General features: G+C 65.1%; 53 protein-coding genes (1 of these 53 cut by a window edge). 20 read left to right on the top strand and 33 right to left on the bottom strand.

Features of this window, described 5'->3' with window-relative positions; all coding sequences use genetic code 11:
- From phnE (V5F66_RS13205) to V5F66_RS13180, 6 genes are all read left to right on the top strand, one after another.
- Positions 1-502 carry the 3' portion of a phosphonate ABC transporter, permease protein PhnE gene (phnE, locus tag V5F66_RS13205; protein ID WP_149577652.1) on the top strand. Its footprint begins 305 nt before the window's first position, so the window shows 502 of its 807 coding nt (coding positions 306-807); the start codon falls outside the window, past its left edge; its stop codon occupies positions 500-502.
- The gene (gene phnE, locus V5F66_RS13200; RefSeq protein WP_012115937.1) at positions 502-1320 is read left to right on the top strand and encodes a phosphonate ABC transporter, permease protein PhnE; all 819 of its coding nucleotides are present in this window, start codon (positions 502-504) and stop codon (positions 1318-1320) included. Before phnE (V5F66_RS13205) ends, phnE (V5F66_RS13200) begins: the two co-directional genes overlap by 1 nt.
- 17 nt (positions 1321-1337) lie before the next feature.
- The gene (arsC, locus tag V5F66_RS13195) at positions 1338-1772 is read left to right on the top strand and encodes an arsenate reductase (glutaredoxin) (RefSeq protein ID WP_394094013.1); all 435 of its coding nucleotides are present in this window, start codon (positions 1338-1340) and stop codon (positions 1770-1772) included.
- A gap of 178 nt (positions 1773-1950) precedes the next feature.
- A complete protein-coding gene (locus tag V5F66_RS13190) occupies positions 1951-2298 on the top strand; it encodes a PadR family transcriptional regulator (RefSeq protein WP_049776178.1) in 348 nt (115 codons plus the stop codon).
- A gap of 61 nt (positions 2299-2359) precedes the next feature.
- The gene (locus tag V5F66_RS13185; protein WP_149577653.1) at positions 2360-3775 is read left to right on the top strand and encodes an FAD-dependent oxidoreductase; all 1416 of its coding nucleotides are present in this window, start codon (positions 2360-2362) and stop codon (positions 3773-3775) included.
- Positions 3772-5070, top strand: a complete 1299-nt coding sequence (locus V5F66_RS13180) for an MFS transporter (protein WP_149577654.1) — start codon at positions 3772-3774, stop codon at positions 5068-5070. The genes V5F66_RS13185 and V5F66_RS13180 overlap by 4 nt, the downstream gene beginning before the upstream one ends.
- 306 nt (positions 5071-5376) lie before the next feature.
- Here V5F66_RS13180 and V5F66_RS13175 read toward each other — a convergent pair whose 3' ends face one another.
- A complete protein-coding gene (locus V5F66_RS13175) occupies positions 5377-6588 on the bottom strand; it encodes a ZIP family metal transporter (RefSeq protein ID WP_149577655.1) in 1212 nt (403 codons plus the stop codon).
- A complete protein-coding gene (locus V5F66_RS13170; protein ID WP_041577508.1) occupies positions 6585-7715 on the bottom strand; it encodes a multicopper oxidase domain-containing protein in 1131 nt (376 codons plus the stop codon). The genes V5F66_RS13175 and V5F66_RS13170 overlap by 4 nt, the downstream gene beginning before the upstream one ends.
- 142 nt (positions 7716-7857) lie before the next feature.
- On the opposite strand from V5F66_RS13170, the gene tnpA reads away from it, so the two are divergent.
- From tnpA to V5F66_RS13155, 3 genes are read left to right on the top strand one after another with little or no spacing between them, the layout of a single operon-like run.
- Positions 7858-8298 (top strand): IS66-like element accessory protein TnpA, encoded by a 441-nt coding sequence (gene tnpA / locus V5F66_RS13165; RefSeq protein WP_394025900.1) that lies wholly within the window; start codon positions 7858-7860, stop codon positions 8296-8298.
- A complete protein-coding gene (tnpB, locus tag V5F66_RS13160) occupies positions 8295-8651 on the top strand; it encodes an IS66 family insertion sequence element accessory protein TnpB (protein ID WP_281810211.1) in 357 nt (118 codons plus the stop codon). Before tnpA ends, tnpB begins: the two co-directional genes overlap by 4 nt.
- Positions 8652-8693: 42 nt before the next feature.
- On the top strand, positions 8694-10226 hold the full coding sequence (locus V5F66_RS13155) for an IS66-like element ISXau4 family transposase (protein WP_394025899.1): 1533 nt from the start codon (positions 8694-8696) through the stop codon (positions 10224-10226).
- A gap of 537 nt (positions 10227-10763) precedes the next feature.
- Here the strand turns inward: V5F66_RS13155 and V5F66_RS13150 are convergent.
- From V5F66_RS13150 to V5F66_RS13120, 7 genes are all read right to left on the bottom strand, one after another.
- Positions 10764-13937, bottom strand: a complete 3174-nt coding sequence (locus V5F66_RS13150) for an efflux RND transporter permease subunit (protein WP_348841910.1) — start codon at positions 13935-13937, stop codon at positions 10764-10766.
- Positions 13934-15355 (bottom strand): efflux RND transporter periplasmic adaptor subunit, encoded by a 1422-nt coding sequence (locus V5F66_RS13145; protein WP_012115945.1) that lies wholly within the window; start codon positions 15353-15355, stop codon positions 13934-13936. Before V5F66_RS13145 ends, V5F66_RS13150 begins: the two co-directional genes overlap by 4 nt.
- Positions 15352-15759, bottom strand: coding sequence for a FixH family protein (locus V5F66_RS13140; protein ID WP_012115946.1), 408 nt, complete (start codon positions 15757-15759; stop codon positions 15352-15354). The genes V5F66_RS13145 and V5F66_RS13140 overlap by 4 nt, the downstream gene beginning before the upstream one ends.
- Before the next feature lie 131 nt (positions 15760-15890).
- Positions 15891-16247, bottom strand: a complete 357-nt coding sequence (locus tag V5F66_RS13135) for a hypothetical protein (RefSeq protein ID WP_041577510.1) — start codon at positions 16245-16247, stop codon at positions 15891-15893.
- Positions 16248-16345: 98 nt separating this feature from the next.
- Positions 16346-17395, bottom strand: coding sequence for a helix-turn-helix domain-containing protein (locus V5F66_RS13130; RefSeq protein WP_394000376.1), 1050 nt, complete (start codon positions 17393-17395; stop codon positions 16346-16348).
- A gap of 21 nt (positions 17396-17416) precedes the next feature.
- On the bottom strand, positions 17417-18058 hold the full coding sequence (locus V5F66_RS13125; RefSeq protein WP_209483271.1) for a hypothetical protein: 642 nt from the start codon (positions 18056-18058) through the stop codon (positions 17417-17419).
- 291 nt (positions 18059-18349) lie between these two features.
- Positions 18350-20599 carry a heavy metal translocating P-type ATPase gene (locus V5F66_RS13120; RefSeq protein WP_348841909.1) on the bottom strand — a complete coding sequence of 750 codons (2250 nt, stop codon included), beginning with the start codon at positions 20597-20599 and terminating at the stop codon, positions 18350-18352.
- A 67-nt stretch (positions 20600-20666) separates the two neighbouring features.
- Here V5F66_RS13120 and V5F66_RS13115 point away from each other — a divergent pair, with 67 nt between their 5' ends.
- The 11 genes from V5F66_RS13115 (at position 20667) to V5F66_RS13065 (ending at position 34211) form a co-directional block, all read left to right on the top strand.
- Complete coding sequence (locus V5F66_RS13115; RefSeq protein WP_394094012.1) at positions 20667-21191, top strand: MerR family transcriptional regulator; 525 nt, start codon at positions 20667-20669, stop codon at positions 21189-21191.
- A gap of 68 nt (positions 21192-21259) precedes the next feature.
- Positions 21260-21691 (top strand): hypothetical protein, encoded by a 432-nt coding sequence (locus tag V5F66_RS13110; RefSeq protein ID WP_149577664.1) that lies wholly within the window; start codon positions 21260-21262, stop codon positions 21689-21691.
- Between the two features lie 65 nt (positions 21692-21756).
- Positions 21757-23028: a TolC family protein gene (locus V5F66_RS13105; protein WP_149577665.1), complete on the top strand. Its 1272-nt coding sequence runs from the start codon at positions 21757-21759 to the stop codon at positions 23026-23028.
- Positions 23025-24014: a divalent metal ion exporter adaptor subunit IhpB gene (ihpB, locus tag V5F66_RS13100; protein ID WP_348841907.1), complete on the top strand. Its 990-nt coding sequence runs from the start codon at positions 23025-23027 to the stop codon at positions 24012-24014. Before V5F66_RS13105 ends, ihpB begins: the two co-directional genes overlap by 4 nt.
- Positions 24004-24393 carry a P-II family nitrogen regulator gene (locus V5F66_RS13095; protein WP_149577667.1) on the top strand — a complete coding sequence of 130 codons (390 nt, stop codon included), beginning with the start codon at positions 24004-24006 and terminating at the stop codon, positions 24391-24393. Before ihpB ends, V5F66_RS13095 begins: the two co-directional genes overlap by 11 nt.
- A complete protein-coding gene (locus V5F66_RS13090; RefSeq protein ID WP_149577668.1) occupies positions 24390-27599 on the top strand; it encodes an efflux RND transporter permease subunit in 3210 nt (1069 codons plus the stop codon). Before V5F66_RS13095 ends, V5F66_RS13090 begins: the two co-directional genes overlap by 4 nt.
- Positions 27600-27621: 22 nt before the next feature.
- Entirely contained in the window at positions 27622-27999 is a 378-nt protein-coding gene (locus V5F66_RS13085) for a hypothetical protein (protein WP_149577669.1), read from the top strand.
- A 1161-nt stretch (positions 28000-29160) separates the two neighbouring features.
- Entirely contained in the window at positions 29161-29805 is a 645-nt protein-coding gene (locus V5F66_RS13080; RefSeq protein WP_348841906.1) for a hypothetical protein, read from the top strand.
- A 61-nt stretch (positions 29806-29866) separates the two neighbouring features.
- Positions 29867-32371 carry a heavy metal translocating P-type ATPase gene (locus tag V5F66_RS13075; RefSeq protein ID WP_348841905.1) on the top strand — a complete coding sequence of 835 codons (2505 nt, stop codon included), beginning with the start codon at positions 29867-29869 and terminating at the stop codon, positions 32369-32371.
- A 58-nt stretch (positions 32372-32429) separates the two neighbouring features.
- The gene (locus V5F66_RS13070; RefSeq protein WP_394070233.1) at positions 32430-32906 is read left to right on the top strand and encodes a hypothetical protein; all 477 of its coding nucleotides are present in this window, start codon (positions 32430-32432) and stop codon (positions 32904-32906) included.
- 369 nt (positions 32907-33275) lie between these two features.
- Positions 33276-34211: a LysR family transcriptional regulator gene (locus tag V5F66_RS13065; protein WP_348841903.1), complete on the top strand. Its 936-nt coding sequence runs from the start codon at positions 33276-33278 to the stop codon at positions 34209-34211.
- Here V5F66_RS13065 and V5F66_RS13060 read toward each other — a convergent pair.
- The 24 genes from V5F66_RS13060 to V5F66_RS12945 form a co-directional block, all read right to left on the bottom strand.
- A complete protein-coding gene (locus tag V5F66_RS13060) occupies positions 34186-34431 on the bottom strand; it encodes a DUF2274 domain-containing protein (protein WP_348841902.1) in 246 nt (81 codons plus the stop codon). The two genes, V5F66_RS13065 and V5F66_RS13060, sit on opposite strands and share 26 nt — an antisense overlap.
- 1 nt (position 34432) lies before the next feature.
- Positions 34433-35677 (bottom strand): TraB/TrbI/VirB10 family type IV secretion system protein, encoded by a 1245-nt coding sequence (locus V5F66_RS13055; protein WP_348841901.1) that lies wholly within the window; start codon positions 35675-35677, stop codon positions 34433-34435.
- Positions 35674-36726 carry a P-type conjugative transfer protein TrbG gene (gene trbG, locus V5F66_RS13050; RefSeq protein WP_394094011.1) on the bottom strand — a complete coding sequence of 351 codons (1053 nt, stop codon included), beginning with the start codon at positions 36724-36726 and terminating at the stop codon, positions 35674-35676. Before trbG ends, V5F66_RS13055 begins: the two co-directional genes overlap by 4 nt.
- Positions 36723-37412, bottom strand: coding sequence for a conjugal transfer protein TrbF (gene trbF / locus V5F66_RS13045; RefSeq protein ID WP_394094010.1), 690 nt, complete (start codon positions 37410-37412; stop codon positions 36723-36725). Before trbF ends, trbG begins: the two co-directional genes overlap by 4 nt.
- On the bottom strand, positions 37412-38689 hold the full coding sequence (gene trbL / locus V5F66_RS13040; protein ID WP_394094009.1) for a P-type conjugative transfer protein TrbL: 1278 nt from the start codon (positions 38687-38689) through the stop codon (positions 37412-37414). The genes trbF and trbL overlap by 1 nt, the downstream gene beginning before the upstream one ends.
- On the bottom strand, positions 38686-38949 hold the full coding sequence (trbK-alt, locus tag V5F66_RS13035) for a putative entry exclusion protein TrbK-alt (protein ID WP_394094008.1): 264 nt from the start codon (positions 38947-38949) through the stop codon (positions 38686-38688). The genes trbL and trbK-alt overlap by 4 nt, the downstream gene beginning before the upstream one ends.
- Positions 38950-38958: 9 nt before the next feature.
- Positions 38959-39693 carry a P-type conjugative transfer protein TrbJ gene (gene trbJ / locus V5F66_RS13030; protein WP_348841896.1) on the bottom strand — a complete coding sequence of 245 codons (735 nt, stop codon included), beginning with the start codon at positions 39691-39693 and terminating at the stop codon, positions 38959-38961.
- Positions 39690-42128 carry a conjugal transfer protein TrbE gene (gene trbE / locus V5F66_RS13025; protein WP_394070238.1) on the bottom strand — a complete coding sequence of 813 codons (2439 nt, stop codon included), beginning with the start codon at positions 42126-42128 and terminating at the stop codon, positions 39690-39692. The genes trbJ and trbE overlap by 4 nt, the downstream gene beginning before the upstream one ends.
- A 10-nt stretch (positions 42129-42138) precedes the next feature.
- Positions 42139-42411, bottom strand: a complete 273-nt coding sequence (locus V5F66_RS13020; RefSeq protein ID WP_348841894.1) for a VirB3 family type IV secretion system protein — start codon at positions 42409-42411, stop codon at positions 42139-42141.
- Positions 42411-42710 (bottom strand): TrbC/VirB2 family type IV secretion system protein, encoded by a 300-nt coding sequence (locus V5F66_RS13015; RefSeq protein WP_229646956.1) that lies wholly within the window; start codon positions 42708-42710, stop codon positions 42411-42413. The genes V5F66_RS13020 and V5F66_RS13015 overlap by 1 nt, the downstream gene beginning before the upstream one ends.
- A 29-nt stretch (positions 42711-42739) precedes the next feature.
- Positions 42740-43726, bottom strand: coding sequence for a P-type conjugative transfer ATPase TrbB (gene trbB / locus V5F66_RS13010; protein ID WP_394094007.1), 987 nt, complete (start codon positions 43724-43726; stop codon positions 42740-42742).
- A 292-nt stretch (positions 43727-44018) separates the two neighbouring features.
- Positions 44019-45995, bottom strand: coding sequence for an ATP-binding protein (locus tag V5F66_RS13005; protein ID WP_394070241.1), 1977 nt, complete (start codon positions 45993-45995; stop codon positions 44019-44021).
- 114 nt (positions 45996-46109) lie between these two features.
- Complete coding sequence (locus V5F66_RS13000; RefSeq protein ID WP_348841891.1) at positions 46110-46538, bottom strand: CopG family transcriptional regulator; 429 nt, start codon at positions 46536-46538, stop codon at positions 46110-46112.
- Positions 46539-46543: 5 nt separating this feature from the next.
- Positions 46544-48523 carry a conjugal transfer protein TraG gene (locus V5F66_RS12995; protein WP_348841890.1) on the bottom strand — a complete coding sequence of 660 codons (1980 nt, stop codon included), beginning with the start codon at positions 48521-48523 and terminating at the stop codon, positions 46544-46546.
- A 24-nt stretch (positions 48524-48547) separates the two neighbouring features.
- Positions 48548-50287 carry a relaxase/mobilization nuclease domain-containing protein gene (locus tag V5F66_RS12990; protein ID WP_149578522.1) on the bottom strand — a complete coding sequence of 580 codons (1740 nt, stop codon included), beginning with the start codon at positions 50285-50287 and terminating at the stop codon, positions 48548-48550.
- Positions 50288-50842: 555 nt separating this feature from the next.
- Positions 50843-51931, bottom strand: a complete 1089-nt coding sequence (locus V5F66_RS12985; protein WP_012112611.1) for an IS110 family RNA-guided transposase — start codon at positions 51929-51931, stop codon at positions 50843-50845.
- Positions 51932-52121: 190 nt separating this feature from the next.
- Positions 52122-52907, bottom strand: a complete 786-nt coding sequence (locus V5F66_RS12980; RefSeq protein WP_394026630.1) for a lytic transglycosylase domain-containing protein — start codon at positions 52905-52907, stop codon at positions 52122-52124.
- A 45-nt stretch (positions 52908-52952) separates the two neighbouring features.
- On the bottom strand, positions 52953-53498 hold the full coding sequence (locus V5F66_RS12975) for a S26 family signal peptidase (RefSeq protein ID WP_149578523.1): 546 nt from the start codon (positions 53496-53498) through the stop codon (positions 52953-52955).
- The gene (locus V5F66_RS12970; protein WP_373878253.1) at positions 53495-54025 is read right to left on the bottom strand and encodes a DUF2840 domain-containing protein; all 531 of its coding nucleotides are present in this window, start codon (positions 54023-54025) and stop codon (positions 53495-53497) included. Before V5F66_RS12970 ends, V5F66_RS12975 begins: the two co-directional genes overlap by 4 nt.
- Complete coding sequence (locus V5F66_RS12965) at positions 54022-54273, bottom strand: hypothetical protein (protein ID WP_149578524.1); 252 nt, start codon at positions 54271-54273, stop codon at positions 54022-54024. Before V5F66_RS12965 ends, V5F66_RS12970 begins: the two co-directional genes overlap by 4 nt.
- Entirely contained in the window at positions 54270-54923 is a 654-nt protein-coding gene (gene parA, locus V5F66_RS12960; protein WP_149578525.1) for a ParA family partition ATPase, read from the bottom strand. The genes V5F66_RS12965 and parA overlap by 4 nt, the downstream gene beginning before the upstream one ends.
- Entirely contained in the window at positions 54920-56074 is a 1155-nt protein-coding gene (locus V5F66_RS12955) for a replication initiator protein A (protein WP_149578526.1), read from the bottom strand. The genes parA and V5F66_RS12955 overlap by 4 nt, the downstream gene beginning before the upstream one ends.
- Before the next feature lie 15 nt (positions 56075-56089).
- Positions 56090-56371: a helix-turn-helix transcriptional regulator gene (locus V5F66_RS12950; protein WP_149578527.1), complete on the bottom strand. Its 282-nt coding sequence runs from the start codon at positions 56369-56371 to the stop codon at positions 56090-56092.
- A 140-nt stretch (positions 56372-56511) separates the two neighbouring features.
- On the bottom strand, positions 56512-56656 hold a 145-nt coding region (locus V5F66_RS12945), incomplete at its 5' end, for a DUF2285 domain-containing protein (protein ID WP_394094100.1).

The raw sequence follows: 56656 nt of genomic DNA, 5'->3' as shown, positions 1-56656 counted from the left end.
CGCCGCCCGCAACGTGGTGCCGCGCGGGGTCTATTTCGCTTGCCGGGCCATCATCGCCGTGTCGCGGTCCCTGCAGGAGATCATCGTCGCCATATTGCTGGTGGCCATGGTGGGCTTCGGGCCGTTCGCGGGCTTCCTCACCCTGTCGTTCGCCACCATCGGCTTCCTCTCCAAGCTGCTGGCCGAGGACATCGAGGACATCGACCCCGCCCCTGTGGAGGCGATCCGCGCCACCGGGGCGCCCTGGCCATCGCTGATCGCCTTTGGGGTGCTGCCGCAGGTGGCGCCGCGCCTCCTCGGGCTTTCGCTCTACCGGCTCGACATCAATTTCCGCGAATCCGCGGTGGTGGGCATCGTCGGCGCGGGCGGCATCGGTGCCACGCTCAACACCGCTATCGATCGTTACGAGTTCGACAGCGCCGCCGCCATCCTCATCCTCATCATCGCCATCGTGATGGCGAGCGAATATGTCTCCGGCCTCGTGCGCGGGCCGGTGAAATAATGCCGGTCATAGCCCTCCCCGAAGGCCGCCGGTCCTGGCAACGGCGCACTTCGCGCGGCCAGATCGCCGTGTGGTTCGGCTGGCTTCTCGCCGTGGCCTTCACCGTGTTCTGCTGGCGGGTGATGACGGAAGGCACCATCTGGGCCTTCGTCTGGGATGCCCCCACCCAGGCCGCCGACATCGGCGCGCGCATGGTCCCGCCGCGCTGGTCCTATTTCCCGGCACTGCTCAAGCCGCTTTGGGACACGCTCAACATTGCCACCCTCGGCACGCTCATCGCCATCGTGCTGTCGGTGCCGGTGGCCTTCCTCGCGGCACGCAACACCACGCCTAGCGCCGCCTTCGTGCGGCCGCTGGCGCTGTTCGTCATCGTCGCCTCGCGCTCCATTAATTCCATCATCTGGGCGCTGCTGCTGGTGGCGATCCTGGGTCCGGGCGTGCTGGCCGGCATCATCGCCATCGCGCTCAGGTCCATCGGCTTCATCGGCAAGCTGCTCTACGAGGCCATCGAGGAAATCGACGAGAGCCAGGTGGAGGCGATCCGCGCTACCGGCGCCTCGGGCGCCCAGACCCTCGCCTACGGGATCGTGCCGCAGATCATGCCCGCCTTCGCCGGCATCAGCGTGTTTCGCTGGGACATCAACATCCGCGAATCCACGGTGCTCGGCCTGGTTGGCGCGGGCGGGATAGGACTCAACCTGGAAAGCTCGCTCAATACGCTGGCGTGGCCGCAGGTGACGCTGATCCTCATGGTGATCCTCGCCACCGTGGTGGTGAGCGAATGGGTGTCCGCCAAGGTCCGCCACGCCATCATCTGATCTTCGGAGCCTGAACGATGACTGAGCATTCCCTTGTCACCATCTGGCACAATCCGGCCTGCGGCACATCGCGCAACACGCTCGCCCTGATCCGCAACGCCGGTATCGAGCCGACGATCGTCGAATATCTCAAGACCCCGCCCGCGCGGGAACAGGTCGCCGCCGCCATCGCCGCGGCGGGCCTCACGGTGCGCGCCGCGACCCGCCAGAAGGGCACACCCTATGCCGAACTCGGCCTCGACGATCCCGCCCTCACCGACGACACTCTGCTCGATGCCATGATGGCCCACCCCATCCTCATTAACCGGCCGTTCGTCTTCACCCCGCTCGGGGCGCGGCTGTGCCGGCCGTCGGAAAGGGTCCTGGACATCCTGCCCGCGCCGCAGAAAGGGCCGTTTACGAAGGAGGATGGAGAGGTGGTGATCGATGCCGAGGGACGGCGCGTTTGCTGACGCGGGGAGCGCTTTCAAGTATGCCTTGATGATTGACACATTGATGATCGATGTATAGCCTTCCTGCATGTCTCGAACCTCTCCATCGGCCACCCCATCCGTTCCGCCGTCGCCCGCCCCGGTGCCGAAGCCCGGGCCCGATTTCCTGAGCCGTGCCTACTGGAACGGCACCATCAAGATGAGCCTGTCCAAATTCTTCATTCTGTGCGTGCTGCATCAGCGGCCCATGCACGGATACGACGTGGCAAGGGCAGTCGAGGCAACGACGAACGGCTGCTGTTCCCCTGCAGAGGGCACCATCTATCCGGTGCTGCGGGAGTTCGAGGAGGGCGGATACGTCACCGCTGCAAGCGAGGTGGTCTCGGGCCGCGAGCGCAAGGTCTACACCCTCACGGACAAGGGCCGCGCCGCCTTCAAGGTGGCGGTGGAGGCCTGGATGGACGTAACGCGCTGTCTGGTCGACGCGGAGAAGATGATCGCCGGCGCGCCGGACAAAGTCGGGAGCACTCCGGGATGCTGCCCCTGACCCGCATTCATTTGCCCTTAAGCATCGCTCGTCAATGGATCGACCATCGGAGTCTCCCGTCATGACCGGATCGCTACCCGTCGCTATCATCGGAGCCGGCCCCGTGGGGCTTGCCGCCGCGGCGCATCTGCTGGCCCGCGGCCTCGCGCCTCTCGTCTTCGAGCGCGGCGCCGGCGTCGGCACCTCGCTCAAGGCCTGGGGCCACGTGCGGGTGTTCTCGCCCTGGGGCTACAACATCGACGCGGCCGCCCGCACGCTGCTGGAGGAAACCGGCTGGAGCGCGCCGAACCCCAAGGCCCTGCCGCTCGGCGGGGAGATCGTGCGGCACTATCTCGAGCCGCTGGCGGCTCATCCCGCCCTTGCGCCCCACCTGCGGTTCGGGGCACAGGTGAGCGCCATCGCCCGCCACGGCCTCGACAAGATGTCATCCGAGGGGCGCGCGGACACGCCGTTCGCGATCTGCTGGCGCGACGCGAACGGCGCTGAGCACCGTTCGCTCGCCCGTGCCGTCATCGACGCCTCCGGCACCTGGAGCCAGCCCAACCCCATGGGCGCGGACGGCCTGCCGGTGCCCGGCGAGGAAGAGGCAGCCGCGCATGTCGCCTATGGCATTCCCGACGTGTCCGGCGCTGAGCGCGAGACCTATTCCGGCCGGCGCGTGCTGGTGGTGGGCTCCGGCCATTCGGCCATCAATGTGGTGCTCGATCTTCTCCGCCTGCAGGAGGCGGCGCCAACGACCCGCGTCACCTGGGCGCTTCGGCGCAACCGCATGGAGAAGCTGCTGGGCGGCGGCCTCAACGACGCGCTGCCCGCCCGCGGTGCCCTCGGCCTTGCGGCGACGCAGGCCATCGCCGCCGGCCGGCTCGATGTCCTCGCGCCGTTCGCGGCGGAGCGGATTGTCGGCGGCGCGGCGGGGCTGGACGTGTCCGGCCGTCTCGGCACGGAGCCCTGGACCAGGACCGTGGACCGGATCGTGGTGGCCACCGGCTTTCGCCCCGACCTTGCCGTGCTGCGCGAGGTGCGCGTCGCCCTCGATCCCGCCGTCGAGGCACCGCCGGCCCTCGCGCCGCTGATCGACCCGAACCTGCATTCGTGCGGCACCGTCCCGCCCCATGGCGCGGCGGAGCTGGCCCACCCCGAGCCGGGCTTCTACATCGTCGGCTCCAAGTCCTACGGCCGCGCCCCCACCTTCCTGATGGCCACGGGCTATGAGCAGGTCCGCTCCATCGCGGCGGAGATCGCCGGCGATCACGACGCGGCGCGCAGTGTCCATCTGGTGCTGCCGGAGACCGGCGTCTGCAGCGCCGCACCGGTGACGGCAGGGGCATCCGGCTGTTGTGGTGGGCCTGCGCCTCGGGACGCCGATGCCTGCTGCGCGGACGATGCCCAGGCCAAGGCGGAAGGCAAGGACGGCTGCGGCTGCGATACCGCCGCGCCGCAGGCCGAGGCGCCACCCCGCCGCGGGACGGCCGCGTGACCAGCGGCCTGAGCGGCGAACTCGCGCAACCGGCGCCAGCGCGCCCGCTTTCCGGCCGCAGCCTGTTCATCACCGGCCTCGGCATTGGCCAGATCTGCTCCTGGGGATCGCTCTACTACAGCTTTCCCCTGATAGCGGAGGCCATGGAGCGCGACCTCGGCTGGTCGAAGCCGGATCTGTTCGGCGCCGCGACGCTCGGCCTCGCCCTCGGGGGCATGGCCGCCTTCCCCGTGGGCGCCGCCGTCGACAAAGGCCACGGCAGGTGGGTGATGGCGGCGGGAGCCGGCCTCGCCGGCCTCTGCCTCCTTGCCTGGTCGCAGGTGCAGCAGCTCTGGCTGTTCTATAGCCTGATGGCCGCCATCGGCGTCCTCCAGGCGGCAACCCTTTATGAGCCGGCGTTCGCGGTGGTGGCGCGCAGGACCGGAGCGGCCGGCGCCCGGGCCGGCATTACCGCGCTCACCCTATGGGGCGGATTTGCCTCCACGGTCTTCATTCCGCTGATCCAGATCCTGCTGGATCTGGCGGGCTGGCGTGGCGCACTGGTGGCGCTCGGCGCCGTGAACCTCGTGGTGTGCGCGCCGCTCTATGCCGCGGTGATCCGGCCCGCGGCCGACCACGCGGCATCGCCGGTCCACGCTCTTGCACTGTCGGGAGCGGGCACCCTGCGGCAGGTCATGGGGCGCGTTGCCCGCCGGCCCACCTTCTGGGCCCTGGCGGTGGCGTTCACCGCCTATGCCGCCACCTTCTCCGCCTTCACCTTCCACCTCTATCCCCTGCTGCTGGAGCGCGGCTTCACGGCGGGCAGCGTGGTGCTGGCCATGGCCATCATCGGCCCAACCCAGGTGGCGGGTCGGATCGCCGTCTCGGTGTTCGCGCCGCGCGCTCCGGTGCGACTCATCGGCAGCTGTGCCGTGCTAGCCTTTCCGGTCGCCATACTCGCCTTGGCGTGGCTGCCACCCAGCTTTGCCCTGGTGGCGGCCATCGTGGCGCTCTACGGCAGCGCCAACGGCATCATGACCATCGTGCGTGGGCTCGCCGTGCCGGAGATGCTGACCCGGCAGGCCTATGGCGCCGTGAACGGCGCGCTGGCGGCGCCCTCGATGCTCGCCCGCGCTTTGGCACCCGCCGGTGCCGCGCTCCTCTGGGCGCAATCCCAGTCTTACGGCGCGGTCCTCTCTGCCATGGCTGCGGGAGGCGTCCTGCTGGCGGGCGCCTTCTGGGCCGCAGCAGCCTTTTCGCGGAACGAGGACATGGAGCGCCACGAGAGGGCTCCTTCTATGCCGGACCGCCGCTAAGCCCCCGCCGCAACACACCCTTCCTGAAAAGAATTAAAGCGGAACAACGCATCCAACACCATCCGGCTTATCAGCGCTCGGCGGCTCACTGCATACGCGCTAAAGCTGCAGGAAACTGATGTGCTCCTCATTTCCCCTGCCAGTTACAAGTTTAGGTCTGGCGGGGTTTGGGTCCTCGTGGGACTGGTTGGCGAACGTCGACGATGGGAGGCCACCGAGGCTCATGTGAAGTCTGACGATATTGTAGTCGATTGCCCGAGCCTCGATGATCCGCCTCACCTCTACAAGTGAGGATGTTTGAAGCGTTCAGATCTTTACGAGCATCGCGGTCACGTACATCAGGCCCGCGCCGGTGGCGAGCCCCGTCATTGCGGCTGGCGTGAAGAACGAAACATGAGTCTCGCCGCTTCTGCGCACTAGTAGCGATCCGACTTCCGCAATCACCTGAAGGATAGCCCCGGCACCGACCGCCAGCGCTAGCGCCGACCACTGCGGCGCGTAGGCAAGGCTGCCGATCCACAGACCTGCGACGGCTGGTCCGCCCGCAAGCAGCGTCAACCCGGCGAAGGTCCAAAGTGGTGGGCGTACTTTCAGTATCGGCGCGGCAATGCCGATGCCTTCCGTGATGTTGTGCAACGTAAAGCCGAGCACCAGAAAAATACCGAGATCCGCCGCTCCGGAGGCGAAAGAAGCGCCGATGGCAAGGCCTTCGCCGAGATTGTGCAATCCTATCCCCAGCGCAATGAAGGTCGATAGGGCCAGCCCGGTCGGTGTGCCACGGCTGCGGCCGACAGCCATCAGCAAGAGGAAACTCCCCATAGTGGTGAGGATGACCATCACCGGTCCCTGGAACAAGGCGGCGGCCTCGCCGGCAAGTTCGAGCGCTTCAGCAACTGCATCAATCACGAGGAAAGCGAGAAGCCCCACCGTCAATGCGAGTAGGAAGTCCATGCCGTTGCGGCCAACGCCACGGAGAACTGGGTAGAACATGAGGCCGATAGCGACGGGAAGGATGCCGACAAAGACGCCAAGGGCAGCCTGGGATACGAAGCTCATCGAATCCACGGTCGGTGTCGCAACCGCGACGGGGATCTCACGCTTGAACGTGGCGCCGGTGTTGGTGAGGATTTTCACGCCGTGCGCCTCGCCGACCACCCAAGGGAACGGCAACTGAACCCAGGCGGTCGCGCCGCGGGCGATCGGACCCGGCGGTGTCTGCGTAAACTGCCAATAGGCGTCATCGACCTGGACCTGGGCGATCGTCATGGGTTGCGAGCCGCCGGCACGGACCAGTAGGCGAACTCCATCGGAACCTAGGATCGTCCGCTCGAAGGTCAGCTTCTCGACCGGCGGTGCGCCGTTGCGAAAGCTCGATAACGGATCGGTCCCAATCAACCACGCCATCGCGAGACCAAGCACGGTAAACGGGATAGCGATCCAGAACAACGAGGCTCGACCCGGACGCCCGACTGGAAGTGTTGTCGCAGCATTGGAAGGGGGCCGCCCAGCTTGGTTCATGATACGGTCTCCACGACATCGAACATGCCCACCCAACCGAGTTCGGTGAACTCCGACTGATGCGGGTGGAACATGTAGAGACCGGGCTCGTGCTCCGTGAAATGGAACTCAAGGATGCCGCGCTCGGCTTGGCATTGGGTGATGAGGTCGACGGTCTTCAGGGTCGGGGTCAAGGTCGTGCCTTGATTGAAGTATTCAAAGAAATTAGCATGCAAATGAAAAGAATTTATCGGATCGAACTCGATCACATTGATAAGGTAGACGCGAACCGGTTTGTCTCTAAGGATCTTGATGGGTTTTTTTGCATAGGCATGGGCTACCGTATTGACAGCATAGACCTCGTTCTTGCCGTCGAAATTGGTATCGAATGCATTCATAACCATTACGAGCTCTTGCCACTCGGCATTCTCCGCCGTGCCGAGCAGGCGTGAGCGGGCAACTGCCTCATATTCGGGATGGCGAGTGGGATCCGGGTCGATGACGAAGGCTCCGTACATGCCCTTGTGAATATGCCGCTTCAGCGGCAGAGCGTGACAGTGATAGAGGTGACATCCGAAAGGCCGTGCATCAAACTCGTAGACAAACTCCTCGCCCGGAGCGACTAGCCCTGCGCCTGGAACGCCATCCATCCGCGCCGCATGGATGCCATGAAAATGCATCGAATGAGGATGCGAGCCGTAGTTTTTGAAGACGATCCTCAGCCGCTCACCTTCGGTCGCGCGCAGTGACGGGCCGGGCACCCGGCCATTATAGGTCCAGGCCAGAAACATGATACCGGGGGCGATCTCGATCTCCTTGTCCTCGGCGGTGATCTCGAAGGTTCTTAGCGTCCGCCCATCCGGAAGCTGGGACACAGTGCCTCTATCCCAGTCGGTCAGAAGCTTGGTCGGATCGAAGCCATTACGAGCTTCGTCGACCCCGCCCACCGTGATCATCGCACCATGGGCTCCGCGGTGGGCTGAGGCCAGCTTTGCTTCAGCGCCGACAGTTCCTGCATGCGAAGCGTGTCCTGACTGCGCTAGAGCACCAGTCATACCTATCGCTGCGCCGCTGGCAGCCGCTAGCCCGCCTCCCAGCACCACGCGCCGGCTCAGCCGTTTACGTAACCAAGCTGGCACTTTGATCATATGCATCTCTTTCTGCAAATGCGAATTAGTCGCATATAAATAGCATAAGCTACAATTGGTGGCCATGTAAGCGTCCTCCTGCCCCCACCTTTCGCCGGCGAGGCTGAGGGGATGATGTTCCGAGCCTGGAGGGCTTGGACATATGACGATTTCAGAGCTTACGCTTAAATCGAGGGCCGAGGAGCCGGTGCGGCGGTTCGAGGTTTTCACCGGTGCGGGGCGCCGCCGGGAGTGGGCTGCCGAGGATAAGGCACGGATTGTCGCCGAGAGCTTCGAGGCTGGAGCGACGGTGAGTGAGGTTGCTCGCCGCCATGCCTTGTCACCGCAGCAGCTGTTCACCTGGCGCCGGGAGGCGCGCAAGGCGAGCGAGATGATCCCGGCGTTCGTGCCGGCGGTGGTCACGCCGGAACCGGCTCCCGCATCTGAGCCGTCCGCCCCACCGTCACGGCCGAAGCGGCGAGGCCGGCAACGTCGCGCGGCGGCGATCGAGGTCGACGTCGCCGGGGTCCGGGTGATGATCGAGAACGGGGCTTCGCCGGCCACCATCGCGGCCGTGATCGGCGCGCTGAAGGCCGGGTTGTGATCGGTCCGAGCGGCGCGGTCCGGGTCATGGTGGCGACACGGCCTGTGGACTTCCGCAAGGGGGCAGAGGGCCTTGCCGCTTTGGTGCGCGAGACCATGGGCGCCGATCCGTTCTCCGGCACGGTGTACGTGTTCCGGGCCAAGCGAGCGGACCGGGTGAAGCTGGTGTTCTGGGACGGCACCGGCGTCGTGCTGGTGGCGAAGCGGCTTGAGGACGGGGAGTTCCGCTGGCCGAAGATCGAGGACGGCACCCTGCATCTGACGTCGGCCCAGCTCCAGGCCTTGCTCGAGGGGCTCGACTGGCGGCGGGTCCATGAGGTGCAGCGCAGGGCGACACCCGTCGCCGCCAGCTGAAGAGGCTCGCAGGGCCCCGGCGAATATGATTCTATCTTTGCCATGGCTTCGCTCTCCACCGAGCTCCCCCGCGATCCCGAGACGCTCCAGGCGATGCTGATCGCGCGGGACGCGGAGATCGAGCGCCTGCGCCAGATCATCAAGGAGCTGCAGAGGCATCGCTTCGGCCGGCGGGCAGAGACGCTGCCCGAGGACCAGTTGCTGCTCGCCCTGGAAGAGGCCGAACAGATCGAGGCCGCCGGCTTCGCTGCGTCCGAGGAGCAGGTGCCGGCCGAGAAGGCCGAGCGGGTCGCGAAGCGCCGTGCGAACCGCGGAGCGCTGCCTGCCCATCTGCCGCGGATCGAGACCGTGGTCGATATCGAGAGCGACATCTGCCCGTGCTGTTCCGGCAAGCTGCATCGCATCGGCGAGGATGTGGCCGAACGGCTCGACATGGTGCCGGCCCAGTTCCGCGTCCTGGTGGTGCGTCGGCCGAAATATGCCTGCCGCTCCTGCGCGGACGTGGTGGTGCAGGCCCCCGCTCCGGCTCGGTTGATCGAAGGTGGCATCCCGACCGAGGCAACCGTCGCCCATGTGCTCGTCTCGAAATACGCCGACCATCTGCCCCTCTATCGGCAGTCCCAGATCTATGCGCGGCAGGCCATCGCGCTCGACCGCTCGACGCTGGCGGACTGGGTGGGGCGGGCGGCCTTCCTGCTGCGGCCTGTCCATGAGCGGCTGCTGGCGGTGCTGAAGACCTCGTCCAAGCTGTTCGCTGACGAGACCACCGCCCCGGTGCTCGATCCCGGCCGTGGCCGCACCAAGACCGGGCAGCTCTTCGCCTATGCCCGTGATGACCGTCCGTGGGGCGGAGCCGATCCGCCTGCCGTCGCTTATGTCTATGCCCCGGATCGCAAGGGCGAGCGGCCCATCGCCCATCTTGACGGCTTCACCGGCATCCTGCAGGTCGACGGCTATGGCGGCTACAAAGCGCTGGCCGGCCGCAACACGGTGAAGCTGGCGTTCTGCTGGGCGCATGTGCGCCGCCGCTTCTACGAGCTCGCCCAGGCAGGCCCGGCGCCCATCGCCAGCCAGGCCCTGCAGCGCATCGCCGAGCTCTATCACGTCGAGGCTACGATCCGGTGCCGGCCCCCGGATGAGCGCCATGCCACGCGCCAGGAGAAGAGCAGGCCGATCATCGAAGCCCTTGAGCCGTGGCTGCGGGCGAAGCTGGCGTTGATCAGCCAGAAGACCAAGCTCGCGGAGGCGATCCGTTACGCGCTCTCGCGCTGGGAGGGCCTCACCCTGTTCCTCGACGACGGCCGCGTCGAGCTGGACAACAACATCGTGGAGCGCTCCATCCGACCCCTGGCCCTCACCCGGAAGAATGCGCTCTTCGCCGGTTCCGACGGCGGCGCCGAACACTGGGCCGTCATCGCCTCGCTGGTCGAGACCTGCAAGCTCAACGACATCGACCCCCAGGCCTACCTCGCGGACGTCATCACCCGCATCGTCAACGGCCATCCCAACAGCCGCATCGACGACCTCATGCCATGGGCCTACCCAGCACAGCGGATCCTCAGCAACGTGGCCTGAAGACGACGGTTACGTGGCCATTGCCAATTGACGTCGAGAAGGGCTTCCTCCTCTCCGCAACATGGGCGCCAACTTCCGCCATATCGCAGAAGATCAGGCAATCGGGGCATGCCGAGTCTAGCCTTGAGGGGCGCGAGGTTGGCTGCCTCGATCAGGTCCGGAAATTCGACTGCCCTCACATAGGCAAGCCAACCGCCACGATGGCCACAGTTCGGATCGCTGGTCACGGTCATCTTGTGCGATGTCTCGGCCGCCCAGAGGCGCGATAGCACGGGCATAGCAGTCGCCTATGTGGCGCCGATCACCAACTCACGGTGTGCCGCGAAAAGCTCGGCTGTCATGCCGCTTCTCCTTTCGTTGGCTGTTTCCTCGCGCACAGCTTCCGATCGAAGCTGCGCATGACGCTCCTCACCGAAAGAAGACGTATTTCGTGAGGGCGGCGATCACCAGCACCAAGACGAGGATGCCGATCAGGCCGGCAAGGCCCATGCCCCATCCCATGGATCCCATCATGTCGTGCATCATTGGAACCTCCTCTTATTTGGCGGCCGCCTTGAGGCCGGCCGGCCCCTGTTCGATCGCCCTCTCGGAGGCGACGCTCCGCGGCAATCGCCAACCCTTGATCAAACCGTAGACCGCTGGGATCACGGCGAGCGTCAGCACCGTCGAGGACACCATGCCGCCGATCATCGGCACCGCGATGCGTTGCATCACCTCCGAGCCGGTGCCGGTGCTCCACAGGATGGGGACGAGCCCGGCCGTGATCGCGATGACCGTCATCATCTTCGGCCGCACCCGTTCTACGGCGCCGAGCATGATCGCCTGATAGAGGTCGATGCGGGTGAAGGGCCGTCCTTGCGCCTCCCGCTCAGCCTTCAGTTCCGCCATCGCCTGCTCGAGATAGATCAGCATGATGACGCCGGTCTCGGCGGCCACACCTGCGAGGGCAATGAAGCCGACGGCAACGGCGACCGACATGTTGAAGCCGAGCCACCACATCAGCCAGATGCCACCGACCAGCGCGAAGGGCAGCGACAGCATGACGATAAGCGTCTCGGTGAGTGCCCGGAAGTTGAGGTAGAGCAGCAGGAAAATGACCAGCAGCGTCACCGGCACGACGATCTTCAGCCGCGCCTCGGCGCGCTGGAGATATTCGAATTGGCCGCTCCACGAGACATAGGTTCCGGGCGGCAGCTTGATCTCGTTCGCGACCGCCTGCTGCGCCTCGGCGACATAGCCGCCCAGGTCCCGGCCAGCGATATCCACGAAGACATAGACGGCGAGCTGGCCGTTCTCGGTGCGGATCGAAGTTGCGCCGCGGGTGAGCTCGACCTTGGCGACTTCGCCGAGCGGCACCGTTCCGCCGCCTGGCAACGGCACCTGCACGTCGCGGGCGATTGACTGCGGGTCACTCCGGAAGTCGCGGGGATAGCGGATGGTGACGGCGTAGCGCTCGCGGCCCTCGACTGTGGTGGTCACCGTCTCCGCCCCGAGCGCGCTTGCGATCACGCTTTGGACATCGCCAATGGCCAGGCCGTAGCGGCCGAGCACCTCCCGGTCCGGCACGATGTCGAGATAGTAGCCGCCGATAACGCGCTCGGCATAGGCGCTCGATGTGCCCGGCACCGATCGCAGCACCCGCTCGATCTCACGGGCGCTCTGCTCCATCTGGGCGAGATCGGTGCCGAACACCTTGACCCCGACCGGGGTGCGGATGCCGGTCGCGAGCATGTCGATGCGGGCGCGGATCGGCATGGTCCAGGCATTGGAGACGCCGGGGAATTGTAGCGCCTGGTCCATCTCGGCCTTCAGACTGTCAATGGTGAGGCCGGGGCGCCATTCGTCCTTCGGCCTCAGGTTGATGATGGTCTCGAACATCTCGGTCGGCGCCGGATCGGTCGCTGTGAGCGCGCGCCCCGCCTTGCCATAGACCGAGGCTACCTCCGGGAAGCTCTTGATGATGCGGTCCTGCACCTGAAGCAGTTCGGCCGCCTTGGTGACCGAGATGCCCGGCAAGGTGGTCGGCATGTACATCAGCGTGCCCTCGTCGAGGCTCGGCATGAATTCCGAGCCGAGCTGGCGTGCCGGCCAGAGGGTCACGCCGAGCACGACGAGCGCGACGAGGATGGTGAGCGTCTTGGCCTTCAGGACGCCGCTAATGACGGGGCGATAGACCCAGATCAGGAAGCGATTGATCGGGTTCCTGTGCTCCGGGATGATCCGGCCGCGCACGAAGACCACCATCAGCGCTGGCACCAACGTCACCGACAGCAACGCTGCAGCTGCCATCGAGAAGGTCTTGGTGAAGGCGAGCGGGCCGAACATCCGGCCTTCCTGCGATTCCAGCGTGAAGATCGGCAGGAAGGAGACGGTGATGACGAGCAGGCTGAAGAACAGCGCCGGCCCGACCTGGCTCGCCGCCTCGATCAGGATCTCGACGCGCGGCTTGTCCGGAGGAGCCCGCTCCAGATGCTTGTGGGCGTTCTCGATCATGACGATGGCCGCGTCGATCATGGCGCCCACCGCGATGGCGATGCCCCCGAGGCTCATGATGTTGGAGCCAAGCCCGATCGCCTTCATCGCCGCGAAGGCGATCAGGATGCCGACCGGCAGCATCAGGATGGCGACGAGCGCGCTGCGCAGATGCAGCAGGAACACCACGCAGACCAGCGCGACGATGATGCTTTCCTCGATCAGCGTGCCCTTCAGCGTCTCGATCGCCCGGCCGATCAGCTCGGATCGGTCATAGACCGGCACGATCTCGGCGCCCTTGGGCAGGCTCGTCGCAATCTCGGCGAGCCGCGCCTTGACGTTCTCGATCACTGTCAGCGCATTGGCGCCGAAGCGTTGCAGCACGATGCCGCTGGCGACCTCGCCTTCGCCATTGAGCTCGGTGATGCCACGCCGCTCGTCCGGGCCGATCTCGACGCGGGCCACATCCTTGACCCGCAGCGACACGCCGCGGTCGGTCTTCAGCACCACGTTCTCGATGTCGGCGACGCTCCGGATATAGCCGCGCCCGCGCACCATGAACTCGAACTCGGAGAGCTCGACGGTGCGCCCGCCGACATCAGCATTGCTGGCCTTGACGGCGTCGCGCACCCGATCGAGCGAGATGCCCAACGCCCGCAGCCGGTTCGGATCGACCACGATCGCATACTGCTTCACGAAGCCGCCGACGCTGGCGACCTCGGCGACACCCTCCGCTTTGGACGCGCCGAAGCGGATCACCCAGTCCTGCAGCGAGCGCAGCTCGGCGAGCGTCATCTCCTTGGCGACGACGGCATATTGGTAGACCCAGCCGACACCGGTCGCGTCCGGTCCTAAGGTCGGCGTCACGCCCGCCGGCAACCGCTGCGCGGCGGCGTTGAGATATTCCAGCACGCGACTGCGTGCCCAATAGGGGTCGGTGCCGTCCTCGAAGATCACATAGACGAAAGAGACGCCGAAGAAGGAGAAGCCGCGCACCACCTTCGATTTTGGTACCGTCAGCATCGAGGTGGTGAGCGGATAGGTGACCTGGTCCTCGACCACCTGCGGCGCCTGGCCGGGATAGTCGGTATAGACGATCACCTGCACGTCCGAGAGGTCGGGGATGGCGTCGAGCGGCAGCGTTTTCAGCGCATAGAGCCCGGCAGCGACGGCGAACACTGTGCCAATGAAGACCAGCACGAGGTTGCGGGCGGACCAGCCGATGAGGTGGGCGATCATGGCTGTGCCTCCGCAGGTGTCAGGCCACGCAGCGCCGCCTTCAGATTGCTCTCGGCGTCGATCAGGAAGTTCGCCGCGACAACGACACGGTCGCCTTCCGCGATGCCCTCGCGGATCTCGGTGAAGCCTTCGCCGCGCAGGCCGATCTTTACCTCGCGCGGTTCGAACCGGCCCTCTCCACGATCAATGATCACGACCTGCCGCGTGCCGGTGTCGATCACCGCGCTATCGGGGACAGCAACCACCGGCGCGGCATCGCCTGTGCCGATCTCCACTTCGGCATACATATTGGGAAGCAGAACACCGCCGGGATTGGCGATCTCGATCCGCACTCGCGTGGCCCGCGTTGCTTCACCGACCTGCGGATAGATCAGCGACACACGTCCTTCGAAGGTGCGTCCCGGCAGGCTTCGAGCCCGGATCGTCACCGGCGCGCCGAGCCGGACGGCCCCAAGATCGAACTCCGGCACATCCGCCAGTACCCAGATGGTCGAAATGTCGGCGAGGCGGAACAGCACATCGCCCGGTGCTGCCTTCATGCCGTCGACGACATTGCGTTCGAGTACGACGCCATCGCGCGGCGCACGCCACGTCATCGACAGCGGCACCTTGCGCGTGCGCTCGATCTCGGCGATCGCTTCAGGCGGCAGGCCGAGATTCTCTAGGCGCTGGCGGGCGCCTCCGAGAGCACTATCGCGGCCGCCGCTTTTGAGATCGGTTAGGAGCTGGGCGCCGGCGGTGGCGATATCCGGCGCATAAAGCCGGAGCAGCATCTGGCCCTTCGTCACCCGGTCGCCCGTGGTGACGTTCGCCACCTCGTTGATGAAGGCGTCGCTCCGGGTGGCGACCACGGAGATGCGCCGCTCGTCGAGCTGGACGGTTCCCGGCACCCGCACCAGCCTGCCGACGACACGCCGCGCGGCCAACTCGGATCGCACACCGGTCCGCTGCAGCTTGCCAAGCGAGACCTTCACGACCGAGCCGTTGTCGTCCTCGCCCTCATGGACGGGGATGTAGTCCATCCCCATCGAGTCCTTCTTCGGCATCGGCGAGGTGTCCGGCAGACCCATCGGGTTGCGGTAGTAGAGGATGCGCCGCGGGCCGGCCTGCCCAGCCGCCTCAACTGTCGCCGGCGGCCTGCCTTCGAAGCTCACATCCTCGCTGGCGCGAACGGTGCGGAAAGCCCGGCCATCCCTGGTCCGGCGCGGCGTTGCCGAATAGACCGGCTTGCCGTCGGGATCCTGATAATAGATCACCGCTCCCGTCCCGACCGGCTCAGCCGCCGCAAGGGTCGCCTCGACACCGAACCATTCGCGCAGGCCGGCTACTGGGAAATCCCGGACGCCCGCCCAATAGCCTCCGATCCCCGCCGCCAGAATGGCGGCGAGAGCGAGGCCCACAAGGCCGATCCGTTTCACGGTACGGCCTTCAGGACCAGCTTGTTCTCGAGCGTGCCGGTCTCACCCTGGATCTTGGCGCCGAGCGAAAGCCGCCAGCCGCCGGCCATCATCAAGTTGGTCTTGAAGCGATAGACACCCGGCTCGGTCGACGGCAGAGCCTCGATCGGCGCCGCCATCGTCTCCATGCCGTCAGGCGCCATGTCGATACGGGTCGCGAAGATGACGGCGTCGGGAACCGCCTTGCCGGATCGCTTGTCGACGAGCCGGACAGCGACGATGGCACCGTTGCCCTGCTTGATGTCCGTCTGAACGAGCCGGAACTCGTAGTCCGTGATGTCGGCATACGCCGTCGAGAGGGTAGCCACGGAAAGCGCGGCCGCGAGCGTCGCCGCAGCGGCGCGCTTCATGGAAGAGTTCGTCATAATTTGAAAATCCCAGATTCATCGGAGCACCGTGCGCATGGCCCGGTGTTGCGCGGCTTATGGCCACGCGCCCTCGGCCACCCGAGCCTCGCTGGGGCGGCACGAGCCGGCGCACAAACGCCGGCGATGTCTTAGGTTCGCGGAGGTCGAGCCGGAGGCTCCAGGGTGAGCGCGTCGCCCATGGCGTCACTGCCAGGGCGGATGGCATCGCTCCGATCCCAGAAAGCGAAGGCCAGGCGCGAAAGCATCGGTGCCACCGAGAAGCACTTGGCCATGCACAATGCCATTAATGGGCAGGTCTTCTGGCAGTCAGGAGCTGCCGGCGTCTCATGCGGACAACACGGCATGTCGTCCGCCATTTCGGGCATGGACATATCGACGGCGGCCGCCATGGCGGCGCCGTTCACCGGTGCGGTGAACGGTCCGGCAACAAGCCCTACGATCGCAAGGATCGGGAGCAGCCTGCGGAGCCAAGTGGCGACCTTCATGCAGCGCAACATGTCATAGGCGAGGCAATTTGGGAATGCGAGCAGCGGTACGAAGCTGTCACAGGTTCGTGGCAGATGGACGCTGCTTCCGGGCTCAATCACCGAACTAGCCGGAGAGACGAACCACCGACGGATGGCGGACTCACATCGCCGGTAAGGCCGAACAGCAGATTGTCGAGTTCTGCCTCGGGGATATCCAGGCGGGCCGCAACGTGCCGGCGTGTCACGCCTTCCCGCCAAAGCTCCGTAAGGACACGTTGCCATATTGCAGATCGCTCCGGTGGGAGACCGTCAGGTTCGTTCGTGCCGAACCGCTTGTTTATCTGGATGCAGAAGGTCCGGTAGTTCCAATCGGAGATCCGGCCGATCCGGTGGAGCCGGTGTGCGAGCGCAGCTACGGACACGCCCCATCGCTTCTTTGCGAGTACCAATTGATCAAGGCTTCGGACGAATGGGATCGTCGCCACGACGTCGTCGTGAGGCATCAGGAACGACGATGCAAACGCATGTGCCTCGAGCTCGGCAGCGCGCCCTTGATTGGGACCGCCGTGCTTGTGCAGGACGAGGTGAGCCAGTTCATGAGCGGCGTCGAACCGGCTGCGCTCTGTGGTCTTGAAGGTGTTGAGGAAGACATACGGCTCGCCATCATGCCAACAGGAAAAGGCATCCACATTCTTCGTGTTCTCGGCCAGCGAGAAGACGCGAACGCCCTTCGTCTCAAGCAGCTTGATCATATGCGAGATCGGCCGCTCGCCGATCGCCCAATGCTGGCGCAGCGCACGTGCGGCTCCAGCGGGATCGCGTTCATGGCTGAGGTCGAGCAGGTCTGGCTGAGGCAGAACGAACCTTTCCCGCACCCAGGCTGACATCTCGAAGGCCAGTGAGCCGGCGGCGAGCGCCGCATCGCGCTCTCGCGCCGACATCGCCGTGAGGCTCCGGAAGCTGGCGGCATCAGCGCTGATCGGAGCCGCGTCGTCCCGGAAGAAGAACTCCCGCGGGAATCCCAGCGCGCGCACCAAGCCGTCGACCGTGTCTTCATCCGGAATCTGCTGCCCGTTGACGACACGCGACAAGGTGACCGGCGATATGCCAGCCCGCTCGGCGAGAGCCTTGGCGGTCAACCGTTGCCGCTTTCGCGCGAGCTCCATTCTGCCAATGTTGAACATGGCCTAGCGACGCAAAACAGCAGGCTCGAACTCGATGCCATCCGGACGATCGCTATCAACGATGACATCCGCCGGCCATTCACCACCACCGAGGATGAAGATGCGCTCGATAAAGCCCTCGAAATTGCCGCCGGAAATGCCCGAAGGCAGCGACAGCTCGGCACGGACATCACCACCTTGAACCGACACGCAGAAGAACCATACGCCGGTCTGGAGCTCCGCGAGGCTCTGATCCCGCGCCGCTGACATCTCCTCCTCCGGGAACAGTCCCGCCTGTCCCACCGCAATGATGCGGTCAGCACCGGAACCTTTTCCGGACACTGCCTGCGGCTTGTGCAGTGTGTCGGCCGCGAGATCGACGCTCTGGTACACGACCTTCAGCGGCCGGTCGGGATGTTTGACCGATTCGACGTTGTTCTCGCGGTAGCGGACCCATTCGTGGGCCAGGAAGACCTGCCGCACATAGCGGGTGCCATAGATATACGCTAGCAGCCCTTCGGCCGAGGCGGGATCGTCCAACGTCGCGTCCGAGCGAGCAGCGACCACGCCGCGCACGACCTCAAGCAGTTCCTGACGCGTGACGCCGAACTCGGCGAGGCGAGCGTCAACTTCAGGATGATCGGCAAGCACGCGAACCGCAGCCATCGAATCGCTCCCACGATAATTTTCTTACCCTCATTTGTGGAGGAAAAAATTATCGCGAGCAACTGTCTTGGTTGGGTGGTCGGGGGCGGCGAAGGATCGAAGAAGAGTTCTAGTGTGAAGGTATACTCCGCCATCGCCGGCCACCGAGCGCAATAGCGGGCCTGATCTTCGCGGGCAGCCTCATATTTGTAACCGCCGTGCTCAAAAAGATCTGAAGCAAGAGACTCGCGCGCGTTGAGCTATCAAGGTCTGGAATGAAGAGCCGGGCTTCGCTGCGAATTGCCCGCCCTGTCACCCACGCCCCCAGGAGAGGAGCCGCAGCGCGTTCAGGGTCACCAGCACGGTGGCGCCGGTGTCGGCCAAAATCGCGGGCCACAGCCCGGTGATACCGGCAATGGTGGTGACGAGGAATACCGCCTTCAGCCCCAGCGAGATGGCGATGTTCTGGTGAATGTTGCCCATGGTGCGCCGGGACAGGGCGATCATGGAGGCAACGTCCTTCACCCGGCCATGGAGGGCTGCGGCATCCGCCGTTTCCAGCGCCACGTCGGTGCCGCCGCCCATGGCGATGCCGATGTCGGCGGCGGCCAGCGCCGGGGCGTCGTTGATGCCGTCGCCCACCTTGGCCACCACCGCGCCCTCTTGCTGCAGCTCGCCGACGATCCGCAGCTTGTCCTGCGGCAGCAGCTCGGCACGCACCTCGATGCCAAGCTGCCGGCCGATAGCCTCCGCCGTGCGCCTGTTGTCGCCGGTGAGCATCAGCGTGCGGATGCCCTCCCGCTTCAGCGCGGCAAGGCCCTCGGGGGCGTCCGGGCGGGGCTCGTCGCGCATGGCGATGGCCCCGGCGATGGCGCCGTCGGCCACCAGCAGGGACACGGTCTTGCCGGCGTCGTTCAGCGCCGCGATCTGGTCGGCCTGCGCCTGTGTCAAAGGCGCGCGCGCGGCGGCGGCCTGGGGCGAGCCGAGGAACACCTCGCGTCCCTCCACCTGCGCCGACACGCCCTTGCCGCCCAGCGCCTGCGCGGCCTCGGCCACGGGAATGGCGATGGCGTCCGCCGCCGCCCGGTCGAGGATGGCCTTGGCGAGGGGGTGGCTCGAACCGGTCTCCAGCGCCGCCGCGAGGCGCAGCACCTCGGCTTCCGGCTGGGCGAAGGCGATCACGTCCGTCACCTGCGGGCGGCCTTCGGTGAGAGTGCCGGTCTTGTCGAAGCAGACGGTGGTGACCTTGCCCGCCGTCTCCAGCACGGCTCCGCCCTTCAGCAGCAGCCCGCGCCGCGCCCCGGCGGAGAGGCCGGCGGCGATGGCGGCGGGCGTCGAGATCACCAGCGCGCAGGGGCAGCCGATGAGCAGGATGGCAAGACCCTTGTAGATCCAGGCATCCCACGCCCCGCCGAACAGCAGCGGCGGGATGATTGCCACCAGCGCCGCCACCACCACCACGCCGGGGGTGTAATAGCGCGAGAAGCGATCGATGAGCCGCTCGGTGGGCGCGCGCTTTTCCTGCGCCTCCTCCACCAGCTTCACCACCCGGGCGATGGTGTTGTCCTCGGCGGTGGCGGTGACGCGCACCCGCAGCGCCGCCTCCCCGTTCACCGTGCCGGCGAAGACGGTGGCGTCGGGCCCCTTGCGCACCGGCACGCTCTCGCCGGTCACCGGGCTTTCGTCGATGCCGCTCTCGCCGGCGACGATGAGGCCGTCCGCGGAAATCCGGTCGCCGGGCCGCACCAGGATCACCTCGCCCACCGTGAGGCTCGCGGCGGGCACCTCGACGGTGGCGCCGTCGCGCTCCACCAACGCGGTCTTGGGCACCAGCGCCGAGAGCGCGCGAATGCTGGCGCGTGCCCGGCCGGCGGCGACGCCTTCCAGCAGCTCGCCCACCAGGAACAGGAACACCACCGCCGCCGCCTCCTCGGCCGCGCCGATGATGACGGCGCCGGCCGCCGCGATGGTCATCAGCATCTCGATGGTGAAGGGCATGCCGTTCGCCGCCGCCGCGATGGCGCGGCGGGCGATGGGCACGAGGCCCACCAGCATGGCGGCAAGATAGAGCCAGGATTGCACCGCCGGGACGAAGGTGCCGATGCCGAAGGCCGCCACCAAGGCGAGGCCGCTCAGGAGCGTGAGGCGCGCCTTGCCGGTGGACCACCAGCGGCCCTCGGCGGCGGGGACAGCACCATGGTCGTGGCCGCCGGTTTCGGCGTGGTCGTGCTTTGCGTGATCGTGGCCGGTGTGGTCGTGGCCCGCATGGTCGTGGTCGGAATGATCGTGCCCCGCGCAGCTCTCTCCATGGTCGTGTGCCTTGCGCTGCCCGCCGCCGGCCGCGAGCGGAGCGAGGGCGTAGCCCATGGGGGAAAGGCGCCCGGCGAGGGGCGCAAGGTCGGCGTCCGGGGCATGGCGGATCACGAGCGTGCCGGCCGCCACCGAGACCTCGGCTTCCGCCACGCCGGCGATGCGCAGCGTGGTGCCCTCGATCTTCGCGGCGCAGGAGGCGCAGTCCATCCCGGTCACCCGGAACCGGCTTTGAACGAGAGGGGCGGTCATGATGCGGCCTTTCTTTGCGTCACGCTGCGGATCCTAGATGCTCTAGTCACTAGAGGAGCAAGCCCCAATGTCCGGCCCGTCGTCCGAAAATTTTCCCGACCTCCTGCCCATCGGCGCGGCGGCGCGCTTAAGCGGGGTGAAGGTGCCCACCATCCGCTTCTATGAGGAGATCGGCCTGATGCCGGCGCTGCCGCGCACCGAGGGCAACCGCCGCCTCTACAGCGCCACCCACCTGCAGCGGCTGGCCTTCATCCGCCATGCGCGCGAGCTGGGCTTTGACATCGAGGCTATCCGCACCCTGCTGACGCTGCAGGACCGGCCCGAGCAGTCGTGCGCGGCGGCGGACGAGATCGCCAGCGCGCGGCTGATCGAGGTGCGCAGCCGCATCGCCGCGCTCAGGGCGCTGGAGGCGGAGCTTCAACGCATGGTCGACGGCTGCGCCCACGGCCAGGTGGCACAGTGCAGGGTGATCGAGACGCTTTCCGATCACGGACAATGTCAATTTCATAACGGCCAGGGCGAAAACCTTGGGATCGGCCGAAATTCAAGCGATCTCCCAAGCTTTTCGGGTACGCTGACGCAGCGCTTCTGAAAGACTTGACACATCGCGGCTCTTGGGGTCTCTCATGGTCCATGCTTCGCGTCTTGGCAAAAGTCCTCATGTCGATCACCGGTCCGGCGTTCCGCCGCGCCGTGTCGGTCGTCGTGGTGGCATGCCTTGTGGCCGGGCCGTTCGCAAGCGCACTGGCAGCGCATCACATCTTTGATGTGGACGGCGCTCTGGGAGAGTTGGCTGGGACCTCAGTTACGCTGACGGGCGTCGGTGTGTCGAGCACCGACCTGTCGCCCGTCGAGGCATCCGTTGCGGACCCCTCCCTCGCCGCTACGGATGCCAAGGTGTTCGGCGCCGCGCATGACCCGGCCCAGCCCCAGCCTGCCTCGGACCATGACTGCCATGGCTGCTCCATGGTGGTGCCATATACTCCGGCAGCAAGCGAGGCCCTGCGTCTGCCATCCACGTCGGAGGTAGCGCCCACGCGCCTGAGCGCCGGCCGCTCCGTTCCCGCAGACATCCGCCCCCCGCGCGCCTGATCCGACTTCTGCTCGCGCGCTGACGCCCCGCGTCGGCGATCCGCCATCAGACTTTGGATCAGATCATGTCGCCTCGTGCCCTCGCGCTTGCGCTTGGGGCAGCGCTCGCGCTGCTTCACGCGTCGCAGACGCGCGCCGAAACCGCCCGTCCGCTGACCCTCACAAGCGCCCTCGCCAGCGCCCTTGCCGCCAATCCGCGCCTCACGGCGGCGGAACGCGACATCGGCATCGCAGCCGGCCGCAATACCCAGGCCGGGGCCCTGCCCAACCCCAACCTCTCCCTAGAGGTGGACAATGCGGCGGGCTCGGGCTCCTACCAGGGGCTGGACCTTGCCGAGCAGACGATCCAGATCAGCCAACTGGTAGAGCTGGGCGGCAAGCGCGAGGCGCGGCTGGCGGCCGCCGGCGCCGGGGTCGGCGTGGCGCGCTGGGAGCGGGAGGCGATCCGCCTGCAGGTGCTGGCGGATACCGCCGCCGCCTTCGCCGCCGTGCTCGGGGCGCAGCAGCGCGCCCAGATTCTTGAGACGCAGGTGGCGGCGATCCAGCGGCTCGCTCCCTTGCTGCAGAACCGCGTCCAGGCCGGCGCTTCCTCCCCGGCCGAGATTTCCCGCGCCCGTGTCGCCGCCGATTTCGCCCGGGTGGAGCTGGACCGAGCCCGCGCTGCGCTCGGCACCGCGCGGCGGGAACTCGCGCTGCTCATGGGCCTTCAGGAGGCAAGGTTCGGGCGGGCGACCGGCAACCTGCTGAAGGTCAGCGCCCCCCCGCCACTGCCGGGGCTTGTCAAGCAGGCGCTGGGCAATCCGCAGCTCACCCGCTTCACCGCCCTGCGCGCCCAGCGGCAGGCGGACCTGCGCTCGGCACAGGCCAAGTCGGTGCCGGACGTGACCCTGGGGGTCGGCTACCGGCATTACAACGAGACCGCTGACAGCGGCATGCGCTTCTCATTGTCCATGCCGATCCCCCTGTTCGACCGCAATGACGGCGGCATCGCCGAGGCGAACGAACAGATGCTGCGGGCCGAAGCGGAGGAAGCCATCGCCCGCAATGCCCTCATCTCCCAGCTTGGCCGGGCCCATGACGGGATGAGGGCGGCCTTCGACGAAATAGCGCTATTGCGCGGCAGCACCATTCCAGGCGCGCGGACTGCCTTCGAGGGGGTAGAGACCGGCTATTCCGAAGGCCGCTACACGCTCCTGGAACTGCTTGACGCCCAGTCCACCCTCACCGACGCCGCCCTGCGCGAGCTCGATGCGCTGGTTTCGTTCCACACCGCACTCGCCACCCTCGAAGGGCTGACGGGTCGGCCGGTGAATCTCAACAAAGGAAAAGCCAAATGAGCCGCACGGCGCGACGCGACGTGGCGATGCTCCTCATCGGCCTGCTGGCCGGCGCGGGGGCGCTGTACGCATTCCAGGACCGCAACGCTCCCGTTTCGGGCAGCCTAGCCGCTGAGCGCGGACATGGTGCGGAGGGTGGGCATGGAGAAGAGGGAGGCGGACATGCCGAGGGCGGGGTGGAACTGGACGACACCAGGCTTGCTGCTGCCGGCATCGGCCTGGAGACGGCCAGCCCCGGGACGCTTCGCCAGAAGCTACGCCTCAATGGCTTGGTCCAGCCCAATCAGGAAAACGTGGTCCAGGTAACCCCGCGCTTTCCCGGCATCGTCCGGGAGATCCGCAAGCGGATCGGCGACAAGGTGGCCAAGGGCGACGTTCTCGCGGTCGTCGAAAGCAACCAGAGCCTCACCACCTACGACATGAAGGCGCCGATCTCCGGCACGGTGGTGGACCGGCAAGTCGGGCTTGGCGAATACGCCTCCGAACAGAAGCCGGCTTTCGTGGTGGCCGACCTTTCGACTCTATGGGTGGATCTCTCCGTCTATCGCCGCGATTTTCCACGGGTGCGTGCCGGCGACACCGTCGCCATCGATCCGGAGGACGGTGGGCAGGTCATCGACGGCCGAGTGGCTTATGTCTCGCCCATCGGATCAGCCGACACCCAGACCGCGCTGGCGCGGGCGGTCATTCCCAACGACGGCATGCGGCTGCGGCCCGGCCTGTTCGCCGTGGGCACCATCACCCTGACTGAGAAGCCGGTGGATCTCGCGGTCCGAACCAGCGCGCTTCAGACCATCGACAACCGCACCGTCGTGTTCGTGCGCGACGGTGACGCGTTCGCCCCCCGCGATGTGGAGATCGGTGATCGCGATGCGGAATGGGCCGAGGTGCTGTTCGGGCTCATGCCCGGTGATGTCTACGCCGCGCGAAACAGCTTCGTGGTGAAGGCGGAACTCGCCAAAGGGAGCGCTAGCCATGAGCACTGAGGCGTCCCCCGGCGCGATGGACGACGGCCTGCGGCTCGTCACTGCCTTCATTCATCCTCATCTTGAAGGGCGCGTGGTGCGAGCCCTGCACGAGCTACCTGAATTCCCGGGATTTACCTTCACCGAAGCGCGCGGCCAAGGTCGCGGCCGCGGTGCCGGCGGCACCTATGTGGCGAGCGAATACGACCTCACCTACCAGCGCCATCTCCAGTTGCAGATCGTCTGCCGTGCCGGCGTCGTGGAGGCAGTGATCTCGACCCTCACGCGCGCTGGGTGGACCGGACACCGCGGTGACGGAGTGGTTTTCGTTACGCCGGTGGAGCGCTTCGCCCGCATCCGTGAGGCAGGCAAAGCTCAGGCTCAGGAGGGGGCGCGATGATCGACGCCATCCTCGCCTTCTCCATCCGCCAGCGTTGGCTGGTGGTCATGTTCTGCCTCGCCATCGGCGCCTTCGGGGCCTGGAACTTCACGCGCCTCCCCATCGACGCGGTGCCCGACATCACCAACGTGCAGGTGCAGATCAACACCTCGGCGCCCGGCTTCTCGCCGCTGGAGACCGAGCAGCGCATCACCTTTCCCATCGAGACCTCCATGGGCGGCCTGCCCGGCCTGCAATACACCCGCTCGCTGTCCCGCTATGGCCTCAGCCAGGTGACGGTCGTGTTCCGCGATGGCACCGACATCTACTTCGCCCGCCAGTTGGTGAACGAGCGCATCCAGCAGGCGAAGGACCAGCTTCCGCTGGGGGTGGAGACCGCCATGGGGCCGGTGTCCACGGGCCTTGGCGAGATCTACATGTACACGGTGGAGGCCAGGGACGGGGCGAAGAAGCCTGACGGCCAGCCCTTCAGCCCCACCGACCTACGCACCATCCAGGACTGGATCATCAAGCCGCAGTTGCGCACCGTGCCGGGGGTGGTGGAGGTGAACACCATCGGAGGTTTCGAGCGGCAGTTCCATGTGCTGCCCGATCCGGCGCGGTTGATGGCCAATCGCATTTCGTTCCGCGAGGTGATGACGGCGCTGGCCGCCAACAACGCCAACGTGGGCGCCGGCTATATCGAGCGCAACGGCGAGCAGTATCTGGTGCGCACGCCGGGCCAGGTGGCGGACGCCGCCGAGATCCGCGAGATCGTCATCGGCAGCCGGGGCGGCACGCCGCTGCGGATAGGCGATATTGCCGAGGTGCGCGAGGGGCGTGAGCTGCGCACCGGCGCGGCGACCCTGAACGGAGAAGAGGTGGTGCTGGGCACCACCATGCTCCTCATCGGCGAGAACAGTCGCACCGTGGCCCAGCGTGTCGCCGCGCGATTGGAGGAGATTTCCCGCTCGCTGCCTGAAGGCGTCATCGCCCGTGCCGTCTACGACCGCTCACACCTGGTGGAAGCCACCATCGCCACGGTGGAGAAGAACCTTCTGGAAGGCGCGCTGCTGGTGGTGGTGGTGCTGTTCGTGCTGCTCGGCAATTTCCGCGCGGCGCTGGTGACGGCCTTCGTCATTCCGCTCGCCATGCTCTTCACCATCACCGGCATGGTGGAGAACCGTGTCAGCGCCAACCTCATGAGCCTTGGTGCCATCGACTTCGGCATCATCATCGACGGGGCGGTCATCATCGTCGAGAACTGCCTACGCCTGCTGGCGGAAGAGCAGCATCGGCGCGGCCGGCTCCTGACCCGCGCCGAGCGGTTCGAGACCATCCTCGCCGGCTCCAAGGAGGTGATCCGGCCGAGCCTGTTCGGCACCATGATCATTGCCGTGGTCTACCTGCCGGTGCTCACCCTAACGGGGGTGGAGGGCAAGATGTTCACGCCCATGGCCATCACCGTCCTGATGGCGCTGGCCGGCGCGGCTCTGTTCTCCATGACCTTCATCCCGGCGGCCATCGCGCTGCTGGTAACGGGCAAGGTCTCCGAGCACGAGAACGTCATCATGCGCGGGGCGCGGCGCTTCTATACGCCGTTGCTCGATGCCGCCATCAACTACCGCGCCGTGGTGGCGGTGGCCGCGGCCGGCCTCGTGGTTGCGAGTGGCCTTGCCGCCTCCCGCATGGGCGGCGAGTTCATTCCGAGCCTCGACGAGGGCGATGCGGCGATCCAGGCGCTCAGGGTGCCGGGCACCAGCCTTACCCAGTCGCTGGAGATGCAGCAGGCGCTGGAGAAGAGCCTGCTGAAGGTGCCGGAAGTGAAGGAGGTGTTCGCCCGCACCGGTACGGCGGAAGTTGCCACCGACCCAATGCCGCCCTCCATCTCCGACGGTTACGTGATGCTGAAGCCACGCGCCGAATGGCCGGACCCCGGCAAGTCCAAGAGCGCGGTGATGACCGACATCGAGAAGGCGGCGGAGGGCGTGGCGGGGAGTAATTACGAACTCTCCCAGCCGATCCAGCTGCGCTTCAACGAGCTGATCTCCGGCATCCGCAGCGATGTGGGCGTCAAGATCTTCGGCGACGACCTCGACATGCTGCTGCAGGTGGCCGGGCAGGTGCAGAGCGTGCTCCAGGCGGTGCCGGGCGCCGCCGACGTGAAGACCGAGCAGGTCTCCGGCCTGCCGATGCTGACGGTCGCCCTCAATAGAGCGGCCATGGCCCGTTACGGGGTAAGCGTCGCCGACGTGCAGGAGCTGGTGGAGATCGCGGTGGGCGGCCGCGAGGCCGGCGCCCTGTTCGAGGGCGATCGCCGCTTCGACATCGTGGTGCGCCTGCCGGAGGAATTGCGCACCGACATCGAGGCCCTGCGCGCGCTGCCGGTGCCGCTTCCCCCTGCGGCGAGCGATGAGGCCAAGCCAGTCCAGGCCGCTTGGGTCCCGGGATCTGGCGGGCAGATCCGCTACGTGCCGCTGTCCGCCATCGCCAACCTCACGGTCTCCCCTGGCCCGAACCAGATCAGCCGGGAGAACGGCAAAAGGCGCATCGTGGTGAGCGCCAACGTGCGCGACCGCGACCTCGGCTCCTTCGTCACCGACGCCCAGCGCCAGGTGGCAGATAAGGTGAAGCTGCCCGAAGGCTACTGGATCGGCTGGGGCGGCCAGTTCGAACAGCTGGTTTCGGCCACACAGCGCCTTGCCATCGTGGTGCCCATCGCGCTGTTGCTCATCTTCCTGCTGCTGTTCATGAGCTTCGGCTCGGTAGCGGATGCGCTGCTGGTGTTCTCCGGCGTGCCGCTGGCGCTCACGGGGGGCATCGCGGCGCTAATCTTGCGCGACCTGCCGCTCTCCATCAGCGCCGGCATCGGCTTCATCGCGCTCTCGGGCGTGGCGGTGCTGAACGGCCTCGTCATTATCGCCTTCATCCAGCGCCTGCGGGCGGAAGGGCGGGACGTGGTGACGGCGGTGCGCGACGGCGCCCTGACACGCCTGCGCCCGGTGCTGATGACGGCGCTGGTCGCTTCGCTCGGCTTCGTGCCAATGGCCATCGCCACCGGCCCGGGCGCGGAGGTGCAGCGCCCGCTCGCCACCGTGGTCATCGGCGGCATCATCTCCTCCACCATCCTGACCTTGCTCGTGCTGCCAGCGCTCTACGTGCTGTTCCGGCGCGAGACCAGGCCAGCGGCCTCCCCCGAGGCGCAGGCCGAAGCCCCATCCCCCTAGCCCCAAAATCGGAGAAAGACCCGTGCTTAAGAGCCTGATCGTCGCTTTCAGCCTGCTTGCCGCTGGGCCCGCCCTCGCCCAGCATGCCCATGGTGCGCAGAAGGGTCCCAATGGCGGCCCCTTGGAAGACGTCGCCGGCGTCCATGCCGAACTTGTCGTCTCGGGCGAGACCTTGACCTTCCACGTAGTCGATGAGGCAGGCAAGCCGGTCGATACCGCCGGCTTTACCGGTTCTGCCATGCTGGCCTCCGGCGCCGATCGCAAGACTATCCAGCTTACCGCAGGCGGTCAGACCCTGGCCGGCAAGGCGCCATCAACCATCGTCAAGGGCACGGCGGTCACGCTGCTCATTAAAACCCCGGCCGGCAAGTCCGGTCAGGCCAAGTTCACCACCCCATAAGGAAGTGTGTCATGAAAAGTACTGTGTGGAACTACGTTGCCCGCGGCACCTTGTGCGTGCTCGTGTTCGGCATCGCGTCGCCGGCACTGGCACTCGATCCGCGACCGAAGACATATCGTGAGAAGCAGAGGCACGATTTTCGAGACGTCCAACTCGGGGTTACTCACCCGTTGCCCCATGGTCGCAGCACATCTATCCGTTCCGGCCAGACGCGCGATGTTCCGTCCGAGCAACGCACTATGGAATCCAGCCGGTGAATTCAATATTCGGTCGTTTCGATCAAGAGGGAGAGGCGGTGTGAGAGGCTTTATCCGAAGCATTTTGCTAAGTCTCATGCTGATCGTAGTCTTGTGTATTCCGGGGTATTCCTGGAACGCGAGCGCGATGTCATTAGAAGCGAGCGCATTTACGGATGAAAACCACCATCAGAGTGACGAAGACACCCGCAATCCGGCCTGCGCTGCGGTGCGGTGCGAGTGCCACGCTTGCCCGCACGTCTCCCCCTTCGATGAAGGTGCGTCGTCGGGGCCCCCAGAGTGGAGAGTGTGCGGGCAATGGGCGAACGAGACCCGTAGTGGTGTCGGCCTAGGCGTAGAAATCCCCCCTCCTCGCTACGCGAATGTTGAAAACAAATGAAATAAATCAAGTTTAATTCGACATTCGAGGTTAAATCATGAAGATTTATGTCCTTGCTCTTAGTTTCATCCTCCCTCCGCTTACGGCTTTCGCAGAGCCGTATCCGTCGACGCTCGGCGTGGAGGAGCAAGAGCGACATGAATTCCTTGACGTGCAGCAGGAAAGTTATCCCGGCGGCCGTCTTTCTGGGACAACGAGCGGCTCGCCTAAGGTGCAGATGAGCCGCCCTCAGGCGCCTACCCCAGGGACCTTCATTCCCTCGCCCTCGCCGTGGCTTAACGATCGCGCGGTGCGCTAAGCCGAGTCATTAAGAAGGAAGAGGGACGAATATTCGCCCCTCTTCATCCATCTAAATTCCAATTTTTGGAGGTAAAATCATGAATAAGGCGATTTTTACAGCGTGCATTTGCATCGCGTTAAATAGCATTTGCATCGGAGCGGCTTTCGCCGCGGGCACGCAATTCACCCCATTTTATCTGCCTGCGCAAACTTCACAAACGTCGGCAATAGGCTGTGAACATTCAAATGTCGGAGAGCATAAATTGTTTTGTGCAAAGAATAAATCTTCATGTTACGACAAAAATAGGTCTTTCAGGCCGCACGAGCTTACTCATTGCAAAATTCAATATGATCAATGCATGCGAGCTTGGGACTAACGCAATGATACAAATAGTGAAAGAAAAATTATCTATATGTGCATTTTTCGCATGTATTTATATGTTATGTATCGATATCAGATCCGCTAATGGAAACGAAATATTGGAAACAATATTGACTAGATCGTTTTTTATACAGAATATTACAATATATTGCTCTCAGTTTATACCAGATGTAACCGAGAGGTCGTCAGGAAAATATGGTGATATATCTCGATTGACCTATCATATACGCCAAGAGGTGGTTGGTGAGTTGCCCGCTGACCAATCGATCTTTGTAGTCCGCCGTTCAGCTGACATGGCGCGAGCGGGTGCGCTGCAGGCAATTCGGCAACTTTATGAATTCGACCGAGATCGTGAGCAAGCACGTATCGTAGAGTGGTGCGAACAGTCCGCGGCACTCGAGATTGCCGAATACGTCCGTGACCATGATGGAAGACACGATGAATTCGTTGCAATCATTGCTGCAGCCAAGAAGGGCGGCGATAGATCCAAGTCAGAATTAAAACCCTAAGGTGTCTTTATTGTCAGATGTCGGGTTGGGCGATGCTGGTGAATCTGGGGAGCTTACAAAGATGATCGAGAAGCTTCGACTGGACATTCCAATCCTTCTGCCAAACGTGCCCGACGCTGTAGACTCCTGTGTGAGTCGGCTCGTTTCGGAGCTTCAGGAGCGCGCGGGCATTGAGTATGTGCACGTCGCTGGCGGCGAGTCGGCGCAGCTCTGCCTCCACTATGACCCGACGGTAATCGGCTTACCTCGCATCCGGGAACTTGCCCAAAGCGTTGGCGCGCAGATTACCGAGCGGTTCGGTCACGCGATTTGGCAGGTGGAAGGGATCACCCATGAACGGCGTGCGCGCACCGTTGCCGAGAAACTGCGTAAGCTTTCCGGGGTATTGGAGGCCGAAGCCAGTGCATCTGATCTCGTACGCGTCGAATTCGACCGCGAGGCGGTAACAGAGCAGGAAATCCGAAACGCCCTCGTTCAAATGGGGGTTATCGCCGCGAGGGATGCGGCCGCGCTACGGCTGGATAGGCTGCCCTCTCACGCTAGATATGATCATCGGTCAGTCATGTTTACGCATGCCAGGTCAGAACATAAGGAAGGAAAAGGGGAGCACGATCATGCCCATGGCAGGATCTTCGGACCGAACACTGAGCTAATCTTCTCTCTTGCCTGCGGCGCGCTGCTCGTCGTCGGTTTTGCCATCGAGAAGCTATTACCGGCCGCACCCGGCTGGCTGCCCATCGTGTGTTTCGTTGGGGCATATTTCTTTGGCGGCTTCTACACGGTCCGCGAAGCGATAGACAATCTGCGCCTGCGCAAGTTCGAGATCGATACGCTGATGCTGGTAGCGGCTGCGGGCGCGGCTTCGCTTGGCGCATGGGCGGAAGGCGCGCTGCTGCTCTTCCTGTTCAGCCTAGGCCACGCATTGGAACACTATGCCATGGGCCGCGCCAAGCAGGCGATCGAGGCCCTGGCCAAGCTCGCTCCACGCACGGCCACGGTGCGCCGCGCTGATGGCATCTTGGAGGTTTCCGTAGAGGAACTTGTGATCGGCGACGTGGTGCTGGTCCGCCCTAACGAGCGTCTACCTGCCGACGGCTTCCTGGTGAAGGGCTCCTCCGCCATCGATCAGGCTCCTGTCACCGGCGAGAGTATACCGGTGGACAAGCGCTCGGTTGACGACATTGCTGTGGCACGGGCGCGGCCAGACACGGTTGGCTCTGACTCGCGGGTCTTTGCGGGAACAATCAACGGTGCCGGCGCCATTGAGGTGGAGGCGACGCGCTTATCGAGCGATACGGCGCTGGCAAAGGTAGTAAAAATGGTGAGTGAGGCGGAAACGCAAAAATCACCGACCCAGCGGTTCACTGAGACATTCGAACGTATCTTCGTGCCCGTGGTGCTGGCGCTCGCGATCCTCCTTCTGTTCGCCTGGGTGGTGGTGGACGAGCCATTCAGCTCAAGCTTCTATCGTGCCATGGCGGTACTCGTCGCCGCAAGTCCTTGCGCCTTGGCCATCGCCACGCCGAGCGCGGTGTTGTCCGGCGTCGCGCGAGCGGCACGTGGCGGCGTGCTGGTGAAGGGTGGCGCGCCACTGGAGAATCTGGGCTCGCTGAGTGCTATCGCATTTGACAAGACGGGAACGCTGACGGAGGGCAAACCGCGCATCACCGACGTCGTGGCGGTCGAAGGGGTTTCGGAACATGAGCTCCTCTCGGTTGCGGTCGCAGTAGAGGCCCTCAGCGATCACCCGCTGGCCGCTGCAATCGTTCGCGACGGGCTTGCCCAGCTGGAAGGAAGAGACATAGAGGAGGCGACCGATCTCAAAAGCCTCACCGGGCGCGGCGTGGTCGCTTCATTTGCCGGACAGCCGGTCTGGCTCGGCAAGGCTGAGATGTTCGGGGAAGAAGGTATTCCCCCGCTCACTCCGGCCGTGAAGGCATCGATCGCGAAGCTACGAGACGCCGGGCGCACCACGATGGCGGTGCGGTTTGGTGAGCGGGATCTCGGAGCCATCGGCCTTATGGACACGCCCCGCGCAGCCGCTCGCGATGCGCTCAAGCGGCTGCGCGATCTCGGCATCACTCGGATGCTCATGATCTCGGGCGATCACCAGAAGGTAGCCGACGCCATCGCCAAGGATTTAGGGCTGGACGAAGCTTGGGGCGACCTCCTCCCCGAGGACAAAGTCGTGGCGATTCAAAAGCTGCAAAAGGAAGCCAAAGTCGCGATGGTCGGCGATGGGGTCAATGATGCGCCGGCGATGGCGAATGCCACGGTTGGCATCGCCATGGGAGCCGCCGGATCCGATGTGGCGTTGGAGACCGCGGACGTCGCACTCATGGCGGACGACTTGCGTCATCTCCCGTTCGCGGTCGGGCTGAGCCGCCGTACGCGTTCCATCATCCTTCAGAACGTGTTCATAAGCCTGGGAGTGGTGGCGCTACTGGTTCCGGCGACGGTATTTGGCCTCGGTATCGGCCCTGCCGTGGCGGCGCACGAGGGATCCACGCTGGTGGTGGTGTTCAATGCACTACGTTTGCTTGGCTACCGCGATGGGGAAACATGACGTGATAGTGAATGAAAAATCGCAAACTATCAAAAACATCTTGGTACGAGAATATTTCATGAAGAAAATACCCGTCGCAATATTTGTTTTTATTGTCATTTGTGGGTCTTATATCGACTCATCTTTTGCAGAGGTTGGCCAATCGACGAACCCTACTCCGGCCGATTTGCGAGGACAGGCCGTTAGTCATTTGAAGTTTATGTATGGTATGTATTTTGCGATTCGTGGATGTTCAGAAGCATATAATGCTCAAGCGGAACCTAATTTTAAGCCAACAATTACTTTAGCCGAGGCGCAACAGGTTCTGCGTGCGGCGGATGCTGCTGCTAGATCGGTCGGTATCGATGTTGACAAGGCATGGCTTGAAATGAGCTCCATTGGGCAAGCAGCAGGAGAAGCGCTCAAAATGAAGACAGACGATAATTATAAAAAATGTCAACAAAGTGGAATGTTTTTCCGAACAATCACATCTCGCCTTCAGATGACAATTCGTAAATTGGATGGAAATATTCACATAATAGAAAAAGACTATTAATATTTATAATTTATGTAATTAATATAAATTTTAGAAAATTATATATCATTTTAATGATAATAGATTCTTCCATTGCCTATGAGGACGTCCGTCATTGCCAGGTATCCAGTTTGATAGTGACAATACGGTGCTTGGAACGACGGAGGAGGGCAGCTGCGCGCGAATAAATGACGATCTTATTTGGTTGGGGGCGCCTCTCATTAGCATGGCCCGGCTTAAAGTCATCACTTATATGAGATGGTCGCGATTTCCCTCAATCCTATCCGCAATGACGCGGCTATTGATTTCCATGTAAATTATATTTGCTACTCATAATTTAAAATAGGAATTACGTATTATATGCAACTATTAAAATGGAGAGCGTTCCATATGTCAAATACAAATGCGGAAATTGAAATCCGCTACCTCAGATATTTAATTGCTGCCTCCGAATATGGGAGCTTTCGGAAGGCGGCAGCGGCACTCGGAGTGCAAGAATCCTCCGTCAGTCGGCGGATCCGGGACATTGAGGATCAGGTCGGGGCCTCCCTGTTCTTGCGACACCCTGGAGGGATCAACCTGACCATAGCCGGACAACGCTTTCTCCATCGGGTCCGCCATGCGTTGGACCACATTCGCGATGGAGCGGCGGAGGTGGCCGCCATTGGCCGTGCCGAGGACGGATACGTCAAAGTGGGGCTGTTTTCTTCACTTTCGTCTGGTTTCCTGTCGAACCTATTTCGAACATATGATGCAAAATATGGATCTGTTCACATCGATTTCATCGACGGCGAAGCACACGATCACATCAATTCCATTCGCCAATTTCAGCTTGATATCGCTTTTGTCATCGGATTGGCCGATTGGCCGGAATGCGATACGGTTTATCTTTGGTCGGAACAGGTCCTTGTGGCATTGCCTGAAGGCCATCCGCTCTCCGCCGAAGACGCGTTGACATGGCGAGATCTCAGTTCTGAGAAAATTCTTATCCGAGACACTGCATCTGGGATGAGAATCCAAGACTATGTCATTCGCAAATTCCGTGAAGTCGAATGCGAGCCCCGTGTCGAGGCTCAACGAGTTGGGCGATATAAGCTTCTCAATCTCGTCGCGTCCGGCCGCGGAATAACGTTGGTCATAGAATCCGAAAATTTGGTCAAGGTCCCCGGTGTGACCTATCGTTCTCTGCGCGGCGAGGTGCTCCGGTTCTATGCCGCTTGGTCGCCGAAAAACGACAATCCGGCGTTTCGGACATTGCTCAGCCTTGCACGGGCGATGGCTCGCTCCTCGGGATCGAGCCCTACGATATCCCACGCGCACGATTGAGATGAGCCGAACGCCGGGCCTTCGCGAAACCGCGATCTGTCGCAATGAAGCGCTCAAGCATCGGGACGATCAGGCGGGCTGGGTCAGTCGGTGACTGATTGTTTTCGCGGCCGAGGATTTCACCATAGGCGACGAGGTCGCGGTGCAGGCTGGCGGGCACCTCCAATGATATCTTCACCGGCTTGTCGTCGGGGATTTGGCCGAGCTTCAACTTCGTCATATCAGCCTCCGTAGGGTTCAAGAACGAGGTCGCGCGTGACGATCACCCGCACCGGAAATCCCGGCCGGATGGTAAGGGTCGGCGCAATGTTGAGCTGGCGCTGGACGATCTGCCGGCCGGTTTGGCTGATGCTGTCGGAGGCGCCTTCCCGCAAAGCGCTCACGAGGTCGCTATCGCTGCCGGACGTCCCGGCGCTTGCCCCGACGCTGAGGATGGTCGAGAGCACCGCGGCTTTGAACAGCTCGCCCCAGTGATAATCGACCCCATCCTCGAGGCCGGCGTAGCCTTCCGCGTCGGCTCCGGTCTGGCGCTCCAGCACGATGGACCGGCCATTGGGGAAGATCAGGCGGTTCCAGACGAGGAGCACCCTGCGCTGGCCGAAGCCGACGCCATTGTCATACTGGCCGATGATGCGGGTGCCCTGGGGGATCAGGAGAATCCGACCCGTCGGGCTGTCATGGACATTCTCGGTCACCTGGGCGGTGATCTGGCCTGGAAGGTCGGACCGGATGCCGGTGATCAGCGCCGCGGGGATGACGGCGCCGGCCTGCAGGATGTTGGCGGAGGCAGGAGCCGCCACGCGGTCGGGCGACACGGTGCGCCGGTCCACGGCCTGGTTCAGGAAGGCAAGCTGGCGCTCCTGGGCCGTCGGCGTCGCCGCCTGCGGCACAAGGCCGAGGCTGCTGAGATCGGCGGCCGGCGCCGCTGACGCTGAAGTGACTCCCGCCTGTTGGGCCACCGCCGGGCTTGCGGGCCGAGTGTTGGTCTGGGCGAACAGCCGTCCGGTCCGCGCTGCCTCGCTCTCCTGCTGCTGGCGCTGCTCCTCGGGGCTCAGCGCGGGATTGGGCATGCCTCCCATGGCCGGCATCGTCGGCTGAACCGCGGTCTGCGCATTGAGAATAGGCCGTCCCAGATCCCCCGGCAGCGGTGGCCCCAGCTTTGGGATGCCGGTGTAGTCCTTCGGCAGGCCGGCGAGCCCGTCCGGCGTCGCCTTGACGTCGGTGGCATAGAGCTCCTGTCCCGGGCCGTGGTCCTTCCGCGCTTGCAGGGCGTAGATCAGCGCCCCGCCGATCCCGAGGCCCACAACCAGCCCCAGCCCGGCCAATACCTTTCGGGACAGGCGGGTCACCCGCGGCGGCTCCGGCCGCAGCCGCATCGCGGCCACAGCTTCCCCCGTCAGCGGTCGAGCGCCGTCATCGCCAGCCGATCCCAGCCCTTTCTCCTTCCCGGATTCATTGCCGCTCATAGGACTGGCCTCCCGTCGGTGCGGGAGATGCGCACGCGCTTCTGGTCCTTATCGGCACCGAAGCGCAGCTCGGCTGCGGCGAACAGCCTGTCTACAATCATGTAGCTGCTGCGCACGCGATAGTTCACGAGCTCGGAGGTGTCGCCCTGCGGGCCGACCACGAAGAGCGGCGGCATCTCGCCTTGGGCGATCCCACGCGGAAACTCGATGAATACCTGCTGGCCGTCGTCGAAGGCGCGCAGTGGCCGCCATGGCGCCCGGTCACCGGTCACCTCATAGCGGAAGTTCACTTTGGTCAGGTCGATGCCGGTGGCCACAGGCTGTACCGCCTGCGCCTCGGCATTCTGGCGTCTGAGGGCGATGAGCTGATCCTGGGGGTACTGCCAGGAGACCGAGGCCATGTAGGTCTTCTCAGTGGAGCGCAGCTCCATGTGATAGGTGCGCAGATTGGTGTTGATCACGAGATTGGTGGTGAGGTCCGGCCGCGTGGGCTTCACCAGGATGTGGACCTGCTTCCCGCCCGCTACCCCGCTCTCCGTGTCGCCGATGATCCAGCGCACGGTGTCGCCGGCCGCCACGGGCCCCGTCCCCACCAGTTGCTCGCCGGGCTGGAGGGCGATGTCGGTGACCTGTCCGGGCGCGGCATAGACCTGATAGAGAGCGCCATCCACGAAGGGATAGACCTGCATGGAGTTGATGAAGCCGTTGCGCACCGGCTGCACGCGGGCGGCGGCATTGGCCTGGTTCACTCGGGCCGTCGGGTCCGCGGACTCGGGCTCCGCCTTGCCATCCTTGCCCACCGGCTTCAGTTGGCCCGGCAGCGGCAAAGGCTTCGGCAGCTCGACGATGCGCACCGGTCCGGGCGGCTCGGCCTTGAAGACAGCGGGCGGGGCATCGTCGTATTCGATCTCCGGCGGCTTCTGCACGGTGGCACAGCCAGCGAGCGCGGAAGTGCAAATGAGGAGAAGCGGCAAGCCGGATTTACGGAAAGCCGGAAAGGAGAGGGCCCGGAAAGCCGGCCTCCCGGATGTGCGGATGGCCGTCGTCATTGTGCGAGCTCCTTCGACCAGTTGATGGCGTTGACGTAGATCCCGAGGGGATTGGACCTGAGGCGCTCGGCGTCTCGTGGCGCCTGCACCACGACGGTGAGGATGGCGCTCCAGCGGGCTGTGTCAGCGAGGCTGCCGTCCTGGTAGCGGCGCTCGGTCCAGGCGATGCGGAAGGAGTCCGGCGAAGCGCGGATGACGCTGGAGACCTCCACCGCCACCTGCTGCTTGCCGACCCGGGCGAAGGGATCGTTGGCGCGGGCGTAATCGTTGAGGGCCACGGCGCCGGCCTGCGTCGTGTAGGCATAGGCCCTAAGCCAGTTCTGGCGCACGATGACCGGATCGACGGAGATGCTGCGCACCTCCTCGATGAAGCGAGCGAGGTGGAAGGCGATCTGGGGATCGGAGGGGCGAAAGTCCGCCGCAGCGGGTGCCACTGCCAGCGCCTGACCGAGCTTGTCCACCTGGACGACCCACGGCACCACAGAGCCGCTCAGGGCCTGCCACGCCAGGGCGCTGGAGAGGCCGGCGGAGAGGGCGAGGCAACCGAAGGCCATGAGGCGCCAGTTCTTGGCCTGGACGCGGGCGGAACCGATGCGGTCGTCCCAGACCTGGGCCGCGCGCTGATAGGGCGTCTCGGGCTCGGGAGATCGGCCGTAATGGACCGATGGTCGCTTGAAGTGCGTCATCAGCGATCGCTTTCGGAGAGGGAGATTGCGGAGCCGCCGCCGTGGCTGTCGCCAGACCGCACCGCATGGGTCGCGGTCTGGATGCCGTGGGCCATCTGCTGGGAGCGGCGCATGCGCTGGGCCCACTCGGGAACATCACCGGAAGAGGCCGGAGCGCTCGACGAGGTGGCAGCGGCCCCGGAGGCGGGCGACGCGGCGGCTGAACCGCGCAGGGGAGAGGTTGCCGCCGCTGCCCCAGCGCGTGCGACACGACCAAGGCCACCCGCGACGCCAGACACCCCGGATTGACCGGCAGTTCCCGCGCTGTAGGCGGATGCGGCTCCTCCGGCGAGGCTCGCGCCAGCACGGGCCGCCGCGGCCGTTCCGGAGAGCGTAACACCGGCCCCCCGCAACGCGAGGCCGGCGGCGCCGGCTCCCGCGAGCGCCGCACCGCCTGCGGCGAGCCCGGTCCCGACGGCCGCGCCTGCGCCCAGCTGCGGCGCGCCGGTGATCAGGCCTGTCGCGATTCCCGGCCCGAAGATCCCGAGCCCGAGGAGCGCCAGCGCGGCCAACACGGCTGCCAGCGCCTGGCTGATGGTGGGCTGGGCATCGCCATAGGAGGTGGTGAATTGAGAGAACAACCCCGAGCCGATGCCGACGATAACCGCCAGCACCATCACCTTGACGCCGGAGGCCACGATGTTGCCGAGCACCTTCTCGGCGAGGAAGGCGGTCTTGCCGAAGAAAGCGAAGGGGATGAGGACGAAGCCAGCGAGCGTCGTCAGCTTGAACTCGATGAGGGTGACGAAGAGCTGCACCGCCAGGATGAAGAAGGCGATCAGGATCAGCAGCCATGAAACGAGGAGCACGGCGATCTGCACGGCATTGACGAAGAGCGCCACCGGCCCCGTGAGCTGGCTCGCGGTATCGAGCAGGGGCTGGCCGGCGGTGAGCCCGATTTCCGCAAGGCGCCCCGGCCGCAGGAACTCTGTGGTGCTGATGGCGGAGCCGCCGGCCTTGAGGCCGAGCCCGGCGAAGCTCTCGAACACGATCTTCGCGAGCGTGTTGAAGTTGCCGATGATCCAGGCGAAGAAGCCGATGGCGAGGGTTTTGCGCACCAGCCGGCGCATCACGTCCTCGTCGGCGCCCCAGGCCCAGAACAGGCCGGCGAGCGTGATGTCGAGGGCGATGAGGATGGAGGAGAGGCCCGTCACCTCGCCTTTGATCAGGCCGAAGCCGGAATCGATGTAGCTGGTGAAGGTGTTGAGGAAGGTGTCGATGACGCCCACGTCGTTCATGGCGCCGCTCCGTCCACGGGCTTGCCGAAGAAGCGGCGGCGGTTCGCCTCCCAGAGCGCGGCGCAGCGCGGATCGATGGGATTGGCCATGTCCAGCGTGGCGCAGCTCTTGAGGTCGGCCGAGGAGACGTTCCCTGCTTTCACGCTGCTGATAGTGACAGTCGGCTCGTGAGGCCTGCCTGAGGCGATGGCGAGGGCTGCGATCACCGCGCCCACAAGGCCGGCGACGATGAGGGTCCTGAGTGCAGTGCCCTGATCCATGGCCGCCCCTCAATTGCCGCGGAACATGGTGACGGCGGAGGGCTGGTAGCTCGACCGGGTGGAGAAGCGCCGGTAGTGCTCCTGCCCCTCCGACACCGCGGTCGCCCGCTCGGCTTCAGACAGGGCCTGCGCCCTTCCGTTGGCGGCGACCACGGCTGTGAGATCGGACAACTGCTGGGCGTGGAGCGCCTGGAGCTGGTTGCCGGCCTGCATGGCCTGCAGCGCGCCGGTCGCCGCCTGGCTCTGGCCGACCAGCGTCGACGTCTGCTGCCGGTTGGTGTCGAGATTGCCGACGACGCCCGCCTGCACCCGCAGCGCATCCTGAAGGCCGGCGACCGTGGTCTCCCAGCGGCTCTTGGCCTGGGTGACAAGGGCGGCATCCGTGGCGCTCAGGAAGACAGAGCCATACTGACCCTGGAACGCCCGGTCGATGGCGGTGACGTCATAGGCGATCTTCTGCGCCTGCCCGAGCAGCTGCTGGGTCCGCTGGGCCGACTGCTGGAGCGCGCTCAGGGAGGAGTACGGCAGGCTCGCCAGATTGCGGGCCTGGTTGATCAGCATCTGCGCTTCGTTCTGCAGCGAGGTGATCTGGTTGGTGACCTGCTGCAAGGCCCGCGCCGCCTGGAGGACGTTCTGGGCATAGTTGGAGGGGTCAAAGACCACGGCCTGTGCCGCAGCCGGCGCGAGCGGACACATGAGGAGCGCCGCAGCGACGAGCGCCGCCCGCAGCATCAGGCGGATCATGAGCGTGTCTCCAGAAGGTCGAGGGTGGGGATGAGGTCGGCGGCCCAGCCGAGGCCCCGATGCCGTAGCCAGGCGGCGAGGAAACCATCGCGCCCATGCTCGGCGAGGATCAGCGAGAGCGCAGCCTGATCGGTCTTGGACCCGGCGGCGCACAAGGCGAGCGCCACCTGCGACAGCCCGAGCTCGAACAGGCGGTTGCCGCGTCGGGACTGGCAGTAATAGTCCCGCTTCGGGGTGGCCCGTGCGAGGATCTCGATCTGCCGGTCGTTGAGGCCGAAGCGCCGGTAGATGGCGGTGATCTGGGGCTCGACGGCCCGCTCGTTGGGGAGCAGCAGCCGCGTCTGGCAGCTCTCGATGATGGCCGGGGCGATGGCCGAGCCGTCGATGTCGGAGAGGGACTGCGTGGCGAAGACGACGCTGGCGTTCTTCTTCCGCAGCGTCTTGAGCCACTCGCGGAGCTGGCCGGCAAAGCCCGGATCATCGAGGGCGAGCCATCCCTCATCGATGATGATGAGGGTCGGAGACCCGTTGAGCCGGTCCTCGATGCGGTGGAACAGATAGGACAGCACGGCCGGTGCCGCGCTGGTGCCGATCAGCCCTTCGGTCTCGAAGGCCTGGACGGAGGCCTGCCCTAGGTGCTCCGCCTCGGCATCGAGCAGCCGGCCATGGGCGCCACCGATACAATAGGGACGCAGCGCCTGTTTGAGATCGTTGGACTGGAGCAGGACGGCGAGGCCGGTGAGGGTCCGTTCCTCGACGGGAGCGGAGGCAAGGGAGGTGAGGGTCGACCAGATGTGCTCCTTCACCTCCGGGGCGATGGAAACGCCCTCGCGGGAGAGGATCGCCGTGATCCAGTCGGCTGCCCATGAGCGTTCGGCGAGATCATCCACACGGGAAAGAGGTTGGAGCGCGACGCTGTCCTCGCTCCCATCGGACAGGCTCCCGCCGAGGTCGTGCCAGTCGCCGCCCATGGCGAGGGCGGCCGCCCGGATGCTGCCGCCGAAGTCGAAAGCGAACACCTGGGATCCAGCGTAGCGCCGGAACTGCAATGCCATCAGCGCCAGCAGCACCGACTTGCCGGCGCCCGTCGGCCCGACCACGAGGGTGTGGCCCACATCGCCAACGTGGAGGGAAAAACGGAACGGGGTCGCCCCCTCGGTCTTGCCGTAGAACAACGGCGGCCCGCCGAAATGCGCGTCCTGTGCCTCGCCCGCCCACACCGCCGACAGCGGGATCATATGGGCGAGGTTGAGGGTGGAAATGGGCGGTTGGCGGACATTGGCGTAGACGTGCCCCGGCAAGCTGCCGAGCCAGGCATCCACGGCATTGATCGTCTCGACCATGGCCGTGAAGTCCCGGCCCTGGATCACCTTCTCCACCAGCCGGAGCTTCTCGTCGGCGACGCGGGGATCACAATCCCAGACGGTCACCGTGGCGGTGACATAGGCGATGCCGGCATGGTCGGCGCCCAGCTCCTGCAGCGCGAGGTCGGCGTCCGAGGCCTTGTTGGCGGCATCCGAATCCACCAGCACCGCAGTTTCGTTGGTCATCACCTCCTTCAGGATGGCGGCGATGGACTTGCGCTTGGCGAACCACTGCCGGCGGATTTTTGTGAGGAGCCGGGTGGCATCGGTCTTGTCGAGGAGAATGGCGCGGGTGGACCAGCGATAGGGAAAGGCCAGCCGGTTGAGATCGTCGAGGATCCCCGGCGTAGTCGCCGTCGGGAAACCAACGATGGTCAGAACCCGCAGGTGCTCGGCCCCGAGCATGGGCTCGAGCCCACCGGTGAGCGGCTGGACGGCCAGGAGCGCGTCGAGATACATGGGCGTCTCGGGAACGCGAACCCGTTGGCGCTTGGTCGAGACGCAACCGTGCAGATAGGTCAGGGTCTCGGCATCGTCGAGCCAGCGGCACTCGGGCATGAAGGCTTCGACGAGCCGTAGGACCCGATCCGTGCGATCGATGAACCCGCCCAGAGCCTCATGCGGATCGAGCCCTTTCCGCTCGCTGCCCTCATAGAGCCAGCTCTCGGCCCGGGCGGCATCCTCCACCGGCGGGAGCCAGGTGAAGGTCAGGAAATAGCTGGATTCGAAGTGGCTGCCCGCCTCTGCGAAGTCGGCCCTGCGCTCGGCCTCGACCAGCGCGGTGGCGGGATCGGGGAAGACGCTCGCCGGATAGGCACCCGCCGGGTGTCGCTGGGCCTCCACAAAAAGTGCCCAGCCGGAGCCGAGGCGGCGAAAGGCGCTGTTGAGGCGACCCGCCGCCGCCACCAGTTCGGCCGGCACCGCGGAATCAAGGTCCGGCCCACGGAAGCGTGCCGTCCGCTGGACGCTGCCATCCTTGTTGAGGACAACGCCAGAGCCGACCAGTGCCGCCCACGGCAGGAAATCCGCCAGTCGGCTGGCGTGATGCCGGTACTCCGCGAGGTTCATCATGATGCGCCCCTCAAACCGACAGATGACCGGGGATGCGCAGATGGCGGCGCACCACGTCGATGAAGAGCGGATCACGCTTGGCGGCCCAGACGGCGGCGAGATGGCCGACGGCCCAAAGGGCGAGGCCGACGAACCAGAGCCTCAGGCCCAACCCGACGGCACCGGCGAGCGTGCCGTTGAAAATGGCGAGGGCCCGCGGCGCGCCGCCGAGCAGGATCGGTTCGCTGAGCGCCCGATGGACCGGCACGGAGAAGCCCGGCACCCCGCCGATATCGGCCGGCATCAGACCAGCGCTCCGCCGCTGAAGGAGAAGAAGGACAGGAAGAAGCTGGAGGCGGCGAAAGCGATGGAGAGGCCGAACACGATCTGGATCAGCCGCCGGAACCCGCCGGAGGTGTCCCCGAAGGCGAGCGCGAGGCCGGTCGAGATAATGACGATCACCGCGATGATCTTGGCGACTGGCCCCTGGATCGAATCCAGGATCGATTGCAGCGGGGTCTCCCACGGCATGGAGGAGCCGGAAGCGTGGGCCGCGGAGACAACACACACGCAGGCGGTGGCGCCGGCCACGGCCTTCAGCAGCCGGAGGTAGAACGGGGGGAGCGTGAAAGTCACAGGGAGGTTCCTTCTTCGGAGGGAGCAGTGATGGGGATGACACGGTAGTCGCCGTCAGGGCCGAGACCTTCGACGCGGGCCAGCTCGGTGAGGTGGCGCGCGCAGCCCCGGCCCGACAGCACGGCGATGAGGTCGATGGTCTCAGCGATCAGGGCGCGCGGGACCGTGACGACAGCTTCCTGGATGAGTTGCTCCAGCCGCCGCAGGGCGCCCATGGCGCTGCCGGCGTGAATGGTGCCGATGCCCCCGGGGTGGCCTGTGCCCCAGGCCTTCAGGAGGTCGAGGGCTTCGGCACCTCGTACCTCGCCGATCGGGATGCGATCCGGCCGCAAGCGCAGCGACGAGCGCACCAGGTCCGAGAGCGAGGCGACGCCATCCTTGGTACGCATCGCCACAAGGTTGGGGGCGGCGCATTGGAGTTCCCGCGTGTCCTCGATGAGGACGACCCGCTCGGACGTCTTGGCCAACTCGGCGAGGAGCGCGTTGGTGAGCGTGGTCTTGCCGGTGGAGGTACCACCGGCCACCAGGATGTTGGCGCGGGAGGCAATGCCTCGGCGCAGGACTTCGGCCTGAGCCGCCGACATGATGCCGGAGGCCGCATAGTCGTCGAGTGTGAACACGGCGATGGCAGACTTGCGAATGGCGAAGGTCGGGGCGGCTACGACGGGCGGGAGCAGGCCTTCGAACCGCTCTCCCGTTCCGGGCAGCTCGGCTGACACACGCGGGGCGCCGGCATGGACCTCGGCGCCGATATGGTGCGCAACGAGGCGGACGATGCGTTCGCCATCGGAGGCGGCCAGCCGCTCGCCTGTATCGCAAAGCCCTTCGGACAGTCGGTCGACCCAGAGGCGGCCGTCGGGGTTGAGCATGACCTCGACGACCGCATGGTCTTCGAGAAGGCGGGCGATCATCGGGCCAAGCGCGGTGCGCAGCATGCGTTCGCCGCGTGTAAGACCCTCCGAACTGTGAGCTGAAGCCGCCATCTCATCCCCGCGCTTGCCGAGGGCGGCGCAGACGCGCCCCGGACAGGGATGATTAAAAGAGCCGGAAATTGGGAGGATTCAACAAGCCAATGCGGGCGTCGCGTTCTGGCGTGCAGATACTTGAGAACGGCGGGGTGCTGCTATTGTACCTGAGGAGCGAGGAGGCTCGGAGCAGAGGACTTCGCAGAGGGCTGACCGCATCGAGATCGGTAAGGCCGGAAAGCAGATCAGGATGCGCGCCGCCGCGCTCTTCTTCCGACATCATCTCAGACCCCGTAGCGGCATGTCCGCGCTAGCCATTGAGGCCGAGGCGCGTGAAGAATGCCGAGTTCCGCGCCTTGGCGTCCCGAAGGAGCTTCGAAAACGGAACGATTTCGACGAACGCCTTCGGGTTGTCTGTATAGCCGAACATGCCCTCGTTATCGGGGGTCGGTTGCAGCGGCAGGCCGATCAGTTGCTTTCTCAGCCCCTCTGTCAGGTCCGCGACGATATAGCAGTCGAAAGATGTCCGCTCCCCGACGTTCGAAATTACACGGCCGCTCTTGTCCCGGAAAGTCTTCGATGACTTGATGAGGTTCACATACCGCAGCGCTTGCCGGATGGGGTCCTCGTTCGGGTATGCTTCGAGGCCGGGACGCTTGAACTCTACCAGCACTACTTTGTCACCGGATTGCTCGCCCTCTCGCCACGCCAAGCAGCTATCGTAAAGAAACGCCAGGTCGGGCCGCTCCTGGCTTCCAGTGTTGAGGTATGACCTCGCCTCCTTATCGGATGCGAAAAAATTGAAGAAGGCCAGACGATCATCTAACAGCCAAAGATTATGGTCGTCGATTTCGGCGATTTGCGAAGAATCTATTTTCATCGGACAAATGAGCGCGTGTACAGCGTCCTCTAGATGGTGCCTGCGCTTTTCCGGGTCTTCATAGGCGGTAAGTGCGTCAAGAAAATCCAGAATCGCCTTTCGTTTTCTGACATATTCAGCCAAAGCGCCTTTCTTCTCGTCATCTACGTAGCGCATATACTCATCGACTTTTTCTTGAATCTCCTCTTGGTGACTGGGTGGAGATGATATCTCCTGGGACAGACGGCGGAATTCACGTTGCCGACGGTATCTCCGCCGGCTCATCGAGACGAATATTTCTTCTTGCTTCCCCGCACTGTTCAGCGGCAACGCCTCAACGAACGCATCTATCTCATTGTTTAAAAATAGGAATTGTGGATTTTCACGAACCAGCGCCTGGGTGTTGCGGACCATCTCTGCTCGGGAGACGGAAATGTAGTCCTTGAGGTATTCGCGCACGCTCGATGCGACGCCTCGCCGGATGAGTGTTTCCTCGCTGGAGGAGAAGGTAAATCCGTCGCGCTCCTGATTAACGCTTTCATCGAGATAGGGACCGGACGCGCATCCGATATAAATCGACTCACCATCAAGGCTTCGCAGGCCGATTTGTTCATCGATACATTGTTCTGTAACACTTCTCTCATGCGCGCAAAGAAACATCCAATTATAGCTTTGCCCTCTTGGACGGATGTCCTTGTTGCATTTCATGTGCCTGATAGCGATCGTGATTTCACTACCATCGTCCAGCTTTACCGGGAAGTCCGAGACGAATGTATTGATGATTTTGTCTTTGAAATACGTAGGGAGATCGAATGCCTCGTCGCCGTCACTCAGTTCGGCGCTTGGGCAGGCGCCGGATGCCAGGATGGGCAGAAAATGCGCGATCAGTCGCTGGACAAGTGTCTCCGGCTTGGAGGGGCATCGGCTCTTGTACTCGCTCTTGAACTCGCCGAGCGTGATGACCGTCCGAGGCGCCGTCGCGCCGTTGGCAGCGCCATTCAACTCGTTTCGAAGCTGATTGCTTTCGTCGAGCACGAAATCGAATGATCGCCGTAGAAATTGGTCGCCTTCGGCGTAAATGCTTTCGATCTTAGCGCCGCCGAAAACGCGCAACCAAGAAAGGCGCCCGACACCTTTGCCGCCCAAGCCGATTTTTTGCCGACTGTCAGGGGTGCGGAAGGACCGGTAATTCTCGTCAGTGAATCCGATTCCATTGTCCTCGATCTTGAAGCCAACCACCTCGCTGCTGTCGCGGAGGATTGTGATCTGGATACGCCCCTTGCTGGGAGCGTCATCGCCGAACCGGAGATTTACAGCATGGAGCGCGTTGCTGAACGCCTCCATCAACGGCAGCAACGAATTTGTTTCGGACGGCTTTAGTGGGAGGCGGTTGACTCGCCCAACAATGTCACTGACCAGATCGGCCATCGCCGTTCCCCGTATGCGGCGGCTGTTTGCTGCCCTCGAATTCCGTTAAGCCAACCGTAGCAACCATTCAATCGTAAAAATCCGATGACCGTTCCTGGCGCACAGTGCTCATAGTCACTGTGTGGGAGCGGCTTGGTCCTCCGTGACCTCCTGAATGAGCTTCGGCCCCTTCGCGAGGCGCCGACCAAGCGCGGCGACGAAGGCCTCATAGCGTTCCCCCGCTTTGGCCCTGGCCGCCTGGGCCGCGGGCTCGGTCAGGGTCGGCGTCGTGGCGAGCCAGAAGCGGATGAACACGGCGAGCGTCTCGACCGAGATGCCGACGTCGCGCTCCATCCGTGTCATCCGCCTGTCCAGCTGATCCAGGCGCTTGGCGATCGCGGCTTCGCGTCGTTCGGCGGCGTCGGGAGACAGGAACGATGCGATGGCAGCCTCGGCGACCAGCGACTGAGGCTGGTCCCGGCGCGCGGCATAATCTGCGAGCAAGGCCATGGTGTCCGGATCGAGATAGACAGTGATCTGCGCCTTCTTCTTGCGTGGGGCCATCGCAGTCACAGCTCCATGCCGTCGCGGGGGTCGAGCGACACCTGACGCGCCACACCCTGCATGACGCGTGTCATGCGGCTGTTTCGGGCGACGTCGTCCTCGCTCTCGTCCGCGAGGTCGATCTCGAACTCGTTCTGCGGTAATGCAGGCTCCTCGACCGGAGCCACCCGAGCCAGCTCCGGCTGCTGTCGGCGCTCCGACCCGGTCGTGTCCTCATCATCCTTTCCCTGCACCATCAGGCTCAGTTGCGAGGGTGCGGGCAACGGCAAGACGGTCCAGTCGTCGGCGCGCTGCTCGTTGGGTTCTGCAAGCAGAGGTGGCTGCAGGATTCGCTCCCGGAAGCGCGCATCCTCATAGTACCGCGCCTTCTTCGCCCGGATCGGCGGCGTGCCGGCCACCATGACGATCTCGTCGGCGGGCGGAAGCTGCATCACCTCGCCCGGCGTGAGGAGCGGGCGTGCCGTCTCCGAGCGCGACACCATGAGGTGGCCGAGCCAGGGCGAGAGCCGGTGGCCGGCATAGTTCTTCATGGCCTTCATCTCGGTGGCGGTGCCGAGGGCGTCCGACACGCGCTTGGCCGTGCGCTCGTCATTGGTGGCGAAGCTCACCCGCACATGGCAGTTGTCGAGGATCGAATTGTTCGGGCCATAGGCCTTCTCGATCTGGTTCAGGCTCTGCGCGATCAGGAAGCTCTTGAGCTCGTAGCCAGCCATGAACGCGAGGGCACTCTCGAAGAAGTCGAACCGCCCCAGCGCGGGGAACTCGTCCAGCATCAGGAGGAGCCGATGGCGGCCGGCCTTGGCCTGCAGGTCCTCGGTGAGGCGGCGCCCGACCTGGTTGAGGATCAGGCGGATGAGCGGCTTGGTGCGGTTGATGTCCGAGGGCGGCACGACGAGATAGAGGGTGGTCGGCTGCCGGTGCGCTACAAGGTCGGCGATGCGCCAATCGCAGCGCCGGGTCACCTCGGCGACCACCGGATCGTGATAGAGCCCGAGGAAGGACATGGCGGTGGAAAGAACGCCGGAGCGCTCGTTCTCCGACTTATTGAGAAGCTCCCGTGCCGCGCTGGCGATCACCGGATGAGGACCCGTCTCGCCGAGGTGCGGCGTCGTCATCATGGCGGCGAGCGTCGCCTCGATGGGGCGCCTGGGGTCGGAGAGGAAGACGGCGACGCCGGCGAGGGTCTTGTCCCTTTCGGCATAAAGGACATGGAGAATGGCGCCGACGAGCAGAGCGTGGCTGGTCTTCTCCCAGTGGTTGCGCTTTTCCAGCGAGCCTTCGGGGTCCACCAGGATGTCGGCGATGTTCTGGACGTCCCTGACCTCCCATTCCCCGCGGCGAACCTCCAGCAGCGGATTGTAGGCGGCCGATTTCACATTGGTGGGGTCGAACAGCAACACGCGCCCGTGCCGTGCCCGGAAGCCGGCGGTGAGCTGCCAGTTCTCGCCCTTGATGTCGTGGACGATGGCAGAGCCTGGCCAGGTGAGGAGCGATGGGACGACGAGGCCCACGCCCTTGCCCGACCGGGTGGGCGCGAAGCACAGGACGTGCTCGGGCCCGTCATGGCGCAGATAGTCCCCTCCATGGCGGCCGAGCACTACCCCGTCGGATCCGAGAAGACCGGCTGAACGGATCTCGTCCGGCTCGGCCCAGCGGGCGGAACCGTAGGTCTCGACCCGCTTCGCCTCCCGGGCCCGCCAGACCGACAGGCCGATGGCGATCGCAATGGACAGGAACCCGCCCGAGGCCGCGATGAAGGCGCCTTCTGTGAAAATCTCCGGCGCATAGGCATCGTAGAAATACCACCACCAGAAGAAGGCCGGCGGGTGATAGACGGGCCAGTACCCCAGCACGAACCAGGGTGAGCCGAGTTGGTCCTGGAAGCCCAGCCGCCAGGCGACATATTCCGTCGCCCCCCAGGTGGTGGCGAGCACGATGGAGAAGACTGCGAGGATCTGGCCCCAGAGGATCTTGGTCGCGGACATCCGGCGGTCCTTTTGCGCTTGAGGTCAGAGGCCGAGGCCGCGCTTGCGGCCGAAGGACCAGTCGATGCCACCATCGGACCGGGCGACACCGGAGACGTGCTTGCCGAGCTGCTTCTCGAGCGAGGGCGTCCAGGGCACGAGCTGGAAGCCGAGGCCGTCGTCGATCATGGCGAAGCGGCCTGAGGCCAGGGCGAAGCGCTGGCGATAGGTGCCGGTGACGTACTCACCAGTCCCGGCACGTTTGAAAGGCTGCCCGTTCCCGGCGGCGAGCCGCTCGCCCAGTGCGCTTATCTCCTGCCGGCGCAACGTCTCGATGAGGTCGCGAGCGAAGACGATGTGTTGGCCCTGACGCTGGGCGAGGCCTTCGGCGACCAGATGTACGGCACGGCGGTCCATGGCATCCCGCACATCGCCGCCGAAGCCGTTGTCGGAGAGGGAGGCGGGCTCGCGGGCGAGCGCCTGCCGGTCGAGCCAGGTCGCGCCCGCCGCCGTGACCTGTCGCTCGATGTCGAGGTCCGAGCGGACCGCGAGCGCGGCCCGTTGTTGGCCGTGGGCATCCTCGAACCTCCTCAGCTCGACGATGGAGCCGGGAGCGCCATCGCCTGCCGCATCGAGGTCGGGCAGCCTGATGTGGTGGGTGCGCCCGTCGACGCCGTCGACCACGGCATAGGCCGTGCCCTTCAGCTCGTCGTCGAGGCCGCGGTCGACCAGGCGGCCGATGATGGGTGCATCGAGGTGCTCACCAGAAAGCACATAGCTTGCGGTACCGCGCTCGATGCCCTGCGAGGTCAGAGCCCGGTGCATACGCTTGATGATGTCGCCGCGCTCGCCCAGCGCGCGGAGCGTGGCCTCGGCCTTCTCGTCGATCACCCACTGGCCGGGGCCGACCTGATCGGCGAGTCCGATGGTTTCGAGCTTGCGCAGTCGTCCGACCTTCAGGGCATGGAACGCGTCCGGCTGGCGATCGGCATGGGGCGCGACGTCGATCACGCCGGTCTCGTGCTGGTCCCGGACCAGTTGACGGTCGAGCTGCGTCCACCTCTCCGCCTCCACTTGCCGCTCGATGGCGCGGCGGATGTCGAGGTCGGTGTGCGGCCCCAGCTCCTGGGTGACCAGATCCTGTGCGCGGGCGCGCATGCCCTCCTTGATGTAATCGCGGGAGATGACGAGGTCCTGGCCGTCGTCGGTCTGGCCACGCACCAGGATGTGCAGGTGGGGGTTGTCCGTGTTCCAGTGGTCGACGCCGACCCAATCCAGCTTCGTGCCGAGGTCCGTCTCCATCTGGCCCACGAGGTCGCGGGCGAAGGACCTCAGGTCGGCCATATCCGCCGCGTCCTCGGGCGACACGATCAAGCGGAAATGGTGCCGGTCGTCAGCGCATCGCTCCGCAAAGGCGCGGCCATCTTCCTCCTCGGCGCCCGGCCCGAACAGGCGGGCCTTCTCCCCGTCCTGGGTCGCGCCCTCCCGGCGCAGGTAGGAGAGATGCGCGATCAGCGGTGTGGCGCGGGCGGTGTGGCGCACCACGCGGGTCTTGATGACGACGACGCGCGAGCGACCCGTGAGCAGGCGGTTGGCCTGGATGCTCGCCGTCCGCCCGCGGCCGAAGTGCGAGCGGGTGCCGGAGGTGAGGCGGCCGGATCGGGAGACGTGGCCACCGGCCTTCTGGGCCGCGGCGAGGGCCTGGGCGATGAAGGGACGGGCCCTCTGGGCACGGGACGAGCGGATGCGGCCGGGCCGGACGCGGAATTCCCGGTCATCGGTCATGACGCGCCCCTGCAAGGTGGGGGAAGGCCAACAGGATCAGTGACTTGAGTACTCGATGCACATTGTCGAGCAGCAGCGCAATGTGCGTTTGGCTCAAAATTCCCAAGCAAAAACAACCGCCCGACCTCAGCGCACCTTGCGCCCTTTTATCTCGCCCTCCTAATCGGTCGTATTTCCACTGCTCTTGCGGACATCGTCGTTCATCCTTCCCGATGCGAGAATATACTATGCTGTTCGCCACGGCACGCCTCCGCTCGCGGGCTTCGAGTTCCGATGCGCCTTGCACTCCTCCGCGCTCTGCGACGGGGTGTTCCGGCTGCACGTCGGCAGCGCTCGAACCGTCGCGGCGCACTTTTCCATCGGATTGACGGAGCATCGTCACAGGCAATCGAGCGCGGTCCGGCCGTCTTCCGATCGGCACAGCCGCAGGCAAGATAACGTGCGTTCCGTCGGTCCTGGTCTGCATCGGTCCTCATCCGCCGAGGGCGGATCTCCATGTTCAGAATGGCGTCCGTCAGTTGCGGGCGCGCTGCATGTCTCGTGTCAGCAAGTTGCTCATCGGTGGGCTCCCAGGAGCTTGCGATCCTTGGTGTGCGCCCGCTGCGCGGCGTCGGCAGTGCTCGCTGCCGGATCGCCGAGATAGAAGGTGCCGTCGCTCCACATGGCGTGCATGATGACGGCCAGTTTGCGGGCCACGGCGACGCACGCCTTGCGATGGCAGGAGCGCTTGGCGATCTCCTGGCCCCAGGCCTTCACCTTGTCCTTGCCCTTGAAGCGGGTCAGCAGTCCCGATGCCGCCTCGTAGAGCGCGCGGCGCACATCAGAGTCCCCAGCCTTTGAGATACGCCCCTGCACGTCGATCGATGTGCCCGACTGCCATCGCCTGGACGTCAGCCCGAAATAGGCGGCAACGTCGCGCGAGCGGCGGAAGCGGGACGGGTCGTCGATCGCCGTCATGAAGCTGAGCGCCGTCACCGGCCCGACGCCTGGGATCGCCATGAAGCGCCGGCACAGCTCGCTTTGCGCCACCAGCTTCACGACGAGATCGTGCAGCCGGCAATACTCCTTCCACAGCGCGGCGCGCGCCGACAGCATGGCGTCCATGAGCTCGCAGGACAGCGGATCGTCGGCCACCGCCTCCCGCACCGCCTGGTCGAACTTGCCGCGCGAGGTGCCACCGAGCTTGATCCCGAAGCTCTTCAGCGAGTGGCGGATGGCGTTCTCGAGATCGAGGAACTTGCGCTTCAGGTTGCGTCGATGCGTCAGCAGCAGGCGCATCCGGTAGCAGCTTTCCGTCTTCACGTGCGCCTGGCGGAACCAGCCTGTGCGCATGATGTGGGCGATCCCGAGGGCGTCCGCTGCGTCGGTCTTGTTGCGCTGGGCCGACATCGCGGCCCGCACATGCTGCGTCTCCAGGCAGATCGCCGGCAGGCCGAGCTTCTTGAGCTCGGGATGGAGCCAGGGCGACAGCGAGCCGGCCTCGTGGCCGACACGCTTCAATCGCCCAACGAAGGGCTTCAGCACCGCCAGCAACGCCTCCGGCTCGGTCGCCACCTTCACCGTCAGATGTACTTCACCGCGATCATCGACGACGCACACCGCCGTCTCCTCGATGGCCACGTCCAGCCCGCAAAAGAAGTCCATCACCCGCCTCCTGCGTTGCGTAACGCGGGAGATTTTACCGGGCGGCGAAGCTGTTGGTGGCGCGCTCTTCGGCGGGGAACCGTCCTGCCGATTACGGGCGGCAATCGGACGGTTGTGTCCTGCGTCTCCCATCCCGCCCCTCGCCTGAACACGAGAGGCCCCGCCAATCTGCGAATGAGCCCGGTCGTGGTCATTGCACGCCTCCAGAGCCGCCACGGGCGACGAACAGGCCAGCAGACTGCGGAACGATGGCCGAGATATCGCGCACGTCAGGTGTCGGCTGAGCATGATCCGTTGACATTGGATCTGCCGCTGACGTGCGCACTGGCTGCACGGCGAAGATCGGAGCTTGAGCCCAGGAGGGTGTCTCGACCGCCGGCGGAGAGGGTGATTTCGGCGCGGAAGGTTCGGCTTCGCCGCGCGCGATGTCCGGCGCCAACTTGTCGACGTAAGCGCGCGTCTCCGGGGGCAGCGGGCGTCCCTTCCGAGAGGCCTCGTAGCGGCCCGGCCCCGCATTGTAGGCGGCGAGGAAGCCAGGATTGCCGTAGCGATCGAACAACTCCCGCAGGTAGGCCGCACCCGCCATGATGTTGTCGTGCGGGTCGTAGGGGTCGTCGCCGAGGCCATAGTGGACACGCAGTTCAGCCCAGGTCTGCGGCATGATCTGCATCAGCCCCATGGCGCCTTTTGGCGAGGTAGAGCGCGCGTCGCCGTCGCTTTCGGCGCGCATGACGGCCCGGATCCAGGCTGCGGGAATGTCGAAACGCTCCACCGCTTCCGCGATGAAGTCGGCGTAGCGATCGCTTGACGACGGCGGGTTTTGTGGCCCTCGTGTTTCCGCCGCCATGGCTGTCATTGACCAGCCGCAGAGCACTCCGGAAAGGAGAAGAAGGACCAGCGCACGAGGGCAAATGAGCACGCGCATCGGTCCGCACGCGCCATCACAGGCGCGCAAAAACAGTCTCGTCCGCGGCATGACGGCCTCTCGACGTGTGATGAAGGTGAAGATGGTCGGTCGCCCTCAGCGCGTCGGCGCACGCCAGACGAAGTGCCCATCGCCGGCCTCATCGGTGTAGAGCGGCACGGCGCGGCCGATCACGGTGCTGGCGGGCAGTGGCCCGAAATACCGCCCATCGAGACTGTCGGGCACATCGAAGTTCATGAGGAAGAGCTCGCCGTGGGCGATGCGACGGCATCCGCGCCAGACCGGCAGGGGACGTCCCATGCGGTCGCGCTCCAGCGCCTCACCGTAAGCCACGCCATCGACGGTGATGGTGCCGTCTTTGCGGCAGACCTCCTGCCCGGGAAGCGCCGCCACGCGCTTCATCAATGGGACGCCGGCGCCCACATAGGCGCGCTCCACCAGGAAGCGGGCGAGCGCTGCCGGCGGCGTGATGGCGAGGAGGTCCATGACATCGAGCCTGCGCGCGGGCTCGATTTCGTAGAGCCCGACGGGCGCGCTGGCGGAGACGTTCCACACCAGCTTGAGCGGTGTCGGAACAAAGGCGGCCGCCGCCGCCCCCATCACCGAGAAATACGTCACCATGACATAGCCGAAGCGGGTCATTCTTCGCACTCCCGCCGCTTGAGCCACGCGTGATGGCGCTCAGTCGTGTAGGCGCGGGGCATGTGGCCGGCGATCAGGCGGTTGTGGACGTGCCGCCAGTGGTCGGGGGCGACATCCGCGCCGTTGACGCCGATGGCCTCGACGGCATCCACGTGCTGGAGCACTTTCTCGACCTTCGGCCAGCCGTCGGCGCGCAGCAGGATCTCTCCGCCGGGACGCACGAAGGGCAGCGTCTGGTAGGCCTCGCCGGGTGCGACGGCGCGCACGATGTCGATGCGCGACACCACGGTGCCGAAGTCGTTTGCAGCCCAGCGGACGAAGGCGAAGATGGAGTTCGGCGCAAACGATACGATGCGGCGGCTACGGTCGAGAGTTTGTGCCTGCGCAGGCCGGCCGAAGCGGATCCAGTTCTCGATCCGCTTCTCGATCCAGGTCAGCTCCACATGGGTGAGCGGGTCTGGGGTCGGCGCGGCGGGTGATGGGGCGATGGGTTTGGGAACAGAGGATGGCACCGGCGGGCTCATCATGAGGCCTCTCCTGATGTCGGGGGAAATTCTCGGGCGAGGAGATCGCGGAGCATGTCCGCGACGGTCTGGCCGCGACCGAAGGCGGCGATCTTGATGCGCCCGCGCAGGTCGGGCGTGACGTCGATGGTGAGCCGCGCGGTAAAGCCGCCGGTGACGTCATTTGACGTCTTCGCCTCCGCAGCCTTGATCCACTGCTCCGGATCAGCCGGCCGCGCGGCGAAGCCCTTGCGGGTCGGCGGTGCGCTCATGGTAGGCGTCCATAACCGGCGAGACCGACGATCTCCGCCGCCAGCGCCGTGATCTCGCGCGCAGCCGGGCCACGTTCGTCCAGCTCGCTGACGAGCCGCCCGGACTGTGCCGACATGGCGAAGGCGACGCGCTGGCCAATGGTGGTCGCGAGCACGGGCGGATCGTGATCCGCCAGCGTCTCGGCCGTCTCACGGGCGAGCACGGTGCGGGCACCGCAGCGGTTCAGCACGAACCGCGCAGCAAGCGCCGGTCGGTAAATGCGCGCCTCATTGAGGAGCGCGAGCATCTCCGCGGAGGCCCAGCCATCGAGCGGCGATGGCTGCGCCGGGATCAGCACGAGGTCGGCGGCGAGGAGCGCCGAGCGCATGAGGCCGGCGACGCGGGGCGGCCCGTCGATGACCACATGGTCGGCATCCCGCGCCAGCTCGGGGGCCTCCCGGTGCAGCGTGTCACGGGCGAGGCCGACGACGCCGAACAGGCGCGGCAAGCCCTCGCGGCTGCGCTGCTGCGACCAGTCGAGGGCCGAGCCCTGAGGGTCCGCATCGATGAGGGTCACGCGCCGGCCGCGGCTCGCCCAGGCGCCGGCAAGGTGCAGGGCAAGCGTCGTCTTGCCGACTCCGCCCTTCTGATTGAGCAGCGCGACGATCATCGACGGCCTCCCGATGCGTTCGCGGGAGGCAGATCGGCTACGGGAAGAGGTTCTGGCGCCTGAAATCCGTCTTTACGGAAAGACGGAAGACCCTCATCCTTAGAGGTGCGCAGATGGGCAGCTTTTTGGGCCGGCTGAGCGCGGTTATCCACATCGCCCGCGCGCCTTTTAAAGTTAGACTCTATGTTAGAGTCTAAGTTAAGAGCGCGATTTTGCGTTTTCGGGCTTAGGGTTAACCCCTGTTTCGGTTCCTGAAAGCACGAGGGGCCGGTTCCTGATGGCACGTGGCACCGGGTTCCCGATGGCACGAAGGGATTCACAGGTTGTCCACAGGCCGGCTCGAAGGCGAGCAGCGTGCGCGCACCCGCGTCACACTCCAGAAACAGGGTGTAGCCGGGCAGCGGCTGGCGGCGGATGATGTCCCGCAGCTCGAAGGCGAAGCGCTTGAACGGCGAGAGGCTACCGGACTTGAGGTGCAGGTGGCGGAAGTCGAAGCGCCAGCCGTTGTGCTGGCGGCCGCCGTGCTTGCGCACCAGCCGGTAGAGCCAGCGGTCGAGCCCGCCCGTCAGGTCGAAATAGGCCCGGTCGATGGTGAGAACGAGGGCATCTTCGAGAATGGCGCAATAGAACCAGTCAGGAACGATGAGCTCGATTCCCGCGGGTCTGCCATCCCGGTCGGTGCGCTCCTTCCACTCGTTGATCCAGGAGAAGCGATGGCGCCGTCCCTCGGCCCGCTGGCGGATCGAGGTGGACACGGTTGTGGATTGCAGCCGGTCGAGCGCCGCCTTCAGGCGCTGGTAGTCCCGCAGCGAGGTGCCGCGCCCCACGAACCTGAGGATCTCATAGGGGGTGGCGACCATGAAGCGCGACGTGCGCAGGCCAGCGTCGCGGGCCTCCACGATCTGGCTCGCCGCCCAGATCAGGATGTCGGCGTCCCAGATGGTCGCCATGCCGTGGTCAGGCACGGCCTCGACCCGGATGGAGACATCGCCGGCGGCAAAATCGATGGGCGCGATACGATGGGTCTTGGAGAGGGAGAAGAAGGGATAGGCCATGAGATCCTGCGCATCCCGTGGCGCGAACGCGCCGGGAAGCGCGCGGAACAGATCGAGCTGTCCGCGCTCCGGCTGGGAGCGATGCCGCGCCGCCATGGAGAAGGGTTCCGATCAGCGTGCGAAACGGTGGGGCTCGACAACGCCGGGCAGGGCGTGGCGCTTGGCCGGCAGCACGCAGCCGCGCGGATCGGAGGTGGAGGTGACGGCGCCACGGGCGACCCAGGCCTGCAGGTCCTCGATGGCATAGACGACGCGTCCGCCGAGCTTGCGATAGCCGGGTCCGGTTCCGTAGGTGCGGTGCTTCTCGAGCGTGCGGGGCGAGAGGCTGAGGAAGACGGCGGCTTCCTTGGTGCGCAAGTAGCGTGGCGGCAGCGGGACAGCGTCGGGTCGCATGGATCGAACCTCCGTGGGCGATCTCGGGCCGCTGGTCATCAGCGGCGGATGGCGATCACGGTGGCGAAGGGCAGCCGTCGAGGGGGATGGGGAAGTTGAGGGGGGCGAAAATCCCCACCCTCAGGATGCCGACGATGCGGCTATGGTCTTCTGCGATGACGCAGGAGCCTGAGATAGCCGCCGCCGATCATGGCGAGGCCGCCTTTGACGAGGCCGATGACCTTGTCGCGCAGCGCCGAGGTTTTCCAGGGCTCGGATGCCACGCGCTTGTGGCTGTAAAGGAAG

Origin of the sequence: Xanthobacter versatilis, assembly GCF_043193975.1 — a bacterium.
Lineage (GTDB): Bacteria > Pseudomonadota > Alphaproteobacteria > Rhizobiales > Xanthobacteraceae > Xanthobacter > Xanthobacter autotrophicus_E.
Note: the sequence above shows the minus strand (reverse complement) of the source record. Positions and strands in the feature narration are given on the sequence as shown.

What these genes read in the sequence shown, in the direction of transcription:
- phnE (WP_012115937.1), top strand. Translation starts at nt 502, where the DNA reads ATGCCGGTCATAGCCCTCCCCGAAGGCCGCCGGTCCTGGCAACGGCGC.
- arsC (WP_394094013.1), top strand. Translation starts at nt 1,338, where the DNA reads ATGACTGAGCATTCCCTTGTCACCATCTGGCACAATCCGGCCTGCGGC.
- V5F66_RS13190 (WP_049776178.1), top strand. Translation starts at nt 1,951, where the DNA reads ATGAGCCTGTCCAAATTCTTCATTCTGTGCGTGCTGCATCAGCGGCCC.
- V5F66_RS13185 (WP_149577653.1), top strand. Translation starts at nt 2,360, where the DNA reads ATGACCGGATCGCTACCCGTCGCTATCATCGGAGCCGGCCCCGTGGGG.
- V5F66_RS13175 (WP_149577655.1), bottom strand. Translation starts at nt 6,588, where the DNA reads ATGAACCAAGCTGGGCGGCCCCCTTCCAATGCTGCGACAACACTTCCA.
- V5F66_RS13170 (WP_041577508.1), bottom strand. Translation starts at nt 7,715, where the DNA reads ATGATCAAAGTGCCAGCTTGGTTACGTAAACGGCTGAGCCGGCGCGTG.
- tnpA (WP_394025900.1), top strand. Translation starts at nt 7,858, where the DNA reads ATGACGATTTCAGAGCTTACGCTTAAATCGAGGGCCGAGGAGCCGGTG.
- V5F66_RS13155 (WP_394025899.1), top strand. Translation starts at nt 8,694, where the DNA reads ATGGCTTCGCTCTCCACCGAGCTCCCCCGCGATCCCGAGACGCTCCAG.
- V5F66_RS13150 (WP_348841910.1), bottom strand. Translation starts at nt 13,937, where the DNA reads ATGATCGCCCACCTCATCGGCTGGTCCGCCCGCAACCTCGTGCTGGTC.
- V5F66_RS13140 (WP_012115946.1), bottom strand. Translation starts at nt 15,759, where the DNA reads ATGACGAACTCTTCCATGAAGCGCGCCGCTGCGGCGACGCTCGCGGCC.
- V5F66_RS13135 (WP_041577510.1), bottom strand. Translation starts at nt 16,247, where the DNA reads ATGAAGGTCGCCACTTGGCTCCGCAGGCTGCTCCCGATCCTTGCGATC.
- V5F66_RS13130 (WP_394000376.1), bottom strand. Translation starts at nt 17,395, where the DNA reads ATGGAGCTCGCGCGAAAGCGGCAACGGTTGACCGCCAAGGCTCTCGCC.
- V5F66_RS13125 (WP_209483271.1), bottom strand. Translation starts at nt 18,058, where the DNA reads ATGGCTGCGGTTCGCGTGCTTGCCGATCATCCTGAAGTTGACGCTCGC.
- V5F66_RS13120 (WP_348841909.1), bottom strand. Translation starts at nt 20,599, where the DNA reads ATGACCGCCCCTCTCGTTCAAAGCCGGTTCCGGGTGACCGGGATGGAC.
- V5F66_RS13115 (WP_394094012.1), top strand. Translation starts at nt 20,667, where the DNA reads ATGTCCGGCCCGTCGTCCGAAAATTTTCCCGACCTCCTGCCCATCGGC.
- V5F66_RS13110 (WP_149577664.1), top strand. Translation starts at nt 21,260, where the DNA reads ATGTCGATCACCGGTCCGGCGTTCCGCCGCGCCGTGTCGGTCGTCGTG.
- V5F66_RS13105 (WP_149577665.1), top strand. Translation starts at nt 21,757, where the DNA reads ATGTCGCCTCGTGCCCTCGCGCTTGCGCTTGGGGCAGCGCTCGCGCTG.
- ihpB (WP_348841907.1), top strand. Translation starts at nt 23,025, where the DNA reads ATGAGCCGCACGGCGCGACGCGACGTGGCGATGCTCCTCATCGGCCTG.
- V5F66_RS13095 (WP_149577667.1), top strand. Translation starts at nt 24,004, where the DNA reads ATGAGCACTGAGGCGTCCCCCGGCGCGATGGACGACGGCCTGCGGCTC.
- V5F66_RS13090 (WP_149577668.1), top strand. Translation starts at nt 24,390, where the DNA reads ATGATCGACGCCATCCTCGCCTTCTCCATCCGCCAGCGTTGGCTGGTG.
- V5F66_RS13080 (WP_348841906.1), top strand. Translation starts at nt 29,161, where the DNA reads ATGTCGGAGAGCATAAATTGTTTTGTGCAAAGAATAAATCTTCATGTT.
- V5F66_RS13075 (WP_348841905.1), top strand. Translation starts at nt 29,867, where the DNA reads ATGATCGAGAAGCTTCGACTGGACATTCCAATCCTTCTGCCAAACGTG.
- V5F66_RS13070 (WP_394070233.1), top strand. Translation starts at nt 32,430, where the DNA reads ATGAAGAAAATACCCGTCGCAATATTTGTTTTTATTGTCATTTGTGGG.
- V5F66_RS13065 (WP_348841903.1), top strand. Translation starts at nt 33,276, where the DNA reads ATGTCAAATACAAATGCGGAAATTGAAATCCGCTACCTCAGATATTTA.
- V5F66_RS13060 (WP_348841902.1), bottom strand. Translation starts at nt 34,431, where the DNA reads ATGACGAAGTTGAAGCTCGGCCAAATCCCCGACGACAAGCCGGTGAAG.
- V5F66_RS13055 (WP_348841901.1), bottom strand. Translation starts at nt 35,677, where the DNA reads ATGAGCGGCAATGAATCCGGGAAGGAGAAAGGGCTGGGATCGGCTGGC.
- trbG (WP_394094011.1), bottom strand. Translation starts at nt 36,726, where the DNA reads ATGACGACGGCCATCCGCACATCCGGGAGGCCGGCTTTCCGGGCCCTC.
- trbF (WP_394094010.1), bottom strand. Translation starts at nt 37,412, where the DNA reads ATGACGCACTTCAAGCGACCATCGGTCCATTACGGCCGATCTCCCGAG.
- trbL (WP_394094009.1), bottom strand. Translation starts at nt 38,689, where the DNA reads ATGAACGACGTGGGCGTCATCGACACCTTCCTCAACACCTTCACCAGC.
- trbK-alt (WP_394094008.1), bottom strand. Translation starts at nt 38,949, where the DNA reads ATGGATCAGGGCACTGCACTCAGGACCCTCATCGTCGCCGGCCTTGTG.
- trbJ (WP_348841896.1), bottom strand. Translation starts at nt 39,693, where the DNA reads ATGATCCGCCTGATGCTGCGGGCGGCGCTCGTCGCTGCGGCGCTCCTC.
- trbE (WP_394070238.1), bottom strand. Translation starts at nt 42,128, where the DNA reads ATGATGAACCTCGCGGAGTACCGGCATCACGCCAGCCGACTGGCGGAT.
- V5F66_RS13020 (WP_348841894.1), bottom strand. Translation starts at nt 42,411, where the DNA reads ATGCCGGCCGATATCGGCGGGGTGCCGGGCTTCTCCGTGCCGGTCCAT.
- trbB (WP_394094007.1), bottom strand. Translation starts at nt 43,726, where the DNA reads ATGGCGGCTTCAGCTCACAGTTCGGAGGGTCTTACACGCGGCGAACGC.
- V5F66_RS13005 (WP_394070241.1), bottom strand. Translation starts at nt 45,995, where the DNA reads ATGGCCGATCTGGTCAGTGACATTGTTGGGCGAGTCAACCGCCTCCCA.
- V5F66_RS13000 (WP_348841891.1), bottom strand. Translation starts at nt 46,538, where the DNA reads ATGGCCCCACGCAAGAAGAAGGCGCAGATCACTGTCTATCTCGATCCG.
- V5F66_RS12995 (WP_348841890.1), bottom strand. Translation starts at nt 48,523, where the DNA reads ATGTCCGCGACCAAGATCCTCTGGGGCCAGATCCTCGCAGTCTTCTCC.
- V5F66_RS12990 (WP_149578522.1), bottom strand. Translation starts at nt 50,287, where the DNA reads ATGACCGATGACCGGGAATTCCGCGTCCGGCCCGGCCGCATCCGCTCG.
- V5F66_RS12985 (WP_012112611.1), bottom strand. Translation starts at nt 51,931, where the DNA reads ATGGACTTCTTTTGCGGGCTGGACGTGGCCATCGAGGAGACGGCGGTG.
- V5F66_RS12980 (WP_394026630.1), bottom strand. Translation starts at nt 52,907, where the DNA reads ATGCCGCGGACGAGACTGTTTTTGCGCGCCTGTGATGGCGCGTGCGGA.
- V5F66_RS12975 (WP_149578523.1), bottom strand. Translation starts at nt 53,498, where the DNA reads ATGACCCGCTTCGGCTATGTCATGGTGACGTATTTCTCGGTGATGGGG.
- V5F66_RS12970 (WP_373878253.1), bottom strand. Translation starts at nt 54,025, where the DNA reads ATGATGAGCCCGCCGGTGCCATCCTCTGTTCCCAAACCCATCGCCCCA.
- V5F66_RS12965 (WP_149578524.1), bottom strand. Translation starts at nt 54,273, where the DNA reads ATGAGCGCACCGCCGACCCGCAAGGGCTTCGCCGCGCGGCCGGCTGAT.
- parA (WP_149578525.1), bottom strand. Translation starts at nt 54,923, where the DNA reads ATGATCGTCGCGCTGCTCAATCAGAAGGGCGGAGTCGGCAAGACGACG.
- V5F66_RS12955 (WP_149578526.1), bottom strand. Translation starts at nt 56,074, where the DNA reads ATGGCGGCGCGGCATCGCTCCCAGCCGGAGCGCGGACAGCTCGATCTG.
- V5F66_RS12950 (WP_149578527.1), bottom strand. Translation starts at nt 56,371, where the DNA reads ATGCGACCCGACGCTGTCCCGCTGCCGCCACGCTACTTGCGCACCAAG.